At 38.8% G+C, this 53,689-nt stretch carries 55 protein-coding genes and 1 tRNA gene; 2 read left to right on the top strand and 54 right to left on the bottom strand.

Translation table 11 applies throughout. From position 1 onward, the window contains the following. Positions 1-404: 404 nt before the first annotated feature. The 19 genes from lysS to spoIIE form a co-directional block, all read right to left on the bottom strand. A complete protein-coding gene (gene lysS / locus ACX9YW_RS20420; protein WP_460349985.1) occupies positions 405-1,889 on the bottom strand; it encodes a lysine--tRNA ligase in 1,485 nt (494 codons plus the stop codon). Between the two features lie 186 nt (positions 1,890-2,075). Beyond that, positions 2,076-3,059, bottom strand: a complete 984-nt coding sequence (gene dusB, locus ACX9YW_RS20415; protein WP_460349983.1) for a tRNA dihydrouridine synthase DusB — start codon at positions 3,057-3,059, stop codon at positions 2,076-2,078. A gap of 20 nt (positions 3,060-3,079) precedes the next feature. After that, positions 3,080-3,298 carry a helix-turn-helix domain-containing protein gene (locus ACX9YW_RS20410; protein ID WP_460349981.1) on the bottom strand — a complete coding sequence of 73 codons (219 nt, stop codon included), beginning with the start codon at positions 3,296-3,298 and terminating at the stop codon, positions 3,080-3,082. After that, positions 3,250-3,768 (bottom strand): 2-amino-4-hydroxy-6-hydroxymethyldihydropteridine diphosphokinase, encoded by a 519-nt coding sequence (folK, locus tag ACX9YW_RS20405; protein ID WP_460349979.1) that lies wholly within the window; start codon positions 3,766-3,768, stop codon positions 3,250-3,252. Before folK ends, ACX9YW_RS20410 begins: the two co-directional genes overlap by 49 nt. Positions 3,769-3,770: 2 nt before the next feature. After that, on the bottom strand, positions 3,771-4,130 hold the full coding sequence (gene folB / locus ACX9YW_RS20400) for a dihydroneopterin aldolase (RefSeq protein WP_460349977.1): 360 nt from the start codon (positions 4,128-4,130) through the stop codon (positions 3,771-3,773). After that, positions 4,123-4,953 (bottom strand): dihydropteroate synthase, encoded by an 831-nt coding sequence (gene folP / locus ACX9YW_RS20395; protein WP_460349975.1) that lies wholly within the window; start codon positions 4,951-4,953, stop codon positions 4,123-4,125. Before folP ends, folB begins: the two co-directional genes overlap by 8 nt. Before the next feature lie 12 nt (positions 4,954-4,965). Beyond that, complete coding sequence (pabC, locus tag ACX9YW_RS20390; RefSeq protein ID WP_460349995.1) at positions 4,966-5,832, bottom strand: aminodeoxychorismate lyase; 867 nt, start codon at positions 5,830-5,832, stop codon at positions 4,966-4,968. 2 nt (positions 5,833-5,834) lie between these two features. Beyond that, positions 5,835-6,440 (bottom strand): aminodeoxychorismate/anthranilate synthase component II, encoded by a 606-nt coding sequence (gene pabA, locus ACX9YW_RS20385; protein WP_460349973.1) that lies wholly within the window; start codon positions 6,438-6,440, stop codon positions 5,835-5,837. Further along, a complete protein-coding gene (locus tag ACX9YW_RS20380; protein ID WP_460349971.1) occupies positions 6,437-7,828 on the bottom strand; it encodes an anthranilate synthase component I family protein in 1,392 nt (463 codons plus the stop codon). Before ACX9YW_RS20380 ends, pabA begins: the two co-directional genes overlap by 4 nt. Positions 7,829-7,935: 107 nt before the next feature. Then, positions 7,936-8,865: a cysteine synthase A gene (cysK, locus tag ACX9YW_RS20375; RefSeq protein ID WP_460349969.1), complete on the bottom strand. Its 930-nt coding sequence runs from the start codon at positions 8,863-8,865 to the stop codon at positions 7,936-7,938. 165 nt (positions 8,866-9,030) lie between these two features. After that, positions 9,031-9,918 carry a peptidyl-prolyl cis-trans isomerase gene (locus ACX9YW_RS20370; protein ID WP_460349967.1) on the bottom strand — a complete coding sequence of 296 codons (888 nt, stop codon included), beginning with the start codon at positions 9,916-9,918 and terminating at the stop codon, positions 9,031-9,033. Between the two features lie 33 nt (positions 9,919-9,951). Beyond that, entirely contained in the window at positions 9,952-10,827 is an 876-nt protein-coding gene (gene hslO, locus ACX9YW_RS20365; protein WP_460349965.1) for an Hsp33 family molecular chaperone HslO, read from the bottom strand. A 24-nt stretch (positions 10,828-10,851) separates the two neighbouring features. Beyond that, positions 10,852-11,631, bottom strand: a complete 780-nt coding sequence (locus tag ACX9YW_RS20360) for a type III pantothenate kinase (protein ID WP_460349963.1) — start codon at positions 11,629-11,631, stop codon at positions 10,852-10,854. A gap of 102 nt (positions 11,632-11,733) precedes the next feature. Beyond that, positions 11,734-13,659: an ATP-dependent zinc metalloprotease FtsH gene (gene ftsH / locus ACX9YW_RS20355; protein WP_460349961.1), complete on the bottom strand. Its 1,926-nt coding sequence runs from the start codon at positions 13,657-13,659 to the stop codon at positions 11,734-11,736. Between the two features lie 85 nt (positions 13,660-13,744). Further along, positions 13,745-14,290, bottom strand: a complete 546-nt coding sequence (gene hpt / locus ACX9YW_RS20350) for a hypoxanthine phosphoribosyltransferase (protein ID WP_460349993.1) — start codon at positions 14,288-14,290, stop codon at positions 13,745-13,747. Beyond that, positions 14,290-15,702, bottom strand: a complete 1,413-nt coding sequence (gene tilS / locus ACX9YW_RS20345) for a tRNA lysidine(34) synthetase TilS (protein WP_460349959.1) — start codon at positions 15,700-15,702, stop codon at positions 14,290-14,292. The genes hpt and tilS overlap by 1 nt, the downstream gene beginning before the upstream one ends. Positions 15,703-15,769: 67 nt before the next feature. Beyond that, positions 15,770-16,813 carry a serine/threonine protein kinase PrkT gene (gene prkT / locus ACX9YW_RS20340; protein ID WP_460349957.1) on the bottom strand — a complete coding sequence of 348 codons (1,044 nt, stop codon included), beginning with the start codon at positions 16,811-16,813 and terminating at the stop codon, positions 15,770-15,772. Then, the gene (locus ACX9YW_RS20335; RefSeq protein ID WP_460349955.1) at positions 16,782-17,519 is read right to left on the bottom strand and encodes a vWA domain-containing protein; all 738 of its coding nucleotides are present in this window, start codon (positions 17,517-17,519) and stop codon (positions 16,782-16,784) included. The genes prkT and ACX9YW_RS20335 overlap by 32 nt, the downstream gene beginning before the upstream one ends. Positions 17,520-17,610: 91 nt before the next feature. Continuing rightward, positions 17,611-20,085, bottom strand: a complete 2,475-nt coding sequence (gene spoIIE, locus ACX9YW_RS20330; protein WP_460349953.1) for a stage II sporulation protein E — start codon at positions 20,083-20,085, stop codon at positions 17,611-17,613. A 227-nt stretch (positions 20,086-20,312) separates the two neighbouring features. Here spoIIE and ACX9YW_RS20325 point away from each other — a divergent pair. Then, a tRNA-Met gene (locus tag ACX9YW_RS20325) sits at positions 20,313-20,386 on the top strand. A gap of 246 nt (positions 20,387-20,632) precedes the next feature. On the opposite strand, the gene ACX9YW_RS20320 is transcribed toward ACX9YW_RS20325, so the two are convergent. The 26 genes from ACX9YW_RS20320 to metG all read right to left on the bottom strand — a co-directional run bounded on the left by ACX9YW_RS20320 (position 20,633) and on the right by metG (position 45,654). Then, positions 20,633-21,121, bottom strand: a complete 489-nt coding sequence (locus tag ACX9YW_RS20320; RefSeq protein WP_460349951.1) for a S1 domain-containing RNA-binding protein — start codon at positions 21,119-21,121, stop codon at positions 20,633-20,635. A gap of 86 nt (positions 21,122-21,207) precedes the next feature. After that, a complete protein-coding gene (locus ACX9YW_RS20315) occupies positions 21,208-21,600 on the bottom strand; it encodes an FtsB family cell division protein (protein ID WP_460349949.1) in 393 nt (130 codons plus the stop codon). A 15-nt stretch (positions 21,601-21,615) separates the two neighbouring features. Then, positions 21,616-22,248, bottom strand: a complete 633-nt coding sequence (gene yabQ, locus ACX9YW_RS20310) for a spore cortex biosynthesis protein YabQ (protein WP_460349947.1) — start codon at positions 22,246-22,248, stop codon at positions 21,616-21,618. Beyond that, complete coding sequence (yabP, locus tag ACX9YW_RS20305; RefSeq protein WP_460349945.1) at positions 22,245-22,547, bottom strand: sporulation protein YabP; 303 nt, start codon at positions 22,545-22,547, stop codon at positions 22,245-22,247. The genes yabQ and yabP overlap by 4 nt, the downstream gene beginning before the upstream one ends. 76 nt (positions 22,548-22,623) lie before the next feature. Then, on the bottom strand, positions 22,624-22,890 hold the full coding sequence (locus tag ACX9YW_RS20300; RefSeq protein ID WP_460349991.1) for an RNA-binding S4 domain-containing protein: 267 nt from the start codon (positions 22,888-22,890) through the stop codon (positions 22,624-22,626). Positions 22,891-22,907: 17 nt separating this feature from the next. After that, complete coding sequence (yabN, locus tag ACX9YW_RS20295) at positions 22,908-24,377, bottom strand: bifunctional methyltransferase/pyrophosphohydrolase YabN (RefSeq protein WP_460349943.1); 1,470 nt, start codon at positions 24,375-24,377, stop codon at positions 22,908-22,910. Further along, the gene (locus tag ACX9YW_RS20290) at positions 24,374-25,999 is read right to left on the bottom strand and encodes a putative polysaccharide biosynthesis protein (RefSeq protein WP_460349941.1); all 1,626 of its coding nucleotides are present in this window, start codon (positions 25,997-25,999) and stop codon (positions 24,374-24,376) included. The genes yabN and ACX9YW_RS20290 overlap by 4 nt, the downstream gene beginning before the upstream one ends. Positions 26,000-26,111: 112 nt before the next feature. After that, on the bottom strand, positions 26,112-26,648 hold the full coding sequence (spoVT, locus tag ACX9YW_RS20285) for a stage V sporulation protein T (protein WP_460349939.1): 537 nt from the start codon (positions 26,646-26,648) through the stop codon (positions 26,112-26,114). A 264-nt stretch (positions 26,649-26,912) separates the two neighbouring features. Then, entirely contained in the window at positions 26,913-30,449 is a 3,537-nt protein-coding gene (mfd, locus tag ACX9YW_RS20280) for a transcription-repair coupling factor (RefSeq protein WP_460349937.1), read from the bottom strand. Between the two features lie 257 nt (positions 30,450-30,706). Continuing rightward, complete coding sequence (gene fin, locus ACX9YW_RS20275) at positions 30,707-30,937, bottom strand: anti-sigma-F factor Fin (RefSeq protein WP_460349935.1); 231 nt, start codon at positions 30,935-30,937, stop codon at positions 30,707-30,709. A 96-nt stretch (positions 30,938-31,033) separates the two neighbouring features. Then, positions 31,034-31,594: an aminoacyl-tRNA hydrolase gene (gene pth, locus ACX9YW_RS20270; protein ID WP_460349933.1), complete on the bottom strand. Its 561-nt coding sequence runs from the start codon at positions 31,592-31,594 to the stop codon at positions 31,034-31,036. A 72-nt stretch (positions 31,595-31,666) separates the two neighbouring features. Beyond that, positions 31,667-32,302, bottom strand: coding sequence for a 50S ribosomal protein L25/general stress protein Ctc (locus tag ACX9YW_RS20265; protein ID WP_460349931.1), 636 nt, complete (start codon positions 32,300-32,302; stop codon positions 31,667-31,669). Between the two features lie 152 nt (positions 32,303-32,454). Next, positions 32,455-33,411, bottom strand: coding sequence for a ribose-phosphate diphosphokinase (locus ACX9YW_RS20260; protein ID WP_460349929.1), 957 nt, complete (start codon positions 33,409-33,411; stop codon positions 32,455-32,457). 17 nt (positions 33,412-33,428) lie between these two features. Next, entirely contained in the window at positions 33,429-34,802 is a 1,374-nt protein-coding gene (glmU, locus tag ACX9YW_RS20255; RefSeq protein ID WP_460349927.1) for a bifunctional UDP-N-acetylglucosamine diphosphorylase/glucosamine-1-phosphate N-acetyltransferase GlmU, read from the bottom strand. A 397-nt stretch (positions 34,803-35,199) separates the two neighbouring features. Continuing rightward, entirely contained in the window at positions 35,200-35,490 is a 291-nt protein-coding gene (gene spoVG / locus ACX9YW_RS20250) for a septation regulator SpoVG (protein WP_042453823.1), read from the bottom strand. A gap of 113 nt (positions 35,491-35,603) precedes the next feature. Continuing rightward, positions 35,604-35,978, bottom strand: coding sequence for a RidA family protein (locus ACX9YW_RS20245; protein ID WP_460349925.1), 375 nt, complete (start codon positions 35,976-35,978; stop codon positions 35,604-35,606). After that, positions 35,959-36,807 (bottom strand): pur operon repressor, encoded by an 849-nt coding sequence (gene purR / locus ACX9YW_RS20240; protein ID WP_460349923.1) that lies wholly within the window; start codon positions 36,805-36,807, stop codon positions 35,959-35,961. The genes ACX9YW_RS20245 and purR overlap by 20 nt, the downstream gene beginning before the upstream one ends. Before the next feature lie 56 nt (positions 36,808-36,863). Continuing rightward, positions 36,864-37,733 (bottom strand): 4-(cytidine 5'-diphospho)-2-C-methyl-D-erythritol kinase, encoded by an 870-nt coding sequence (gene ispE, locus ACX9YW_RS20235; protein ID WP_460349921.1) that lies wholly within the window; start codon positions 37,731-37,733, stop codon positions 36,864-36,866. A gap of 157 nt (positions 37,734-37,890) precedes the next feature. Continuing rightward, on the bottom strand, positions 37,891-38,076 hold the full coding sequence (locus tag ACX9YW_RS20230) for a small, acid-soluble spore protein, alpha/beta type (protein WP_460349919.1): 186 nt from the start codon (positions 38,074-38,076) through the stop codon (positions 37,891-37,893). Between the two features lie 108 nt (positions 38,077-38,184). After that, a complete protein-coding gene (gene veg / locus ACX9YW_RS20225) occupies positions 38,185-38,448 on the bottom strand; it encodes a biofilm formation stimulator Veg (RefSeq protein ID WP_460349917.1) in 264 nt (87 codons plus the stop codon). Positions 38,449-38,763: 315 nt separating this feature from the next. Then, a complete protein-coding gene (gene yabG, locus ACX9YW_RS20220) occupies positions 38,764-39,639 on the bottom strand; it encodes a sporulation peptidase YabG (RefSeq protein WP_460349915.1) in 876 nt (291 codons plus the stop codon). 95 nt (positions 39,640-39,734) lie between these two features. Continuing rightward, on the bottom strand, positions 39,735-40,613 hold the full coding sequence (rsmA, locus tag ACX9YW_RS20215) for a 16S rRNA (adenine(1518)-N(6)/adenine(1519)-N(6))-dimethyltransferase RsmA (protein ID WP_460349913.1): 879 nt from the start codon (positions 40,611-40,613) through the stop codon (positions 39,735-39,737). Next, positions 40,606-41,166, bottom strand: a complete 561-nt coding sequence (gene rnmV, locus ACX9YW_RS20210; RefSeq protein ID WP_460349911.1) for a ribonuclease M5 — start codon at positions 41,164-41,166, stop codon at positions 40,606-40,608. Before rnmV ends, rsmA begins: the two co-directional genes overlap by 8 nt. A gap of 168 nt (positions 41,167-41,334) precedes the next feature. After that, a complete protein-coding gene (locus ACX9YW_RS20205; protein ID WP_460349989.1) occupies positions 41,335-42,513 on the bottom strand; it encodes a ubiquitin-like domain-containing protein in 1,179 nt (392 codons plus the stop codon). Positions 42,514-42,794: 281 nt separating this feature from the next. Next, positions 42,795-43,562, bottom strand: a complete 768-nt coding sequence (locus ACX9YW_RS20200; protein ID WP_460349909.1) for a TatD family hydrolase — start codon at positions 43,560-43,562, stop codon at positions 42,795-42,797. Positions 43,563-43,692: 130 nt separating this feature from the next. Next, the gene (gene metG / locus ACX9YW_RS20195) at positions 43,693-45,654 is read right to left on the bottom strand and encodes a methionine--tRNA ligase (RefSeq protein ID WP_460349907.1); all 1,962 of its coding nucleotides are present in this window, start codon (positions 45,652-45,654) and stop codon (positions 43,693-43,695) included. A 447-nt stretch (positions 45,655-46,101) separates the two neighbouring features. Here metG and abrB point away from each other — a divergent pair, with 447 nt between their 5' ends. After that, on the top strand, positions 46,102-46,389 hold the full coding sequence (gene abrB, locus ACX9YW_RS20190; RefSeq protein WP_460349905.1) for a transition state genes transcriptional regulator AbrB: 288 nt from the start codon (positions 46,102-46,104) through the stop codon (positions 46,387-46,389). 42 nt (positions 46,390-46,431) lie between these two features. On the opposite strand, the gene rsmI is transcribed toward abrB, so the two are convergent. From rsmI to ACX9YW_RS20145, 9 genes are all read right to left on the bottom strand, one after another. Beyond that, on the bottom strand, positions 46,432-47,310 hold the full coding sequence (gene rsmI / locus ACX9YW_RS20185) for a 16S rRNA (cytidine(1402)-2'-O)-methyltransferase (protein ID WP_460349903.1): 879 nt from the start codon (positions 47,308-47,310) through the stop codon (positions 46,432-46,434). Beyond that, entirely contained in the window at positions 47,288-48,061 is a 774-nt protein-coding gene (locus ACX9YW_RS20180) for a tRNA1(Val) (adenine(37)-N6)-methyltransferase (protein WP_460349901.1), read from the bottom strand. Before ACX9YW_RS20180 ends, rsmI begins: the two co-directional genes overlap by 23 nt. Before the next feature lie 51 nt (positions 48,062-48,112). Beyond that, positions 48,113-48,490: a DNA replication initiation control protein YabA gene (yabA, locus tag ACX9YW_RS20175; RefSeq protein ID WP_460349899.1), complete on the bottom strand. Its 378-nt coding sequence runs from the start codon at positions 48,488-48,490 to the stop codon at positions 48,113-48,115. Positions 48,491-48,502: 12 nt separating this feature from the next. Continuing rightward, on the bottom strand, positions 48,503-49,330 hold the full coding sequence (locus tag ACX9YW_RS20170) for a PSP1 domain-containing protein (RefSeq protein ID WP_460349897.1): 828 nt from the start codon (positions 49,328-49,330) through the stop codon (positions 48,503-48,505). Continuing rightward, positions 49,323-50,330 carry a DNA polymerase III subunit delta' gene (gene holB / locus ACX9YW_RS20165; RefSeq protein ID WP_460349895.1) on the bottom strand — a complete coding sequence of 336 codons (1,008 nt, stop codon included), beginning with the start codon at positions 50,328-50,330 and terminating at the stop codon, positions 49,323-49,325. Before holB ends, ACX9YW_RS20170 begins: the two co-directional genes overlap by 8 nt. A 213-nt stretch (positions 50,331-50,543) precedes the next feature. After that, the gene (gene darA / locus ACX9YW_RS20160) at positions 50,544-50,873 is read right to left on the bottom strand and encodes a cyclic di-AMP receptor DarA (RefSeq protein WP_460349893.1); all 330 of its coding nucleotides are present in this window, start codon (positions 50,871-50,873) and stop codon (positions 50,544-50,546) included. A gap of 112 nt (positions 50,874-50,985) precedes the next feature. Next, positions 50,986-51,612 (bottom strand): dTMP kinase, encoded by a 627-nt coding sequence (gene tmk, locus ACX9YW_RS20155; protein WP_460349891.1) that lies wholly within the window; start codon positions 51,610-51,612, stop codon positions 50,986-50,988. Positions 51,613-51,622: 10 nt separating this feature from the next. Further along, positions 51,623-53,056, bottom strand: a complete 1,434-nt coding sequence (locus ACX9YW_RS20150) for an aminotransferase class I/II-fold pyridoxal phosphate-dependent enzyme (protein WP_460349889.1) — start codon at positions 53,054-53,056, stop codon at positions 51,623-51,625. A 155-nt stretch (positions 53,057-53,211) separates the two neighbouring features. Continuing rightward, positions 53,212-53,415 carry a sigma factor G inhibitor Gin gene (locus tag ACX9YW_RS20145; RefSeq protein ID WP_460349987.1) on the bottom strand — a complete coding sequence of 68 codons (204 nt, stop codon included), beginning with the start codon at positions 53,413-53,415 and terminating at the stop codon, positions 53,212-53,214. Positions 53,416-53,689 lie beyond the last annotated feature (274 nt).

The following is a 53,689-nucleotide window of genomic DNA, read 5'->3' as shown; positions in this document are numbered from 1 at the left end:
TCAAACTCTCCAATAAAGAGTTGATAAAAGCTCAAAAAGTTAATCTGGCTTGTTTCTTTTTAAAAAAGAAGTTTTGTTAATGTTTGGTTGTTTAGTTTTCAAAGAGCAATTCATTTCGCTCGTAAGCGACTTTTTAATACTAACAGAATCAATTATCACAGTCAAGAACTTTTTTATCTTTTCTTTCGTGATAACTAATTAACACGTTGTTTTCGTAACAACGAAATCTAATATAACATGATTTTATTATGACTGCAATAGCTTTTTTTATATTTTTTCCTCCTAAAATTATTACCATTCTTTCTATACTTCTATATTTGATTAGTCAATGTGTTTTTATAAAACAATTTCAAAATAACTAAAAAGGCAAAGAACTCTTCTCGAGTATCTTTGCCTACTGTTTTTTAACGATGGCGCATTAACGGGAATAACAGAACATCTCTAATAGATGGAGAGTTCGTTAATAGCATGACTAAGCGATCGATTCCGATCCCTAAACCACCTGTTGGTGGCATTCCGTATTCTAACGCTTCAATAAAGTCATCATCCATCATATGGGCTTCGTCGTTACCTTGTTCACGTTCCTTTAATTGCGCTTCAAAGCGTTCGCGTTGATCAATTGGATCGTTAAGCTCCGTGAAAGCATTGGCATGCTCTCGAGCAACGATGAATAATTCAAAACGATCAGTAAAGCGTGGGTCTTCCTCATTTTTCTTCGCTAGTGGTGAAATTTCCACTGGGTGGCCATATATAAATGTCGGCTGAATGAGGTGCTCTTCGACCTTTTGTTCAAAGAATTCGTTGACGACATGACCATAAAGCATTGTATCTTTTACTTCAACTCCATGTTCTTTAGCAAGTTGAAGTGCCTCTTCTGCGGTCATTTCCTTCCAGAAGTCAACCCCTGTGTATTCTTTAATAGCGTCAACCATATGAAGCCGGCGCCATTGTGGTGATAAATCGACTAAATACTCCCCGTATTGAACCGTCGTGTTTCCGTTTACCTCTTGGGCAATATGGGCAATTAAGTTTTCCGTTAAGCTCATAATATCGCGATAGTCGGCAAATGCCTCGTACAGCTCTATCATTGTAAACTCTGGGTTATGCCGTGTCGATACTCCTTCGTTTCGGAAAACGCGGCCAATCTCATATACCTTTTCCAATCCACCGACAATCAAGCGTTTCAAGTGGAGTTCAATCGCAATCCGCATATAAAGTTCCATATCTAATGCATTATGGTGCGTAATGAATGGACGAGCAGAAGCACCGCCGGCAATAGAATGCATCATCGGAGTTTCTACTTCTAAATAACCATGATCATCTAAGTATCGGCGCATAGATTGGATAATTTTCGAACGCTTAATAAATGTTTCTTTGCTTTCTTGGCTCACGATTAAATCTAAGTAACGCTGACGATAACGTTGCTCAACATCCTTTAAGCCGTGAAATTTATCAGGTAATGGTCGAAGTGCCTTTGTTAGAAGTTCAAAGTTTTTAGCTTTAACCGACAATTCACCAACTTGAGTTTTAAATAATGTACCTGTAATACCAACAATATCACCTAAGTCAGCTTCATCAAAAAGTTCATATTGCTCTTCCCCAACAGCATCCGTACGAACGTATACTTGGATTTGACCTGATAAGTCTTGGATATGGGTGAAGCCTGCTTTCCCTTTGCCTCGTTTGGTCATAATCCGGCCAGCGATTGTAACCGGAACTGCTTTCGCTTCTAGATCTTCTTTCGATAATTCCCCGTACTCGTTCACTAAATCTTGTGATTGATGTGTACGGTCGAATCTTTTCCCAAATGGATCTTTTCCTTTTTCGCGGATGGCATTCATTTTTTCTCTTCTTACAAGTAGCTGGTCATTTAATTCTTCATGACTCATTTCATTCATCTCCAATTTCTTTATATGTAAATATTCATATATCTTTCAAATAACATACCTTCTATTTTACACAATCTTTCCGTTGTAGACAAAAAAATATAAAGAAAACTGCCAGTAACCAACTGGCAGCTTGAACTTATATGAAGAGTATTATAGAAAAAGGACATAAAGGTGTCAAACTTTCCCTTACCCGACCAAGGTTTCGTTCTCTTCTACCAAACTATAAAGAAGCGATGCTAATTGTTCACGAGTCTCACATTCATTGATTCCATCACGGACTTTTCCATTTCCGCGGACACCTTTTAAATACCAAGCAGCATGCTTTCTCATTTCCCGGACGGCAATGTGTTCATTTTTCAGGGCAATTAACCGATCTAGGTGAAGGACGCAGACATCCATTTTTTCCTTAACAGTTGGTTCGCCAATTAATTCACCTGTCTCAAGGTATTTAACGGTTTGGTAAATCATCCATGGATTACCTAGAGCTGCACGACCAATCATTACACCATCTACCCCGGTTTCATCTAGCATACGTTTAGCATCCTGTGGTGTCTGTACATCTCCGTTACCGATAATCGGAATATTCACGGATTGCTTCACTTCACGAATGATATCCCAATTTGCTTTTCCTTCATACATTTGAACGCGTGTTCTGCCGTGGAGTGATACAGCTTTTCCTCCTGCGCGCTCGACCATCTGTGCATTTTGAACAGCATAGATATGCTCTTCATCCCAGCCAATACGCATTTTAACGGTAACCGGTTTATCAACCGCATCCACTACAGCCGAAACCATTTCATAAATTTTATTTGGATCTAATAGCCATTTAGCTCCGGCATCACATTTCGTGATTTTTGGAACCGGGCAGCCCATATTAATGTCGATAATATCGGCATTTGTATTTTTGTCAACGAATTTAGCAGCTTCAACAAGTGATTCGCGTTCCCCTCCAAAAATTTGCAGAGACAACGGCTTCTCCTGCTCATCAATATAAAGCATATTCATCGTTTTATCGTTTTTATATATAATCCCTTTATCACTTACCATTTCCGCACAAACTAAGCCTGCCCCAAATTCCTTAACTGTTAAGCGAAAGGCAGAGTTACAAACACCTGCCATTGGCGCAAGGACAACTGGATTTTTCATCACGATATCGCCAATTTTTAACATTTGTACCTCCTTTTTACTACTTATTTATCTTCGTTTTCCGTTGGCGAAAGTTCTTTTACACTCACCTGAAGGATAGTAGAAATCTTCTCTAATATATCTATTGTCGGCATTCGACTACCTCGTTCAATTTCTCCAAAAATCGAAACCGAAATACCCAGCTCATTCGAAAATCCTTCCTGGGTATAGCCTTTTAGTTTTCGATAGGCGCGAATGCGTCGTCCCAACTTTTCCGCTTCCATAATCGAACACCCTCTTTTTCCTGAAGTTCTAGTATATTTATATCATGTATTGATGGTAAAGATAAATCAGAAGCTATTTCCAACAATGGAACAAGTACAAAAGCTCTTTCCATCATGCGTGGATGTGGAACAATCAATTCTTCTGTGTTGATTGTTTCCTGGTTATATATCAAAATATCCAGGTCAACCGTACGTGGCCCCCATCTAATTTCACGCTTTCTTCCAAGTGCAGCTTCAATTTTTAAACATTCCTTTAACAAATCATGTGGCTTGAGATCTGTTTTTACTAAAGCAACCATATTTAAAAAAGATTCCTGCTCCGTGTAGCCGACCGGATCCGTTTCATAGATGGAGGAGGTTTTGACAACATTTATTTTTACATGTTGCTCTAAGAACTCAATGGCTCCCATTAGATGCTTGAATCGGTCAGGAATATTTGAGCCTAATGCGATATACGCCATATTTTCCACGATTATCGCCCCCTTGTTATTTCAACAGACACGGATTTATAGTGGCCAGGGATTGGGGGGTCAGGTTTAATAACCACCACTTTTACCTCCTGCACTAGTGGGAACCTTTCTAATACGGTACTTGCTATATTTTCAGCAACCGCTTCTATCAGCTTAAAAGGCTCTCCTTGGACGATTTCCTTTGTAGTAAAATATAGTTCAGCATAGTTGACAGAGTGATGAAGATCATCGCTAAGCCCGGCTTCCATTAGATCGCAATAAACCTCTAAATCAACGATAAATCTTTGGCCAAGCTTTGTTTCTTCGGGGAAAACACCATGGTATCCAAAAAAAGTCATCCCATTGACAGTAATTTTATCCACGAATCTCACCCTTCCCCATCATGGCATCCATCATTTTCACCATTCGACTCATTTCCTTTACATCGTGAACCCGAACAATTTGACAACCTTTTTGAATCCCATAACACACAGTCGCTCCTGTCCCTTCCATTCTTTCATTAATCGGAAGATCAAGTACTTGTCCAATCATCGTTTTCCGCGATGTCCCCAAAAGAACTGGATAGCCAAGTGCGACCAGCTTATCCAAATCTCGCATCATTTGGAGATTTTGTTCTAAATCCTTGGCAAAACCAATACCTGGGTCTAAAATAATATTTTCATCTTTCACTCCCGCTGCTTTCATCATCGTAATGCTTTCAAACAGATCGTTTAGGCAATCTCTAAAAAACACCTGATAGTCGCGATTGTTTCGATTGTGCATGAGGATGACCGGAACCTGGTTTTCAGCCGCAACCTTCGCCATTTCCTCATCAGCTTTGCCACCCCAAACATCATTGATAATGTGAGCTCCAGCTAGAATAGCTTGTCTTGCTACCTCCGCTTTATAGGTATCAACGGAAATTGGAACTTTTACAGATTTAGAAATTGCTCCAATAATGGGAATGACACGTTCTAATTCCTCTTCAACTGATACTGCAGCATGACCAGGACGAGTTGACTCTCCGCCAATATCAAGGATATCAGCACCTAAAGCGACCAACTCCTCGGCCCGTTCGACCGCATACTCTAAATTATTATAGCGCCCCCCATCAGAGAAGGAATCCGGTGTGGCGTTTAGAATTCCCATGATTAGTGTTTTACGTCCATAGTCTAACTGATATGATCCACAATGAATCATGCCCATTGCTGTACACTCCTAACTTAACTCATTTCTGCTATAAAGCTTTAAACAATTTTCTCGGTAATCATTATAAAATAACCGAACAAATTCACCGTTTGCCCCAGGGTAGTCGCGATTATTCCAACAGTTAATCCCGACCACTTCCTGAATCGAATTGGTTATGAAAAACTCGTCAGCCCAATCAAGATTCTTAGGTTGATAAAAGCCTTCTACTACTTTCATTCCGTTTATTTTTGCTAGTTGAATAATAAATTGCCTTGTAACCCCATTTAAGATTCCCGTTTCAACCGAAGGTGTGTATAGAATTCCGTCCTTCACCCAAAAAAGATTAGATACGACTCCTTCGGCTAGGTAGCCATGGGAGTTTAGAAAAATCCCTTCAACATCCGAAGATGCCCCGACCTCCCGTTTTGCAAGAATATTATTTAAAAAGTGGTGCGATTTTAATCGTCGGCTCCCCTCGGGTGAATTGCGCCTAGTTACCGTTAAAAGCTGGGCTCGTTTTTCCGAAATTATTCGATTAGCCGGTGGCAATGGTTTTGCAAAAATAATCGTGTTCGGTTCCAGATACGGTTCAACCTGAAGCCCTACCTCTCCAATGCCAGCGGAAACATTAAAACGTATGTAAGCATTTTTATAGCTATTTGCTTCAAGAACTAATCTTAATGCCTCTTCCACTTCTTCTCGGGTAAAAGTCTTTTCAATCAGAAGCTCCTTTAATCCCTCATTTAATCTTTGCAGGTGGTCATCCAGTAAAAAGGGATGACCATCATAAATTCGAAAGGTTTCGAAGAGGCCCACTCCATATAAAAAGCCGTGGTCAAATGTCGAAATAAATGCCTCTTCCTTTGGGATAATCCTGCCGTTCAGATAAATAAACATCATTAAATTCTACCTTTTTCTTTTTGCAAAGGTAGGTAACTTTCATAATAATTGATAAAGTTTTGGAGTAATTTCTTTCCGTTCTTCGTCATGATGGATTCCGGGTGGAACTGAACTCCCTCAATTGGCAATGTTTTATGACGTAGGGCCATAATTTCGCCTTCAGCTGTCCAAGCGGATATTTCTAAGCATTCCGGCATGGTTTCTTTTTTTACAATTAATGAATGATATCTTGTTGCTGGGAATGGATTATCCATTCCAACGAAAATCGTTTTGCCATCATGGAACATATCCGATGTTTTCCCATGCATGAGTCTTTCCGCGCGAACAACGTCCCCATTAAACACTTGAGCAATCGATTGATGTCCAAGACAGACCCCGAAAATTGGAATCTTTCCAGCAAAATACTCGATCGCCTTAAGACTAATCCCCGCTTCATTAGGACTGCATGGACCGGGAGAGATCATTAAAAATTTCGGTTGAAGCCTCTCAATTTCTTCTAAAGAAGTTTGGTCATTCCGCTTAACGACCAGTTCCTGACCTAACTCACCTAAGAACTGGACAAGATTATAGGTAAACGAATCATAATTATCGATCATTAGAATCATATGGTCTCTGCTTTCTCCTTTGCTTTCCATAGTGCGATGGCCTTTTTTAAGCTTTCCTTGTATTCATTTTTTGGACTTGAGTCAATGACGATTCCGGCTCCTGCTTGGACATGGGCTTGTCCATCTTTGACCAGCATCGTCCGAATGACGATATTCAGTTCCATATCTCCGTCAAAACCAATCCAACCTAATGATCCGGTATAAATTCCCCGTTGAACAGGCTCGAGCTCTTCGATAATCTCCATCGTTCTTACCTTAGGTGCTCCTGTTATCGTTCCCCCTGGAAATACCGCATCAATACAATCGTATTCGTCTTTTTCTGGTGCCAATTCGCCTCTTACATTAGAGACAATATGCATGACGTGTGAGTATTTTTCAATCACCATAAACTCATTTACTTCAACGGTTCCGTATTGGCAAACTCGTCCTAAGTCGTTCCGTTCAAGATCAACGAGCATAACATGCTCAGCCCGTTCCTTTTCATTGTCGATTAATTCGTTGGCTAATGCTTTGTCCTCTGCTTCATCCTTACCTCTTGACCGAGTTCCGGCAATTGGACGGGTACTGACTTCCAAACCTTTCTTTTTAATCAGCAGCTCAGGTGAAGCGCTAACAAGTTGGAAATCGGAAGTGTGAAAATAGCTCATATATGGCGAAGGATTTAAAACACGTAACTGTTCATAGACATCGATTGCTTCGACCGCAAGTGGCTTAGACTGACGTACGGAAAGATTAACCTGAAATACATCGCCCGCCGAAATATAATCTTGAACATTGATAACAGCATCAATAAATTGTTGCTCTGTCATTGAGACTTGTAAAGTATCATCGTGCATGACTGTTTTCACCAATGGTCGTTCTGGTATTTCCTGATCCCATTTATGCTGCCAGTACTCGATTTTGGCGCCAACGTCTTCGCCTTCTTTATGTAAAAATAATAGCCATAGTTCTGAAGTTAGGTGGTCAAAAATAAACCATTCGTGGAAAACTAAGAAATATATTTCCGGAATACCAAGATCGTCTTCAGCCAAATCGGGAAGTTTCTCAATATAACGAGCATAGTCATAACTAATAAATCCAATTGCTCCACCTCGAAAGTCTGGTAGTGTTGGATCACTTTCCATATGGTATTGTTTCATCCACTCGCGCATCAGATGGAGCGGGTTCCCCTGCTTGGTTTCGGTCTGACCATTTGATTCAATTTGAAGATGGTGGTTTTTTCCGACTAATTTTGCAACAGGCTCAAAGGCAGCCATGCTATACCGCCCACCGCGTCCACTTTCGAGAAATATATGATTCGTATAGACTTCAGCTATTTGACGATAGTTTTGATAAAAACGTTCCAATGTATAAGGGATTTTAGCAGATTTTATTTGTAAGGTCGTCACCAAAAAGCCTCCTAAATAGATTCTCTACCTATCATACATGATGAAAGAATATTGTACAAAACAAGAAAAGCGGAAGCACCCTTTATAGGCGCTTCCGCTTTTCTGTTTTATTCTGTTTCAAATTGATAAAGTGGTGTGCTTAGGTAACGTTCACCATTACTAGGAATAATCGCTAATACTTTTTTGCCATTTCCTAATTCTTTAGCCACTTTTAATGCAGCAAAAATGGCGGCTCCGGAGGATATTCCCCCAAGAATCCCCTCTTCTTTTGCAGCCCGGCGCGCATATTCAAAAGCTTCCTCCGTCGATACCTGGATAATATGATCATAAATTTGGGTATCAAGGACATCTGGTACAAATCCGGCACCAATACCTTGAATTTTATGCGGTCCAGGTTTCCCACCTGATAGGACAGGTGAATCTGTAGGTTCCACAGCATAAATTTGAATGGATGGATAGGTTTCCTTTAGAACGGATCCTGCACCAGTAACCGTACCACCAGTTCCAATTCCAGAAATGAATGCATCTAATTGTTCGCCCATTTGCTCAACAATTTCTTTTCCGGTTGTGCGTCGATGCACTTCAGGGTTGGCTTCATTTTTAAATTGTTGCGGCATGAAGTAGCCGTTTTCCTTTGCTAACTCCTCGGCTTTTCGAATTGCCCCACCCATGCCTTCCGGACCAGGTGTTAATACTAAATCAGCCCCATAAGCACGCAATAAATTTCGACGCTCTAAGCTCATCGTTTCCGGCATTACAAGGACTGTTTTATAGCCTTTAGCAGCAGCAATCATCGCAAGCCCTATTCCAGTGTTACCGCTGGTCGGTTCAATTATCGTATCGCCTTGATTTAGCTGACCTGATTCTTCAGCTGATTCAATCATCGCTAACGCAATGCGGTCTTTCACACTGCTGCCAGGGTTCATATACTCTAATTTTAAATAGACTTCCGCACTATTTTCATCGACTAATCTGTTTAATTTCACAATCGGTGTTTGGCCAACTAATTCTGTAATGGAATTTGCAATTCGAACCATTTCTCTCCACCTCATTTTTATGTTTTTAATTCCGAGTATTACTATTGGTTTTATATAAAATTTAACAGTCATTTAGATTTATGTCAAATCATATGCATTTATTCATTAAAAAATCATTCTTATGCCTAAAAAAAGATGACCTTTAATATGGTCACCTTCTTTTTATTAATCATTCTTGTTTTCATAGAACCAATCGACCTTAAGTTCGTTCCAAAAGGCGCTTGCCGAAACGGGGGCGTCCATTTGCTCAAGGGCAATTTGTCTTCTGATTTGACCTTTGACCTCATCGAAGGAATAGGATTTCCCTGCTAATTTTTGTTGAAGTTTAATAATGGCATAACCATTTTTCACTTCAATCGGTTCGCTCCATTCCCCTTTTGCTAATTTTTTGGCTTGATCTATATAACTTTCAGGGTACCGATCGTCCGCTTCGCTAATGAAACCAATATCGCCGCCTTGATTAGCTGAGAACTCTTCAATTGACCTTTCCATTGCCAATGCTGAAAAGCTTGAACCTTGTTTTAACTCTTTCACAGCCGCCTTCGCTTCTTTTTCTGTTTTCACAACAATATGTGATAACTGATAACTAGTCGGAATGTCAAACAGATTTTTATTATCCTGATAATATTCTTCCATTTCCTTTTCGGTTACAATTACATCCTTTGTTAACAGTTCTTCTAGGAGAAGACTATAACGAATTTGTTCCTTCCACTTCTCTTCATCAGAACCCGTTTTGCCATTAGCACCATACATCGTTTGCATTAACTGTAACTCATGTTCAATGGCTTCATCAGAAACATGGATATTATATTTATCTGCCAATTGCTTTATGACCCTCTGATCAATTAAATCCTTTAAGACTGCTTTGCCATAACGACCTTCTATTTCATTTAGCCATTCCCCACGCGTAATTTTCTCTTTGCCGATCTCCGCTACTATCTCACCAGAGCCAAGATTGCCGCCAGCTAGTGGTTGCTTCATAAAGTAGACAATCGTAAGGCAATTAATTAGAAAGAGACCAGCAATTATCATCCAAAGCTGATTGTTTTTCAAAAAATTTCCTCTCCCGTAGAAAACCTATTTAATCTATGCTTCTTTTTTCAATTCTTCTAACTCTTCTTTTGTATAATGATATTTTTCATTACAGAAATGGCAGTGCGCTTCTGCTTGTTCATCCTCTTCGATGATTTGTGTTATTTCCTCTTTACCTAGGCTAATAATCGCATTAGCAAAGCGCTCCTTTGAGCAGGTACACTTAAAACTAACCGGCATAGATTCAAGTATTTTCACATTTTCTTTCCCTAGGATTTCGAATAAAAGTTCCTCAGGAGATAAGCCTCTTTCAATTAACTTGGATACAGGAGGCATTTTTTGAATGCTAGTTTCAATCTTTCCGATCGTATCATCATCAGTACCCGGCATTAATTGAATGATAAAACCTCCAGCTGCTAATATACTATTGTCCGGATTCACAAGAACGCCAACTCCTACCGCCGATGGTACTTGTTCGGAGGAGGCAAAATAATAAGTGAAATCCTCCCCTAACTCTCCGGATACGAGCGGTACTTGGCCGGTGAAATGCTCCCGCATCCCTAAATCTTTCACAACCACCAGCATTCCATCTGTACCGACAGCGCGGCGAACATCAAGTTTCCCTTGGTCATTTAATTCGAAATGGGTTTGCGGATGGTGGACATAGCCTCGTACTTCACCCTTTGCATTACTATCGACAATTATGCCGCCTAACGGCCCCCCGCCATTAATTTTAATCGTAAGTTTATTTTCACCCTTAAGCATAGCCCCCATCATAACACCTGCAGTCATTGATCTTCCTAATGCTGCTGAGGCTGTTGGCCACGTATAATGGCGACGCTGCGCTTCACTAACAGTCTCAGTACTGTTGACAGCATATGCTCGAACTTGGCCGTCAAAGGCTAATGCTTTTACTAAATAATCGTTCAATTCGGTTGCTCCTTTCGTGATGCTCTATCTCTTTAGAGACTCGATATTTCTTTTATAAATGAGCTGCAATCCCTTTAAGGTTAAAAAAGGATCAATGACATCAAAGATATCCGATTCTTGTGAGATGAGCCGTGCTAGTCCCCCGGTTGCGATAACCGTTGGTTTCTGTTTACTTTGTTCTTTCATTCGTTTGACAATACCTTCAACTTGTCCAACATAACCATAAACGATTCCAGCTTGCATCGCACTAACGGTATTTTTGCCAATGACTCCTTCCGGGCGGGCAATCTCAATTCGCGGCAGTTTTGCCGCCTTTGAATATAATGCTTCAGTGGAGATGCTTATCCCAGGGGCAATCGCCCCACCCATATATTGTTTATCTTCGTTTACATAGCAAAAAGTTGTTGCGGTGCCAAAGTCAACAATAATTAAGGGACTTCCATAGTCATGGATAGCGGCAACAGCATTGACTATTCGGTCTGCCCCTACTTCACGTGGGTTTTCGTATTTTATATTCAGGCCCGTCTTTGTACCTGGCCCAACTATTAATGGCTTTAGATGAAAATATTTTTCACACATGCGTTCTAAAGCAAACATAATTGGCGGAACAACAGAAGAGATAACGATTCCATCAATATCTGAAAAACTTAAGCCAACATGATTAAACAATGACTTGATGACCATACCATATTCATCATCGGTTCGGTTGCGATTCGTTTCAATTCGCCAATGATATTTCAATTCTTCCCCATCATAAACACCGAGAACCGTATTTGTATTTCCAATATCAAATACAAAAATCATAAAATCACCACTTTTTCTACAGAATTCTCATATGGAAACATCATACACTAATTATTTTATGACCGCAAAAAGAAAAGCGCCTTTTAAAAAGGCGCCTTACTGTTACTTTTGTTCTTCATCATTTGATGATGGTGCTTCTTCTTTTTTCGTGTTGATGTTTACTTTTACATCGTCTTGTTTCTTATCTTCAAGTTTCGTATCAACACTACGGTCAGGTAGTACGCCGTTATCGACAAGACTCTTAATTTGTTCTGCATCAAGCGTTTCAACCTCTAATAAAGTATTGGCAATGAGGTCAAGCTTGCTGCGATTTTCATTAATAATCTGTTTCGCACGTTCGTAACTCTCTTTAATAATTCGCTGTACTTCCATATCAATTTCGTAGGCGATTTTATCCGAGTAGTTTTGCTCGTTATTGATATCTCGACCTAGGAATACTTGACCTTGAACTTGACCAAATTGTAATGGCCCAAGCTTATCACTCATTCCATACTCGGTTACCATTTTACGGGCAATTCCGGTTGCACGCTGGAAGTCATTATGTGCACCAGTACTTACTTCATTGAAAACAACCTCTTCCGCAACACGTCCACCAAGTAGGCCAACAATTTTATCAAGAAGCTCTTGTTTCGTTGCTAGGAATCGGTCTTCTTTTGGTAGCATAACTGCATATCCACCCGCTTGACCACGAGGGACAATTGTTACTTTATGAACCATATCAGCTTCGTCTAAGACAACACCAATAATCGTATGACCAGCTTCATGGAATGCAACAATATTTCGCTCTTTTTGTGAAATAACACGACTTTTCTTAGCCGGACCGGCAATGACACGGTCGGTTGCTTCATCAATGTCATCCATTTCAATTTGCTTTTTGTTTTGACGAGCGGCAACGAGTGCTGCTTCATTCAACAGGTTTTCTAAATCGGCTCCAGAAAAACCTGGTGTTCTCATAGCAATACTCTTTAAATTAACAGAACTGGAAAGTGGCTTATTTCGAGCATGAACCTTAAGAACTGCTTCGCGTCCTTTTACATCTGGGCGATCAACCGTAATCTGACGATCAAATCGGCCTGGGCGTAAAAGAGCCGGGTCTAAAATATCCGGACGGTTTGTCGCAGCAATGATGATAATCCCTTCATTTGCCCCGAATCCATCCATCTCAACTAATAATTGGTTTAAGGTTTGTTCACGTTCATCGTGACCACCACCTAAACCGGCACCACGCTGACGGCCAACGGCGTCAATCTCATCGATAAAAATAATACATGGTGCATTTTTCTTTGCATTTTCGAATAAGTCACGAACACGGGAAGCCCCGACCCCTACAAACATTTCCACAAAATCAGATCCACTGATAGAGAAGAATGGTACACCGGCTTCACCTGCAACAGCGCGAGCAAGTAAGGTTTTACCTGTTCCCGGAGGTCCAACTAATAAAACCCCTTTTGGAATGCGAGCGCCAAGCTCAGCGAATTTACGAGGGTCCTTTAAGAATTCAACAACTTCAACAAGTTCTTGCTTTTCTTCATCTGCCCCTGCGACATCTTTAAATCGAACCTTCTTTTTATCATCATTGTAAAGCTTAGCTTTACTTTTCCCAAAATTCATGACACGGCTACCACCGCCCTGGGCTTGATTTAAAAGGAAGAAGAATAAAATAAAGATAATCACAAACGGAATAATCGATGTAAAGAAGGTAACCCAGCCGCTTGTTTCTTTAGCTTTATGAACTTCTAATTTTTGACCATTAGCAGCTGCTTGGTCAAGACGCGCCAACATTGGGTCATTGTTGGTAATATGGGTGATAAAGTCTTTGTCACCTTTTAATTTACCACGAACCAGGTACACGCCACCCTCAGGTTGCATATCAATCGAAATTACTTCACCTTTTTCTAAGTGATTGACGAACTCATTATAGGTTATTTGTGTAGTTGGCTCGTTACTACCATTAAAAAAGCTAACAACACCGATAATAACTAAAAATATTAATAAATAAAAAATCGTATTACGGAAGATCCGATTCATTCCTTACCTCCTCCCACGGTAAACAAACTATACTAAATAGTATCATAGAAAAACATGGTAATTCAAGAATTTAACCTTGACAAGACTATTCATTTTTCGTGTAAACTTCTGGTTTAAGAACGCCAATATATGGCAAATTTCGGTATTTCTCAATATAGTCTAATCCATAGCCTACCACAAATTCATCAGGTACGATAAATCCAACATAATCAGCTTGAATATCTGCTTTACGACCTGAAGGTTTATCTAACAATGTCACAATTTTTATTGACTTTGCTTTTCGATAACGGAAAAGATCAACTAAATAACTTAGGGTAAGGCCACTATCAATGATATCTTCAATAATTAAAATATCTCTACCCTCAACAGAAGTGTCCAAATCCTTAATAATTTTCACTTCACCTGAAGATACAAATGCACTTCCATAGCTTGACACATCCATAAAATCCATTTCTAAATATGTATTCATTCTTTTGAGGAGATCCGTCATGAAAGGCAAAGCTCCCTTTAAAACACCAATAGCTAGAGGAACTTTATCCTTATACTCCTCAGTAAGCTGGTCAGCAAGTTCCTTGATTTTTATTTGAATTTCCTCTTCCGATACAAGTATTTTTTCAATATCCTTTTCCATCATGATAAATGCCCCCTAGAAGAATCGTTGCTTTTATATGTTAGTACTAAATAACTTTCCAAATGCTGACCCCTAACATCAAGGTTTGATAATTTTAGCTTTGGTGCCCATACTATGTTACCTTCACCGTCTGTTACTATGGGCCAAGTTTCTCGTCTTGCTAATGGGATCTTCGCATCGATAAATATATCTTTTATCTTTTTCGTCCCACTCATACCTTTTGGATGAATTCGGTCCCCTTGAGCCCTTGTACGAATAATGAGCGGAAAAGGAATCTGCTGCGGATTCAATATACATAGATCTAGTCCACGTGTCGACGGCAACTGGGCAACATATTCCAAATGTATGGAATCTCCATTAGGAAGATGAATATTACCTGGACCAAATAATTCGTAACGGAAAATTCCCGCCTTTTTTTCACCAAATTGAAAATCGCATTGTTGATAAGAGCGAATAATTCGCAAACCTTCCGGAAAGTCAAGTTGGCCTGAAGGATTCGATTGACCCAGTAACTTTAAAATTAGATCTATATGTAAGGCAGATAAGGACGAAGGTCTCACCCTATAAAGATAGTTTAATATTAGTTGAATCGCCCTTCTTTGTAAAGGAAGAGGTATTGCGAGAAATTGGTCGACTTCAATACTAATTTCTCTGTCGGTTCTGCTTCTCATTACTTTATTCAATTCAGATACTGTTAATTCCTCTAGAAACTTTTCATCCTGATTAAGTTCCTCACTCATCCTTTGGAAATGTTCATGAACAGCTGGATTTTCCTTTTTCAAAAAAGGGAGTATATCTGAACGAAACCGATTGCGAACATAGTAAGGTTTTTCATTGCTTGGGTCTCTTCTAGGGTCCAACTTATGAATCATGCAGTAATTTTCAATTTCCAGCCTACTTACGGCTAATAATGGTCTAATAATTTCACCTCTTGCAAAAGGGCGTTTAAAAGGAATCCCTGCCCTAGCATATCCGGAACTCCCTCTTGTCATTCTCATTAAAATCGTTTCAATCTGGTCATCACCATGATGACCTAGGACTAAATAGTCTGCTTGAAACTGATGCATCTTTTCTTCAAAATATTGATAACGGCATTCCCTTGCTGCTATTTGGGGACTTTTTCCTGTTTCTTGCATATAAGCTGTCACATTGATTTGTTTCCACTCAAATAAAACTTCCATTTTTCTACATGTTTCTTTAACAAAAATTGCTTCTTCCCATGACTGTTCCCCACGAAACATATGATCGACATGAACAGCGATAATCTCTAACTCCCATAAATCTCGTTTTTTCCATAAATAATGAAGCAATGTTAAGGAATCGGGTCCACCCGAAACCCCAATCAATAGCCTTTTTCCTTTAAGGGACAGGTGATGGCGTTTTAAAAATGCTTCAACCTTTTGCTCTAACATTATGTTCTTCCTTACTTAAATTTGATATTGTTTATACGAATAGAAGGAATAAAAGTTTCAAGATTTTTTATAATTTTTCTATGATATAAAAAGCGTAGAGTAAAGTTACCACAAAGACAATCAACATCGTTTCAAAAAGCGAGTAGCTTTTTCTTTTTTTCTTTAGGGTCTGACGATTAATAGATTGTTTTGTCTGATTATGGGTTGTTTTCACCATTCGCGACCTAACTTGGCTCGAAGTAGTATAGGTCGTTCCAGAGTTTATCGTTGATGATGACTTCTTTGGGTTTCGCTCAGGAGCTTTTGTACCATCGCCCATTAAATCTAGTAAATATCTTCTCATTTCCTGTGCTGTAGAAAAATGCCCTTGCAAAGCATATAAAAGGAAATTTTTGTATATAGATAACTCCTGTTTCTCTGTAATCATCTTTTTTAATTGCTGGATTCCACCAGTTGTCTTTGGAAATTGTTTCGGATAGGCCGTATTAATCATTATCATGGCAACAGCAAATAGATCATATTGGGGGTCTGCCTTTCGTGACCCTAATCCCCAATAGCCACGGTCAAAGAATTCCGTAAACTCCTTGATTGCTCTTCCTTGAATCGTAGTTCCTCCAACATCTATACAGCGAATCTTAGGCGCAGGCCCGGTTACAATAAGATTTTCTGGCTTCAGGTCTCCAAACACCCAACCGTTCGTATGCAGTTTATCTAAATCGGACAATAATTGCAAAATCATAATCGATATCCACGATTTACCTTTTTGTTCGATAAACGTTAGAAAGCTCTGGCCGTGAATATATTCCATCACATAAAAAGAAACGGTCCCCTTACTTCTAACCCAATCATCAACATCAAGTAAAGAAGGTCCGAGGGCAGACCCTTGGACCTTTGCAAATGATTTTAATACATTTACCTCTGAAGTTATTGACATTCCATTGTCACTTAACTTCAAGGCCACATATTGACCATTGTGTTCAGCTAAATAGACAATGCCATTAGCTCCAAACCCCAGTTCTTTTACAATCGTATAAAGGTTTCGATGCCATTTCCCAGTAATTTCCGTCCCGACATCCAGTTTACACAGATTCTTCAAAGAATGATTCATCATCACGGGCTAACAAACTCCTTAATGAGCGTTTTTTCTTAAATGAAGATATTGCCTCTTTAATGGCAGGTCCAGTTGGTGTCAAACCACCCGTTTGTAATTTCGGGAAAATACTTGTTAATATTTCAAGTTTCGGGGTCCAGTCCAACAATTTTTCGACATCTTTCTGTTTCCCGGGAAATACAAAAACGGAAAACCGGTTTTCACCTGAACGCGCATTCAGGCTGAGGGATAAGTCCAATAAGGCGTCCTTTACGGTCGGCAATTTATGTTTCATACTGGCGCTGCAATCGACAAGAATCAACACTTCTAATTCGACAGTTTCCCCTAATTCATCGACAACCTCCATGACCTCACCTCGTTTATCAGGTGGAAGATCTTCGATGGTTTTAGATGAACCTAAAATTTGTTGAAGTTGGCGGTTTACCACTCCATGAATCGTTTGATTCATCGCTTTCCTTGTGACCATTTGGACAGTTTGTGAAAGTTGAGTAGCGTAAACAACCTGACTTACTCCCCCACCTGACAAAGCGATGCCTTCAATTTCTCGATTTCCCTGCTCATCAATCATATCCTGGTCAACTACTCCAATAACATTAACCGTAATATCCTGCTCTTTTGCTAAAGCTGCCATTGCGATTGGATCTTCACCTGCGTTTGAACAACCATCCGTTATTAATAAAATTTGCCTAATTCTCCCTGGATTCATTTACAAAACTCCCCTCCACGCTAATTTAGTATCCATTTTCGACTATATAGAGGGGATTTATACATAAATGAGTGTACTTCTGGTTAAAATATTAGGCTCGCTTGCGAAGCTTCGGGACAGGAATTGTTGCCCACTTCGGAGTATTATGTTGAATTTTTGCTACTACCACTGTCATATCATCTTCTATAGAACCTGCCCGCGAACGGATCACCTCTTCCATAATTAAGTCTGCAATTTCTTGTGGTTTATTCGTTTGGATTTCTGTAATTTTTCGTTTCATCCAAATATCAAAATTTTCGACATGCTTAGGTCCTTCAAAAACTCCATCGCTCATCATAATCAATAAATCTCCTGCTTTTAGCTGCTCACTGACAACATCGACATCGAATTCCTGAAGTATCCCCATTGGGAGATTGCTTGCTTGGATTTTACTAACCTTTCCACCCCTTTTAATAAAACTAGGCGTTGATCCAATTTTTAAAAACTTTGCTTGGGCTGTCTGCATATCTATCATCGCTAAATCAAGTGTTGAAAAAATCTCGTCTGTTGTTCGTAAGGACAGAACCGAATTGACCGATTTAATAGCAACCTTTTCTTCAATTCCAGATTGTAAAATCTTTTGTAATAACTCTAACGTTTCCTGACTCTCATAGTGCGCCCTCTCACCATTTCCCATCCCGTCACTTATGGCAATCGCAAATTTACCTGAACCAAGCTCAATCATCGAATAGCTGTCACCTGAGACTAGACCACCGTCCTTTGCAGCATGAGCAACAGCGGTGTCAACGCAATAGGCTTTCGCCGAACGGAATGTGACATGACAAAATCCATTTGGATAGGTTGCACAGTCTTCTGATTTCACTACAATTGTTTCCCCTAAAATATCTGATAACATCGGGGCAATGACCTTTTCACATTCGCCATGACCACCGCAATATGGAATGGTCATATCAATATCAACGTTTCCTTGTTCTAGGCTGTATATTTCTACTTGTTCTATTTGAACACCAAACTCTTGGATTGCCTCCAAAATTTGTTCTTCCTGTTTATGATGGTTTTCCCTTTCCCGCTGAATTTCTTTGGCGAAGTCACCCATGACTTCAGAAACTCCTAATAACTGTTCAGCAACAAGGCGCCTACTTTCCTGCACTTGTCTTTTTAGTTTTTGGTTAGCCTGGTAAAACGTTAGTTCCTGCTGCATCGCATCGATGACTCGTTTTGAACGAGTGCAATGCTTATCCCATTCTCTCAAAAGCCTACCTGATACCACCCCATTATTTTCATCCATTTCAAGCATAATTTCACTCATTTGGTCATAGGTTGTATTAAAGTTCTTTGTCCAACATTGCTCCTTTTTAAAGCAGGTCTGACAGGTTTTTTCCGTTACATTACTTAAGAAATAATCTAATTCCCGTTCTGAATCGAAATCTTCCGCCTTGCCATCTATATTTGTAAAGCTATTGGACAAAGCTTCAAATACAGAGGAAAACTTAGCAACTCGTTGCGCAGTAACATCACGCATTTTTCGCATATATTGCTGCTGTTCAGCAGTGTGCTCAGTTGTCCCAGGGATATATTTTGCTATCCTGGATGTCAATTGTTGTGGGGTCAGTAAAAAAAGTGAAATGGCAATAGCAGACTCTAAGAGGCTATTAACGATTGTTCCTGCACCCTCACCATACATTCCCATCAATAGAGTAGCGATAAATAACCCTATCGAAACACCAATTTTTTTACCATCCTTTAGAAGTCCACCAAGAACACCTGTAAAGGCTAGTAAACTCATATGATAGAAACTAGAAATATTGGCTAAACTAAATATTAGTCCTGTAACGACACCCACAGTTGAACCAATAGTTGCCCCAGCGACAAAAGAGAAAATAAGTACTAGATATCTTGATAAAATATGTTCAACTGATAGATCATAAAATTCCCAACCAATTGTCCCAGTCATCACGGAGGCCAATAATATGATCAAACAAACAATTTCTTCTGTTTTTAAGGCTTGCTTACGTTTCGTAAAGGTTAATAATGGAATACTTTGTAAAAAGATGAGTGTTAAAATAAAACCAAGGCTCGCTTCAACTCCAGCCATTAACCCATCATAAATCGTTACTTGATTGGTAAAAATGAAAGCCCCTAATAGCTTTGCAGTTAATAAAACAAAAAAGGTGAAAAATGGTATAGCCTTTAATTCATTTTTGATAAACTTCCTAATGGACCTATGAATGAAAAGGAATAACACGACAGTAAAAAAGGTGTACCCCGCTTGGACGATTGATAAGGTTACAGCTCCGCTAATTAAGCCGATGAGAGCAATTGGTGCTTTATCCCTTCTAATAAAGTAGACAGCGGCAAAAAAAGGCAAACTAAATGGTGTTAGTTTCGCTAAAATTAAAGCCCGCCCTAATAGGAAGCCAATGAAAAGAAGTAGGAAACCTTTCTTGATTAGCAGGTTCTCTAGCTTTAATTGAAACTTTTTTAACCCTTTTGATAGCCCCATTTGAGAACGAATAAGACTGACTTCACCAATCGGTTCGATTAAATTCCTTTCTACTTTTTCCATGCTGACTCCACTCCCCATTTTATAATTCTTAAAAACATTATAAGAGTCAGAATTTTAAAAGTTTGTCAAAATAGCGGACAAGCTCCTCATTTTCGTTCGACTGTTTTCCCGACGAGGAAACAAATTCCATTCCGTTTTCCAAATTTTAATGACGAATTTTGTTTATATTAAAATCTTATTGACAATTGAGGTTGTCGAATGTAATATATTTCTTGTGTCTAAATTACGGCGGTGTAGCTCAGCTGGCTAGAGCGTACGGTTCATACCCGTAAGGTCGGGGGTTCGATCCCCTCCGCCGCTATATAGAAAAGCTAAAAGCGCCTCGATCAGCCCCGACAAGCATAAGACAAGGGTTGAAAGAAGGCGCTTTTTGCCTTCATTCAGCCATTGGCTTATGACCTCGAGGGGCTAGGCGCTGGAGCTGGACAGATAAAAGAAAGGAATCGCCCTTGGCGATTCCTTTCTTTTTTTATATAAACTAAACAAAAAACAGGTCTATGATAGACCTGTTGAAAACTGCCTAAATATATAGTTAAGAAGCAGCAAGTTAACCGCGTCTGGCTCCTCTTCCGCCACGTTTTGATTCAGTATGGCGTTTAAGGGAAGACAGGCGATCTTCACTATCTTTTAGGAAACGAGCCATTTTCGATTCGAAATTCTCTCGTTGTCCGCCACCTTGGCCGCGATCATTTGATCTACCGCCTTGACGAGGACGACCGCCGCCACCATGGCCACCTCCATATGAAGGTCTGTCTGGTCTGTCTGGTCTATCCGGTCTTACTGGTCGTTCTGGTTGTGGTTTATCTACCGCTTTTTTAATGGATAAACCAATCTTCCCATCCTTTTCAACATTAATTACCTTGACTTCAACCATGTCGCCAACCTTTAAATGGTCGTTAATATCCTTCACATAGTTGTCAGCAACTTCACTAATGTGAACTAAACCCGTTGAACCTTCCGGCAGCTCCACAAACGCTCCGAAATTCGTAATCCCTGTTACCTTACCTTGTAACTTGCTGCCTACTTCAATTGACATAAAAAGAAACTTCCTCCTTAAAGATATAAAAAAATCATATTACTACATATTATACAGAATGTAAAAAATAAGTGTCAATAAGTCAACTATTGGGAAGACTTTTCTTCTTCAGTTTCCGGAAGATTAAAGATAATTTCATTATCTTCTGATAAAAAGTACTCTTTTCTAGCTAATTTAGCAATGTATTCATCGTCATTAAGTTTAATAATTTCCTCTTCTAAAATCTGTTGCTGTTTTTCTAGGTTGGCTAACCTTTTTTCCAGCTGTTCTTTTTTAGCCGTACGTTCTTCTAGGGCAGATGCCTGTGTTAAATAAGTTGAAACCATATAAAATGAGACAAGCCCAACGACAAGAAAAAATGCTATTAATCTACGATAAAGAAGCTTGCGTCTTCTCGCAGAGAATTTTTCCATACTCTCTTGTTGTTCTGCATATTTAGTTGGTAGTTTGGTAATATTGCGTGATCTCTCTGCGCTCAAATCTTCTTTACCTCCTTACTCTTTTGGCTTTTTAAAACGATTTATCCATCTATGGAAATAATTCTTGATTCGTAAAAAAATTCCTGCCCATCTATTATATAACTTCTCGACGATTTTTTTAACCTTTTTCGGCATAAGTTTCCAAAATAGGAGAAAAGTCCATATAATCAATTTCCATAAGATACCTAGAACCCATTTGATGATACGAAAAATAAGTCGAATGAGCGCTAAAAATCCCTTATACAGTGCAAATAATAGCGAAATTAAAAGGCTAATAATCAACACAATTGGTTTCCACAAGAGGAAAATAAAAGTTTTTTTCATAAACAAGTATATGGAAATGCAGGTTTGAATCATCAGCTCTAGTAATTTTAAATATAGACGTTTCAATAAGCTTTGGTAGAAAGCGAAACCACATAATAAGGCCAGAAAAATATAAAACCTTATTTCCCCTTTGTTTACTAGAAATAAGGTATAAAAGATGAGGAGTCCTTGGACTAGCCAAAATAAAAAATCATTGATAAAAACAATCCAGCGTTTTCGTTTCGGACGATTAAGAAAGCGTTGATAAGTATCTAAGGAGATACCAAAAAGTATCCCCATACCTACCATTGATAGCATTGTGTAAAACTGAGTGGTGAGTGTCATTTGAATAACTTGCTAAAGAAGCCCTTAGCCTTCTCCCCATGATGTTCATCCAAATAAACAAGGTCAAAAATCTTCCCTTTAATGGAGACGATTCCTTTGTCGACATCCAAGTTTTTCATTTGTAGATTTTGTCCCTTAATCGCTAAAAAACCCATCACTGTTTCTAACAAAAATTCCTCATTATCAAAGCTTTCTACCTGTTTCACCCCAGTGATATCAAGGAGACGTCTTCCTCTCATGATCACATCGTGCTCTTTTTCAGTTACTTTCGGGCTATTACTGTCATAGTATTGGTTCATATTTATCCCTCACATTCCTCACAAAGTAAAACTTTGTACAAGTCTATGAGGATGAGCCCAAATATAGAACAAGCTGTTATGATTCGAGTTGAATTCTCTCTTCTTTGATAATCGTGTACATGTCAGCGGCTTCTTCTTTTTTACTTGTTTCTTGAATCTGATCAATTCTAACAACGACGACCTTGTTACCAAACTGAACGGTTAGCTCATCGTTAACCTTTACAGTGGAGCTAGCTTTTGCCTCTTTACCGTTAATCAAAATTCGACCTTGGTCGGAAACCTCTTTCGCTAACGTTCTTCTTTTGATTAATCTGGATACTTTTAAAAATTTATCTAATCGCATCATTTTTCCCCTTCCCTTTATAAACCTTGCCGTTTCGCTTCATCCCAAAACTGGTCTAATTCGACTAAAGTAAAAGCTGAAAAATCTTTACCGCTCTTTTTTACTTTTTCCTCAATAAATTCAAATCGACGTTTAAATTTCTCGTTTGTTGTAAAAAGAGCCTCTTCAGGTTGAATTTTTAAAAATCGGCCGACATTGACCAGGGCAAAAAGAATATCACCATATTCCTTCATTAACAATTCTTCATCTCGTTCATCTTTTTTCATTTCTGCCTGTAATTCGGCCATTTCTTCATGAACCTTTTCAATCGCCGGTGCAATATCATCCCAATCAAAGCCTACCTTGGCTGCTTTTTTCTGAAGTTCATATGCCCTCACTAAATTTGGAAGTTCATATCCGACACCTGCTAATAGCGATTCTGTTCGTTCACCTTTTTCCTTACTTTTTATATCCTCCCAGAGTGTTACCACTTCGTCGGCATTTTCTGCCACTTCCGTTCCGAAAACGTGTGGATGTCTGCGGACCATTTTATTTGCTAATGTTTCAATAATATCGTCAATCGAGAAATACCCTTCATCTTCGCCAATTTGGGCATGCAGCAGTACCTGCAGCAATACATCGCCTAATTCTTCAATAATCAGGTCGTCGTCATCACGATTAATCGCATCGACCACTTCAAAGGTTTCTTCAATTAAATATTTTTTTAATGATTCATGGGTTTGTTTTTTATCCCAAGGACAGCCGTTCGGCCCTCTTAGAGCAGCAATAATCTCTCTGAGCTTAAAAAACTGCTTTCTTAATACGATTTCTTCTTTTACAGGGGGCACGTACAAAGAAGTTAAATTGTTTAAGGCTACTTTATGATCTAGCTCATATAGCGGGACAACCTTTAAGCTTTCACCTGTACTACCCGCTGCGGTGATAATCGTAATTGGATACTCCGCTGGAAGTAGCTCCATTAAGATAAGCTTTACATCTGAGGCCACAAAGCGATCATAAACTTGAGAAATAATCATGTGCTGGGTAATTTGCAGTTGCTCTCTCTTCAGGAATGTCCCATCTAGTAATTGGAATCCTTCAACTGGGTCAATTTTTAATGCTTGAAACAATGCATCAATAAAGCTATGCCCACCAACGATTTCAACTTGAACTTCTCCAGTTTCCTGGCGTTCCAATAATAGCTGTACCGTTCTTTCGGCAACAAGTGGGTGTCCGGGTACTGCATAAATAATCGAATGATTCTGAGCTTCGGTTATGAGCCTCTGGCAAATCTCCTGATAAACCGCTTCAAATTGGTCGAAAGCTTCATAAACATCATCAAAGGAAGTGTAAACCAGTCCTTCCTTTTCAAGTTCCTTGATGACCGGATGTTCTTTTGTTCTAAAAAATAGTCGTTCTTCACCTTGTAGCTTGCGATAAACACCTAAAGGTAGTTGATTAAGATCCCCGGCACCTAAACCGATAATTTCTATTTTATTTTTATTCATTTTTTCGACTCCTTTTTTGTCTCAAAAAGCAAGTAAAGAAGCTTACTTCCAAAAGGCAATAGTGCTAAATCAACTGCCTTAATAAGATTCATACGTAAAACAACGATGAAAAAGGTTAACCCACCTACCGCCACTCCACAAAGGGCTTGAATAGCAGCAAGTAGTCGTTCAGAGTCTACCCATTTGAAAATTGGGGTAGTTATAACTAAGCTAGCTTTAACGAGTAGAAACATCGTAGTAACGGCTAGCAATAATCTGATTAGAAACTTACCAGTTAATAAGGATGTCCCTATCGTTTTTTTCAATTTCCAAAATAGTAATAATAGACCGATTGCGATGCTGAAGACCGATGCGGTAGCCGCTCCTGCTGAATCCAACTTTGGAATGAGTAAAAGGTTTAAGCCATACTTTATGAAAAAGATGATAACAATAACCGCTGCAGGATAGTACATCACACCTAAGCCCTGCAAGATGGCGATAACCGTTATCGCCATACTACTTAACAGGATGATCAGCGTTAATATTGCTAACACCGATGATCCTACCTCATTTTCATAAAGCATGATATTAGTCGGCTTGACGATGGCCATTAAACCGACCGTAGCCGCCATACTAATCATTAAGCCAATTTGCAAAGCAAGTTGGATCTTTTCATTTAATTGAGTAGTGTCAGCTTTTATTCTCACACTCGAAATAACTGGGACAAGGGAAAGGGACATCGAAGTGGCAACAATACTTCCAAGCTGAATTAATGGTTGACCACGATCATAAATACCCTTTAACGTTTTGGCAGTCTCTGCGGCTATCCCCGAGTTTATTAATAAAGATAGCATATTTAATGAGTCTGCTAATTGAATAAATATTAATAGCATTCCGCTGATACAAACGGCAAATCCCTGAAACAGTAATAGCTTCCAGGCTTCTTTCATATCTGCTAAAACTGGCCTCTGCCAAACTCTAAATATGGGTATATTTCTTTTCTCTTGCAAGAAAAAGAGCATTAAGATGAAGACGGCAACTATACCACCAGAAATCGAACCGAAGGCTGCACCACTTCCCACTAAATAAAGCGATAAATCATTTTTCATAAACAATACCGCAACTACTAATATCGTTACAACCCGTACGAGTTGTTCACCGACTTGTGAAGTGGCCGTTGGAACCATATATCCAATCCCTTGAAAATATCCACGAAAAACAGAGATGATGGGAAAAATAAGAAATACAAGGGAAATGACCTTTAAAAGAATAGCGAGATTTGGATCCTTCATCTGCTTAGCAAGGAATCCAGCTCCAAAATACAAACTTAAAAATGAGAACATTCCTAGTACTGCTAAAATAAAAAAAGAATGAGCAAGAAAGCGCTCAGCTTTGTCGGTTCGACCCTCTTCCTGTAATTCCGTAAAATGTTTAGAAATGATGACAGGAAATCCATAGGTGGATAAAACCAACGCCAAGCCATAAAAAGGATAAACCTGCTGATATATGTAAAAGCCAATATCTCCAACCATATTCTGAAATGGAATCCGATAAATGGCACTTAACAGTTTTGTTAGAAGGGCACCAATGGTTAAAATAAACGCCCCTTTAAACCAGTCTTTTGAACGCTGATTGGGCTTCACAAGCCCAACTCCTTCCAATTTGGATTATCGAAAGTAATTATAGCATATTGGCCAGACTAAAAAATACAAAAGAAAAAAAGGTAGCCTTGAGCGCTACCCCTTTCCTATTGATTTAGTTTTCCATTTGTCTTGCTAGGAAGCCGGCTGCTGTTTCGACTGCCTTTTTCTCAACTTCACCTAATGTGCCTTCCTTAGCGAAAATTAACACAGCCCCAATTGGGTCACCGTTTGCAATGATTGGTCCAACTGTATAAGATGAAACATTTTCTTCGCTACCTTCAATAATCGCGATATCACCTGGTGTAGTTACTAGCACAGCATTACGTTCTTCCATCTTCTTTTCAATGAGTTCACTAATGTTTTTATTCAAGTAATCTTTTTTAGAGCTTCCTGCAACCGCAATATAGGCATCACGGTCACAAATTAAGACAGGGTTTCCTAAACTGTCATACAAAGCTTCTGCGTATTCCTTAGCGAAATCACTTAACTCACTGATCGGGGAATATTTTTTAAGGATAACTTCCCCATCACGATCAACAAAGATTTCTAATGGGTCTCCCTCACGAATTCGCAGCGTTCTGCGGATCTCCTTTGGTATTACAACACGACCCAAATCATCAATTCGACGAACTATTCCAGTTGCTTTCATTCAACGTTGCCTCTCTTTCATCTGATGATTGATTTTGGAAACGGCTTCAAAAACTTTGTCCGAGGCTAAGTTACAGCCTTTTCTACTTGAAATCATCTCCAAGTTTGAACTTAGTATCTTTCATATGGAAAGTTCTATTCACATACAAAGATTTTTTCTTATTTGGTTGTTTTTACCAAAACAATCAATCGGCGTTTGAAAGAATTGATAGAATACAATTACCCTTTATATTCCAACTTAAACATAAAATGAAAACAAATTATTTTAAATCGCATTTTTTTGTTGATTTTCTTCTTTCTTCGATATGGCCATCACTTTTATCATTTCAAAAGTAATAGCAAGCCATTTTTGCGCTTTTAACCCTTTCGTCTGAACGGTCATTTTAAATTTCTTCCCTTCCATTCCTAAACCGACAACTTTCGGGAAGTCATTACTTTTCTTAAAAATACTTTCACCATTGATTTGTGTGGTACCTCGCTCTGAAGTTAAAATGGTAATCTCATCCTTCACCTGCTTAATCATTTCGATTCCAGCGATGTTGGCATACACCTTCATTTCAGCAATTTGGAATAAGTAAGCAACCTCATCGGGATATTCACCAAACCGGTCAAGCATTTCCTCTTGTAGTTCTTCGATATCCTCAATGGAGCCAATCCCTCTAAAACGTTTATACATTTCAATTTTTTGGTGGCCATCAGCTATATAAGAGTCTGGAATATACGCATCAACTTCAAGATCAATTTCTACGCTAACTCGTTCCATCAAGTCAGGACTGCCTTTCCGGTCTTCAATCGCTTCTTTTAACATTTGCGAATACAAATCAAATCCTACGGAATCAATAAAACCATGCTGTTCAGCTCCAAGCAGATTTCCCGCTCCACGAATCGATAAGTCGCGCATCGCAATTTTGAATCCAGAACCAAGTTCAGTAAATTCTTTGATGGCCTGTAGACGTTTTTCAGCTATTTCGGTTAATACTTTATCCTTACGATAGGTAAAATAAGCATAGGCGACACGATTTGAGCGGCCTACCCGTCCCCGTAATTGGTATAGCTGAGATAGACCCATCCGGTCCGCATCAAAGACAATTAACGTATTGACATTCGGAATATCAACACCTGTTTCAATGATTGTCGTTGACACAAGAACATCAAAATCTCCTGCTAAAAATGATAGCATAACCGATTCAAGTTCATTCTCTGACATTTGACCATGAGCGCAAGCAACTCTAGCATCGGGAACGAGCAAAGAGATTTCCTCCGCTTTCCGATTAATATCCTCAACTCGATTATAAAGAAAATACACTTGTCCATCCCTTGCCAGCTCCCGTTCAATTGCCTCGCGAACAAGTCCACCGTTATATTCCATTACATAGGTTTGCACTGGGAAACGATTTTCAGGTGGGGTCTCAATGACAGATAAATCCCTTACACCCAACATCGACATATGCAGCGTACGAGGAATTGGTGTTGCAGTTAACGTAAGAACATCGATATTCGTTTTTAACTGTTTAATTTTTTCCTTATGAGTCACACCGAAACGTTGCTCTTCATCAATGACAAGTAAACCAAGGTCACGATAAATGATATCCTTTGAAAGCAAGCGATGGGTGCCAACCACAACATCAATCGTACCCTCTTTCAGCCCTTTTATGGTATCTGTTTGTTGTTTCTTGGAACGGAAACGACTTAATAAACCAATATTAATCGGATAATCCTGAAATCTTTCTCTCATCGTTTCAAAATGCTGCTGGGCTAGGATTGTTGTTGGAACTAGGAAGGCAACCTGTTTCCCATCGGCAATCGCCTTAAAAACAGCCCGAATCGCTACCTCTGTTTTCCCATAACCAACATCTCCACATAATAAGCGGTCCATTGGTCGCTCTTTTTCCATATCCTTTTTAATTTCGTGAATGGAGCGAAGTTGATCCTCTGTCTCCTCATAGGGAAAATTCATTTCAAACTCTCTTTGCATATCACCATCTGGGGAAAATGCATAGCCTTTTGCCGCTTCTCTTTCGGCATATAATTTAATTAAATCATCCGCAATATTTTGAACAGAAGCATGAACCTTCTTCTTTACCCGTTTCCAATCACTTCCACCCAACTTATATATTTTCGGTTCTTTACCTTCGGAAGCGACATATTTTTGCACTAAATCAATTTGCTCGACTGGGACATACAGTTTGTCCGAGCCTTGATAACGGATATGTAAGTAATCCTTATGAATTCCATTAATCACCAATGTTTCAATTCCTAAGTACTTACCGATTCCATGATTAACATGTACGACATGGTCGCCGACCTTTAACTCAGAATAATTTTTTATCCGTTCTGCATTTGACAATTTTTGTCTTCGCTGTGGTTTCTTTGTCTTTTTATTAAATAGCTCTTGCTCTGTAATGACTGCAACCTTTTGCAAAGGCAGCTCAAAACCAGTTTGCAGGCCGCCATAAGAAATTTGCACGGATCCAGGTCGAATCTTCTCATCACGACTTATGGTTGTAGCGTTAATATCATAATCTTCTAATACCCGTTGAAGCTTATTAACCCGTTCTTCATCAGAGCCAATCAGTAATACCGAAAACTTTCCCTTTCTCCAACGGTCAAGTTCTGTTTTTAACACATTCATTTGCCCATGAAAGCTCTGCATTTGTTTACAGGATACATTGAGAATATTTTGCGGATTTGTATTCGGCACATGTCTTAAAAATAACGATAAATACACGATCGGATGGATTGGCTTTTGCAGTAATCCCGCAAGCTGATGGGAAATTTTCAAATCATGCACCATCATTCCTTCAGCCAATAACGATGTGTACCATTCCGCCTCTTCCTTCTCAAGCGAATCATTCATTTCATAGACTCTACTAATTTCATCTACAAAAATAATACCTTTCTGAGGTAAATAATCTATTAAACTATCCCGATAGACATAGGATAAATATTTAAATAGTTGATCAGGTCTTTGACCGTTTTGCAACTGTTCCAGTTCAAAACTAATATTTTGACCGAGCAAGCTTTTTAATTTTGCATCTTTCAGTTTCGTTAAACTAGTAGCAAGACTATCAGCAAGCTTTTCTTTGACAATATGGAGCTGATCATCTTCCATCGGGTTTTCCGTCGCAGGACCGATGGTGATTTCACTAATTTTATTTTTGGAACGCTGATCCTCAAGCGAAAAATATCGAATCGAATCTACTTCTGTGTCAAACAATTCTATCCGAATTGGCTCACTTTCAGTAAGTGGATAAATATCTAAAATTCCGCCACGCATACTGAATTCACCCGGGGTTGCAACCATCCCAGAACGCACATAACCCATTTTTACAAGCTGCAATAGCAAGGTAGCGATATCGATTTCTTCGCCTACTGACAGCTTGATTTGATGCTTCGCCCATTGTTCCTTCGCAGGCAATAACTTACGCAATCCTGCTATTGGCGCAATGACGATGCCATTTTTATGCTTGCTCCAATAATTTAATGCCTCAATTCTCTGGGCTTTCAGCTCAGGGCTAGCAATACTTAATTCCGCTGCGATTAATTCATTGGCCGGATATAAGAAAACCTCCCCGGCAGGGATGGTGTTAATCAAATCCTCATAAAGCTTTTGTGCTTGAAGTAGGTTATGAGTAATGATTAAGATTGGTTTTTTCGTTTCCTCATATATGGAAGCCAAAAATAAGGTTCTTGCCGATCCCGAAAGTCCAGCGACCAACTGTTCCCTTAATCCTTCATTCATCCCATTAATAATGGTCTTCACATCATCCTGTTGCCGAAACAGATCAATTAATCCCCTCATCAGATTGACCTCCTCTCTGAAATTTTTTATTTGGATATAAAATTCGCTTTTTATGCATGGTGATTGGAGCTAAAAGGCGCGGAGACTCCTGTGGGAGTACGGAACAGGGAAGACCCCGGAGTCGCGAGAGCGACGAGGAGGCTTCCCGGACCGCCCACGGAAAGCGTAGCGCCTTTTAGCTCCAATCACCAATCTAAATATAATGTATATAGTTAAACGGAAAAATGCTTTGGATGATATCCAAAGCCCATTTACCGTTAATGGATTAAATAGTCATATTGATGGAAATCTGGATTACGTTGTAGCGATTCATGGCAATCCTCACAGATAGATTGGACGTAAACATCACCTGACGAGTGATATTGAACCATAGATTCTCGCTCCTCTACGGTTAATAAATGTAATCCAAGACGTTCCGTTTCTAGAGATAAATCTTCTAAAGAACCTAGTTTTTGACCACAATGACGACAATGGTAATGTATCGCCAAAACTTGCCCTCCTCCTCATACTACCCAAGTATTGTTAGTATGCTCCTTGTGGAGGGAACTTATACAATTGTATGTTTAAGGTTTTCGGCGTATGTGTTATTGATTAAATTCATTCATGACTTGTAAAAATGGCTTCGTTAACCATGCTTTACAAGCCTCCGCACTTCTTTTAGCAACCTCATCAATCATTTGTTGCTCCTCATCAGTAAACCGACTTAACACATAGTTAGAAACACTCATGCCACCTTTTGGACGGTCAATCCCTATTCGGATTCGATTAAACTCTTGGGTACCTAAATGTGCAATCGTCGATTTAATTCCGTTATGCCCACCGGCACTTCCCTTTTGTCGTAACCTTAACTTTCCTACCGGAAGGTCCAAATCATCATAAATGACAACCAATTGTTCGTCAGGAATATTATAGAAATCCGCCACGGCTAAAATAGATTCCCCGGATAAATTCATATAAGTTAAAGGCTTTAGTAATAACACCTTTTCCCCGCCTACCATACCCATTCCGAATAAACCTTTAAACTTTAATTGATCCAATTCGATATTAAGTTCTTTAGCCAATACATCAATAACATCAAAGCCTACATTATGTCTTGTTCGTTCATATTGTTTGCCGGGATTTCCTAAACCGACGATTAGTTTCATAGCCTTGTTTCCCCTTTTTTATCCAAATCAAAGGCCTTACCTACTTAGGTAGTAAGGGTAAGGCCATATCGTTTATGATTCATCTGCTTCGGTTTCTCTTCCTTCTTGATTAACAGGTTGTCCACCTTCTTGCTGCTCACCTGAGCTAATCTCTTTTTCAACCTTAGGTGGTAGGATGGAGGCAATAGTCAATTCTGGTTCATGATTGATGGAAAAATCGCCTTGATAAAGAATATCATCAACCGTAACCGTTTCTCCTACTTGAAGATTCGTGATATCGATCTCCAATGCAGAAGGAATATTGTCTGGTGTAGCGGTAATCGATAGTTCATGAAACGCTTGCTGTAAAACACCGCCATCCTTTACTCCGACTGCTTCTCCTGTTAAAACCACCCGTACTTCTACAGTAAGTTTAGAAGATTTATCAACAGCTAGAAAGTCAGCATGGACAATATCTTTTTTAAGTGAGTCCTCTTGGTACTCCGTTAAAATGACATCTTGTTTTTCCCCACCAATATCAAGAGAAATGACCCCATTTCTGCCGACCGTTTTTATCGTTTTAATTAATTCTAGTTTATCAACAAAAACCGGTTTACTCTCAACCTTCCGTCCATAAACAACGGCCGGAATATTTCCTTGCTGTCTAATTTTACGTAGTTCAGAATTGCGAAATTGATTACGTTCAGTTGCTCTAAGTGAACTAGCCATAGGTTTACCATCCTTTTCTTGAAGAAATTTGACAATCTATATCTAAAATTGCCCCAAAAGAGGAAGGTCTAAACACCCAATCATTTTTTTAGAAAAATGAAATTATTTAGCTAGTAGAGAAAGGCTTGCATGGAGTATGCAAGCCTGAATTTTTAATCAAAAAGGGTACTAACTGATTGCTCTTCGTGGACACGAATAATCGCTTCGCCGATTAATGGCGCCACTGATAGCTCGTGAATTTTACCAATTTTCTTTTCTTCTGCCAGTGCAATAGAGTTGGTCACAACTAATTCTTTAATATTGGAATTTTCGATTCTACTGATGGCTGGACCTGATAAAACAGGGTGTGTACAGCACGCATAAACTTCAGCTGCGCCATTTTCAACTAAAGCATTGGCTGCTAGTGTAATAGTACCAGCAGTATCAATAATATCATCAATCAAGATGGCAACTTTACCTTCAATATTCCCAACAATATTCATTACTTCTGCAACATTAGGTCTTGGTCGACGCTTGTCGATTATCGCAATTGGTGCTTTTAAACGCTCAGCTAGTTTACGAGCACGAGTAACTCCACCATGGTCAGGTGATACAATCACGATGTCATGGTCAAATTTCTTTGATTTAAAGTATTCGGATAAAATCGGCACACCCATTAAATGATCAATTGGGATATCAAAGAAACCTTGGATTTGCGGCGCATGTAAATCAAGAGTAATGACACGCGTAGCACCTGCAGTTTCAAGAAGATTCGCTACTAGTTTTGCCGTAATCGGCTCGCGGGCACGCGCTTTACGATCTTGGCGGGCATAGCCATAATAAGGCATAACAATATTAATCGTTTTCGCAGATGCGCGTTTTAACGCATCAATCATAATGAGTAATTCCATTAAATGTTCATTGACAGGTCCGCTTGTGGACTGGATAACGAATACATCACAGCCACGGATACTTTCTTCAATATTAATTTGAATTTCACCGTCGCTAAATCTAGTTACGGAGTTCTTTCCAAGCTCAACTCCAATCACCTTAGCAATTTCCTCTGCAAGCGCCTTGTTCGAATTCAAACTAAACAACTTCATTTTCGGATCTAAGTATTTGTTAGACATTTCGCGAACCTCCAAGTTTATTTCTTTAGATTAAGCTTCTTCACATAGTTTTCTTTATTTTCTTGTCTCGCTCTAGCAATCGAAAGTGCCTCGGCCGGAACATTCTTTGTAATCGTTGAACCTGCAGCAATATAAGCTCCTTTGCCAACAGTTACAGGGGCAACTAAGTTAGAATTACAGCCAACAAACACATCATCTTCAATTTTTGTTAAATATTTATTTTTACCATCGTAATTGACTGTAATCGAGCCACAGCCCAGATTTACATTAGATCCTACTTCAGCATCGCCAATATAGCTAAGATGGGAGGCTTTACTACCTTGTCCGAATACGGATTTCTTCACTTCCACAAAGTTGCCGATCTTCACATCATCGGAAATCGAAGAATCAGGACGAATATGGGCAAATGGACCGATATTTACACGTGAACCAATGGAGCTATTATGGGCAACAGATTGTTTAATAACGGTATCATTACCAATTTCGCAATTGTCTATTTCTGTATGAGGTCCGATTGTACAATCCTCACCAATCACTGTTTTCCCTTTTAACACGCATCCAGGGTAAACAATCGTATCTCTTCCGATTTGGACGTCTGAATCAATATAGGTAGCCGCAGAATCAATAAACGTTACGCCGTTCTTCATATGCGCTTCATTAATCCGTTTTCTCATTAGGACTTCTGCTTCTGCTAAAGCGACGCGATCATTGACCCCAAGCGTTTCATAAAAGTCGTTAGTTTGGTAGGCAACAACAACTTCCCCTTGTTTTTTCATGATTTCAATCACATCAGGCAAATAATATTCCCCTTGGACATTGTCATTGGAAACGTTTTTTAATGCTTCGAATAAAGCTTTATTATCGAAACAATAGGTACCCGTATTAATTTCGTTTACTTTCCGTTCCTCATCCGTGGCATCCTTATGCTCGACAATTTTTTCAACATGACCTAACTCGTTCCGGATAATTCTACCATAGCCAGTTGGGTCATCAGCTTTTGCTGTTAATACAGAAGCCTTGGCCCCATTCTCCTGATGGTGTTGAAATAAGCTTTCAATGGTTTCAGCTTTAATCAACGGTGTATCGCCACATACAACTATTGTTATGCCTTCTTTCCCTTCTAAGGCGTCTTTTGCCTGTAAAACAGCGTGTGCCGTACCAAGTTGCTCCGCTTGTAAGGCATAGGAGCTGCTGTTGCCAAGCTGTGCCTTTACTATTTCCGCACCATGACCGATGATGGTCACAATATTTTCTATTTGAAGCGTACGAATTTGATCAACCACATGTTGGACCATCGGCTTACCACAAACAGGATGAAGTACCTTATAAAGCTTCGACTTCATTCTTGTTCCTTGGCCCGCAGCCAAAATGACGGCATATCTATTAGACATAAGCGTCCTCCAATTCACCTTTTTATCAAAGACTCTTTTCATAAACTTATCGCTAATAGAATTATTTTCTTCTATTCTCTAGTCTTAAGCATACGAAAAGAGTGACGAAATAAAAACCAAGAACGTGATACGTTCGGTAAACAACAATATTAACGAAATCAGTATTATCCATATAAAAATATATCTTAAATATTGGTTTATTTCAAGGAAGATACAAAAGCGAAAGAGACCGTTTTGTTCCGTAGGGAGGGAGGATAAAGTCCACTAGGAGCCGGATATTGGGCTGTGCGTTAGGTAAGAGTAAAGAGGATTTTTTTTATAAAAGAGGTTTGAAATAAGAAGTTTGGGGGTAAATAAAAAAGAGCCAACTATTGAAGTAGGCCCTTGGTGTATTCTTCTAAGAAGCTCCAGCTTCTTCAAATTCAACTTCTAGTTCACCTAAACGGTGGTATTCAGCTAGTACAGCTTCTTGGATTTTACCGCGTGTACCAGAGTTAATCGGATGAGCGATATCACGGAATTCACCGTCTGGAGTTCTTTTACTTGGCATCGCAACAAATAAACCGTTATTACCATCAATGACACGGATATCATGGACAACAAATTCATTATCCAGGGTAATTGATGCGATTGCTCTCATACGACCTTCTGTGTTTACACGACGTAATCTTACATCAGTCACTTCCATTTTGTTCACACCCTTTTCTTCGAAGTTAAAATGCTAGTAACTACATTCTACAAATTTTATGTAATTCCTGCTTAATTTGTAAAATATTTTGAAAAAGGTGCAGAAGGACTAAATTACTTTACTAGCGCAATAACTTCGATTTCCACTTCGGCATCTTTAGGAAGACGCGCTACCTCCACACAAGACCGAGCCGGTTTATGATGATGAAAATATTGGCCATAGATTTCGTTAATGGCCGCAAAGTCGTCCATATTTTTGATAAATACAGTCGCTTTAACAACAGTATCAAAACTTGCTCCCGCACTTTCTAAAAGAGCTTCCAGGTTTTTAAAAACTTGGTGAGTTTGTTCCTTAATATCACCTGTCACCATTTGTCCTTCTGCGTTCAATGGAATTTGCCCTGAACTATAAAAAAGATTATTAACGACGATACCTTGTGAATAAGGCCCAATTGCTGCAGGTGCTTGATTAGTTTGAATTACCTTCATTTTCAATTCCTCCTCGTCTAAAATAATTTCCTTCTCTAACATTAATGGTTCTTTCCTTTTCGTTTACATTCGAAAGTTGTACCAGCGAAATGTATTCATCGATTAATCGTTCATCGATTTCTTCAGATTCCACTAATACGGCAATACCGGCTAAACTTGCTTGGAATTCCTCAAGCAGATTCATCATTCCTTTTATGGTTCCGCCCGCTTTCATAAAGTCATCGACAATTAACACTTTTGACCCTTGTGAAAGACTTCGTTTTGAAAGAAACATGGTTTGAATACGTTTGGCAGAGCCTGTGACGTAATTAATGCTAACCGTTGACCCCTCTGTCACTTTATTATCGCGGCGGACAATAACAACTGGTACATTAAGTTGACTTGCTACTGCATAGGCTAAAGGTATACCTTTCGTTGCGACTGTCATAACCATATCAATATTAGCATTGGCATAGGCAGAGGCAATAATCTTCCCGGCTGACTGCACGATTGAAGGATTGCCAAGAATATCCGTCATATATAGGTAACCACCAGGTAATAGTCGATCCGGACTAGCGATAAGCTGGCAAAGCTCCTGAACAAATGGTCTTGCCATCTCATCACTAATTTTAACAGAATATTTAACACCACCAGCTGCTCCAGCTACTGTTTGCAAGGTTCCAATCCCTCTTGTTTCGAAAGTATCCTTAATGATCGCAAGGTCTTCACTAATGGAGGATTTGGCCGAGCCGTATTTATCAGCAAAGTATGTAAGTGGAATAAGTTGCTCTGGATGATCTAGTAAATAGGATGTCATGTCAATTAGCCGTTCACTGCGACGAAACTTCATACATTCACCCCCAAAAACCGAATATTTTAAAGTAACTATACCATTATTATCCGTGTTTAATCAAGGGTGTGACGTTCTCCCAATAAACGAACAGCAAATACTTGATCACAAAAACCCCTTAATCCATTATAGATTCGATGCATTCGCGAATCATGTCGAACAAGACCAAAGACAGTCGGTCCACTCCCACTCATCAAAACAGCATCTGCACCAAAACGTTTCATTTGTTCTTTAATTTGTGCCACTTCCGGATGTAATGGTAAGGTAACAGATTCTAAGACATTGCCCATATGGCGACAAACATGGTCATAATCAGCATCTTTAATCCCTTTAATCATTTCCGAAGTATTCGGATGGACGATTTGATTAATATCTAGCCTACGATAAACATCTGCAGTTGAAACACCAATAAAAGGCTTAGCTAGAATCACCCAACAAGTTGGTGGTGCCGGCAATCGTGAGATTAGCTCCCCTCTACCTTTTGCTAAAGCGGTTCCCCCATATACGCAAAAAGAAACGTCTGAGCCAATTTCCGCACCGATTTCAGCCAGTTCATCTAAGGTTAGCCCCAACTGCCATAGTTGATTTAGTCCTCTTAAAGTTGCTGCCGCATCACTGCTGCCACCAGCGAGACCTGCGGCAACGGGAATCGATTTATCAATTGATATGACAACTCCCTTTTTTACTTGATATCGTTCTTTCAAAGCTAGGGCTGCTTGAAAGGCGAGATTTCTTTGATCATCAGGTACAAAACGATTGTGAGAATGAATGACAATCTGATCCTGATCGAGTAAGGATAATTCTAATCGATCAGCTAAATCAATGGTTGTCATGATCATCTCTACCTCGTGGTACCCATCCGGCCGTTTCGATAAAACATCAAGCGATAAATTAATCTTAGCCGGAGCTTTTACTAAAAGCTTCACTACTTCCACCTCTTCATTAGCGGTCTGCGCACATTTTGTCCTATTTTACCACAAAATGCAGCATTCAAGACGTGATAAAATGTATATATTTAAAAAAAGTCAAGGGTGGTCCCTTGACTTCTTTTGCACGGTGGGTATTTAAGCCGCTAATTGGGCGCTACATTTTTCTGTTTGAGTTAAGAAGTTGTTGCTGGGCTAGTTCAACAGCCCGTTTAACCATGTTTCCAGCATCTTTTGCACGAATGCCGCCCCATCCTTCCTTTTGGACGACATCATAGAAACCTAAATCCTTGGCCAATTCTTCTTTAAACTGGTAGGACATAATCCCTCTTCTTCTGCTCATGACAACACCCCTTCTACCACACGTGCTTAGTATTAGTATGTGTTATTTTTATGCAAATAAAAAAACAGTCAACATTTTGTTCACTGTTATTTTATATGGTGTATGAAATTAACTTAATGCTTGTGTTTCTGCAGATTCGTCATAGAAGGTAATTTGAACGGTTTCTGTTAAAACATCCGCATAACTATAGGAAACACGTTCAAAGGCGTTTTCATCTTGATCTAGTTGAATGACAAATACAGATGGGTATGTTTCAGCTAAAATACCAAAACGTTCAATCGTTTTTCTACGTCCGCCGTTTGCCTTGAGTAAAAGTTTCTTCCCTAGATTCGAATCTAAGGCCTTTTTAATATCGGCTAAAGTTTTTGCCATTAAGTCCACCTCACTATGTTAAGTATAACACTTTGACATAAAATAGTCAAATAAAAACTATAAATTATATCAGTAGACCAAAAAGTTTGTCAACGGTTTTTTATCTACTTTTGTTACCTTTTTTTCAACAATATTCTTAAAACCTTTCCAACAATAGAGTTTACTACTAAAGAACTAAATATGTATGAAAAAAATTTAATAAAAAGGTTGTGTTAAATTAAATGGTTTATTTCCGCTCCAAGCAAAGGTAATTAAAACAAACGTTTCTGTACCATAGCCCAAATAAAAAAGGAGTGCACATGTTGTGAACTCCTTTCATTCCTCTTCTTGGTCTTTTATTTCAATTCGATAAGGCATCCCCATACGCAAAACACCCTTAGTATCAATACCACCTAAGCCCTTTTCACCTGTTAGAGTATTTCGTAATACATCCCAGACATTAATTCTGTCCATAAAGGGGGTAAAACTAATTTTAGCGACAATATAAACAGGATCGAGTGCATGGATATTTATGCGGGATGGCGAGCTAGCAAAATTCGCCCCTGCATAAATCAACGATTCAAAATGGGATTGACAGGCACCTGCAAAAATAACGAGCTGATCTAAATGAGGTATTTTTCTCCGCGCTTCTTTGACAGTTTGAACAAAGTCCCTTGAATGGCGGTAAGCATTCAGGTCGGTAAAATCACCTTTTGATTTCGAGTATGCATCATGACCAGTAATAACCAATATATCTGGGCGATAATCATCAATTAACTGTCCAACTCGCCTTGCCATTTCCTTTTCACTACAGTGGACGCCATATACAGGAATTCCTACCTTTTCATATACATCGGTACACTTTTTCAAATAAGTCGAATCCCCATCAAGGTGGAGGACTTTACCCGGAATCTGAAAGTAATTAGATTCTTTGCTATAACCTCGAGTAACCTCGTATTCCTGTCTCTCTTTCATTAAATTGACTTCCTGACGAAACAGCTGAAGGGATTGCTCTTCTAACGAGCGAATTTCCTTAGAACGTTTTTGTCTTTCCATCGGGTCCATCTTCACTAAATCATGAAACGGCGCATCTGCAATAAGACGATAATCTTCCCCGTAAAGAATTGCGATTTTTTGACCATTTTCCATCTTGGTATCGATTATTCGAAAAATAATGTCACAATCATAAGATAATCTTCCAACATAATCCATTATTTCTCACGCTCCTAAAAACGAGCTAAACTTAAAGAAACAGCCTTTCATCTAAACTGTTACTTACTTAGCCTATGCGAGCGCTGAAAAATATGTTACTTAAAATGTTCGTACAGTGCATCACTTAAGTGCGCGAATTCTTCAATACTTAATGTTTCCCCACGTCTTTGCGGGTCAATTTGTACTTGCTCTAACACAGTTAAGATTAATTCTTTCTTTTCTTTACCGTTATTTAGTCCGTGTTGGAGGTTATTAAAAAGGGTTTTCCGCCTTTGAGCGAAACTTGCACGGGTAACTTGAAAAAAGAAAGCCTCATCCTTGACTTGAACAAGCGGTGTTTGTCGCTTCGTTAACCGGATTACAGCCGAGTCAACATTTGGCTGCGGGACAAACACCGTTTTTGGGACAATCATCACTGTTTCTGCCTCGGTGTAATATTGAACAGCAATCGACAATGAGCCGTAATCCTTTGTCCCTGGAGACGCGGAAATTCTGTCAGCTACTTCCTTTTGGAGCATACAAACAATTCCTCTAATTGGGAGCCTATCCTCTAGAAGTTTCATAATAATTGGTGTCGTCACATAGTATGGCAAATTAGCGACAACCATGACGTCTTCGATACCAAAAAATTCTTCGTTCATCATCGACAATACATCCGCTTTTAAAATATCCTGATGAATCACCTTAACATGAGGATAGGGTGATAAGGTGTCAGCTAAAATTGGTAATAGTCTTTGGTCAATTTCAAAAGCAACAACCTTTTGGCAATTTTTCGCTAATTGTTCGGTTAAGGCACCTATCCCTGGCCCGATTTCAATTGCCCCTGATTGAGGCGATAGGTTCGCATGATCGACGATTCTTTTTAAAATATTCGTATCAATTAAAAAGTTCTGTCCTAAACTCTTCTTAAAGGAAAAGCCATACTTTTCTAAAATGGCCTTCGTTCGGTTTGGGGTAGCAATATCTTTATTCATTTTTCCCTCCTGAATCTAACGACTGAATTGCATGAGCGAAATCTTCCATACTCACTTGGAACATCATTAATCTTTTATGTAATTGTTTTCCGTTGGTATAGCCTATTTTAAGGATTTCCCCTAGCCGCTCCCTCCGTTCCTTGGAATAGGGACCAGCAATTAAACCTGCTGTCAAAAGGTCCTCCTTGGTAATTTGTTCAGCGATATCCTCCTGCATCAGATGGGCATCTCTTAAGGCACGACGAATTGATTCCACAGAGGCATGCTCGACGCCAACACCCTTCCCATGTTTATGAATCGCCTCTCCTTTTGGCAAAAAGGCATGTTTACAGCCTGGGACTCTTTGCTCAATGGTCTTTCTTATTTTTTCCCCTGGAAAATCAGGATCGGTAAAAATAATAACTCCTCTTGTTTCTTGTGCTAATTTAATTTTAATAATGGTCTCTTCATTGATAGCTGAGCCATTTGTTTCAATCGTATCCGCATCAAGAGCTCTATGAATCGCAACGGTATCATCTTTTCCTTCGACAACAATGATTTCTTTTATTTTCAATGCTTTCTATCCTTTATTTTAAAATTTTTTTGCAAAAATCCTGAAACATTTGGGTAATATAAACCGTCTAAATGGATATAATGGCAACACAAGATATATGTAATATATTATCAATTATTTTACGAAAAAAGCAAAATGCAGAGGAAAATCCTCTGCACTTCGAATTGATTATTTTAGAATTTTAATCTTAACCGTTCGGTTACCCCAACGATAGGCTTCCGCTTTGGTTGCAAAAAACAAGTCAATTTTATAGCCCTTTACAGCAGAACCCGTATCGGCAGCCACTGCATAACCGTAGCCATCAACATATACCTTTGTACCTAAAGGAATAATGCTTGGGTCGACAGCAATGACTTTAATACCAGGATTTTGGTGGAGATTAATGCCTGTCGCCGTATAGCCTGAACATCCATTACAATTAGCCGTGTAAGCCGTAGATGTCACATAATATTCAAGACCTGTTTCCATACCACGGGACACTTGTTTTGTTGCCACCTTCGTGCCGACGGCCACCACTTGATCTTTACGATCCTTTAAGTAATTCTTCTTAACTAATTTTCTAGATACCTCTTTACCATTTTCAAGAACCACTTCATACTCCTTGGTCATTAAGCCATTTTGACCAGCAGAGACGATTTTCTCTTTTCCTTTTGATAATTTAGCATCTTTCTTTTTGACAACAGCAAATTTAATTGGTTCTTCCACTACATCGGTGACCTTTTCAATTCGAACAACATTAACGACTGTATCATTTTGAACGGCCGCATCTAATGCTGGTTTAACTCGGTCTAATGGTTTAAGGGTAATTCCTTGTTGTGCTAAAAAGTCACCGACCGTAGTCGAAGTAGTCCAAACCTTTTCTTTTTTTCCGCCGTTATTTAACGTAATCTGAAATGCCTGGTCAATGGCAATACTCATTTTACCCTTAATTGCTGTGTCTTGTTCAACATTTATTTCATCAAATTCTTTTAAAGCAATATTCTGCTCGACTAAGAGGTCAGCAACTGTATCAGCTGTTGTCCAAATCGTTTTCTTCTCGTTGTCTACTACCATTTCAACCTGTTTTGCCGGTTTCCAGACAATTTCTAAATCGTCCTTAATCCTCGTATCTCGTTTATGAGATAGATAGTCTTCTTTATAGAGCGAAATATCAAGATCATTAAACAACTCCTGTACGGTGTCAGCATGGGTTTTAATGACTTGCCTCTCTCCATCAAGTGTTAGGGCTACCGTATCCTTTGTTCCTTCATAGGTTAGTACCGCAAGTGTTGTCACAAAAGCTACTAGACTACTAGAAATGATTGCCCATTTTTTCTTGCTCAAAGACGTAGAAAACAGGTTTTTCATGTTTGGAATCACGATGAAAAACGCCTCCTTTTCTTGGAGTGATTATATGGTAAAATCTGTCCAACTGTCAACCCTACAATTTCGCCAGTTTTTTCCGCTTGCTTTAGCGATTGACTTTATAGCCATTTTTTAAATGTATTCCCTATTATGCATACTATTCTGACAAAAAGGAAGGAAAACTTATCGACACGGTTATCCTATGAAGAAAAGGAGACATGTAGAACTTTTTATTTTTCGAAAAAAAAGGGACAAACCTATCAATTATTCGACATCATTTGATATCAATTTATGCCGAATAATTTTTTGGCATTGTCGGATGTTGTCCGCGCAATTTCTTCATATGAAAGCCCTTTTATTTCAGCAATTTGTTCTGCTACTAGCCTTACATAACCAGGTTCATTTCGCTCTCCACGATGTGGATGCGGTGTTAAGTATGGACAATCCGTCTCAATAAGCAGTTTGTCTAATGGGATTTCAGCTGCCACTTCTTTTGGCTTTTTGGCATTTTTAAAGGTTACGGGTCCTCCTAATGAAATGTAAAAATTCATATCGAGACATTGTTTAGCAATTTCAACACTTCCGCTAAAGCAATGCATGATACCACCAACTTCAGCAGCTCCCTCTTCCTTTAAAATTTCCACAATATCTGCTGTGGCATCACGGTTATGAATGACAATGGGCAGTTTAACCTTTTTAGCCAGTTGGATTTGTTTACGGAAAACTTCCTTTTGAATATCATGTGGGGATTTATCCCAATGATAGTCCAACCCCATTTCACCAAGTGCTACTACTTTAGGGTGGGAGGCAAGCTCTTCTATCCATTGTAAATCCTGTTCCGTCATATCGATTGCATCCACTGGGTGCCAGCCCACACAAGCATAAATAAAGTCATAAGTCTCACACAGCTCCATCGCCTTTGTGATGGTTGGCCGATCAAAACCAACGACAACAATATTAGAAACTCCCGCTTCTTTAGCTCTACTAATCACTTCAGATAAATCTTCATTATACTGCACCGCATTTAAATGCGCATGAGTGTCGAATAACATAAAAATGTCCCCTTATTTTATATAATAAATCGAGTAATCGAGATATTGTTCCCTGAAATTTGTCTAAATATAGAAAAAAACATAGAAATGTTTCATGTGAAACATTTCTATGTACATTCTTGTCGAATAATTATTTTACTTTTGCACCGAGTGGCAGTGATTCTGCGATAGTGGCTAATGAAAGTACACCATCTTTAGAGCCTGCTAGGATCATTCCTTGGGAAAGTTCCCCTCTTAAGGTCACTGGTTTTAAGTTGGTTACACAGATTACTTTACGTCCAACTAATTCTTCTGGTTTATAAAATTCCGCAATTCCAGAAACAACTTGACGTTTTTCATAGCCTAAGTCTAATTGCAACTTTAATAGCTTATTTGCCTTTTTAATTGGTTCTGCCTGTATGACTTGTGCAACCCGCAAATCGACCTTCATAAAATCATCAATAGTTATTTCAGCAACCTCATCTACCTTTTCTGCGATCACCTCAGGGGTTGGTTCTGTCTTTTTGCCCCCTGACATTTGGGCCACAATATAATCAACCTCTTCCTGCACCTCTAAGCGTGGGAAAATCGGTTCGCCCTTTTCAACCTTTACGCCAGCTGAAGTAATTCCAAAGTCTTCTAGGCTTTCCCAAGTCTGGTTATTGGCATTTGTTAAACCTAATTGCTTAAAGATTTTATCAGGTGTTTGTGTCATAAAAGGTTTTAATAAAATGGCTGTACGACGTAATGATTCGACAAGATGTGTCATCACACTTGCCAGTTGGTCACGATTCGACTCTTCTTTTGCAAGAGCCCACGGCTGAGTCTCATCAATATATTTATTCGTTCTACTAACTAACTGCCAAACATTGGCTAAAGCAACAGAGAATTCCATACTTTCCATTGCTTCTTCGTATTTTTTCACCGTTTCAAGATTAACCTGCAATAATGATGCATCAAATTCTGTGACAGAGCCTTTATAAACAGGCACCTCACCATTAAAATATTTGTCGACCATTGCAACTGTTCGATTTAATAGATTTCCTAGGTCATTGGCTAAATCAAAGTTTAAGCGATTAACAAAACCTTCTGGGGTAAAGACACCATCAGAGCCGAATGGTACTTCACGCAATAAATAGTAACGAACGGCATCTAAACCATACCGATCAATCAGCATAACAGGGTCGACAACATTCCCCTTCGATTTCGACATTTTCCCTTCCTTCATTAATAACCAGCCATGGGCAAAAACCTTTTTAGGAAGTGGAAGATCTAATGCCATTAACATAATTGGCCAATAGATTGTATGGAAACGGACAATCTCCTTCCCAACCAAATGAACATCAGCTGGCCAATACTTGAGGTATTTCGAATCATTTTCCGTTCCATATCCAAGGGCAGTAATGTAATTAGATAAAGCATCAATCCAAACATAAATAACATGTTTCGGATTTCCAGGTACTTTGATACCCCAATCAAAGGTTGTACGAGAAACAGCTAAATCCTCCAAACCAGGTTTAATGAAGTTATTAATCATTTCATTTTTACGTGATTCAGGTTGGATGAAGGTTGGATTTTCTTCATAATATTGTAGCAATCGATCTGCATATTTGCTCATTCTGAAGAAGTAGGACTCTTCCTTAACCTTTTCAACAGGTCGATTACAGTCTGGACAATTACCATCAACAAGCTGTAGATCCGTATAATAAGATTCACATGGGGTACAGTACCAGCCTTCATAATAATCCAGATAAATATCATCTTGTTCCATTAATCTGGCAAAAATCTTTTCGACAATATTTTTATGTCGATCCTCTGTTGTTCGGATAAAATCGTCATAAGAGATATCTAATCTCTTCCATAAAGCCTGGATACCTGATACAATATCATCTACATATTGTTGTGGGGATTTCCCAGCCTCTAAAGCATTGCGTTGAATTTTTTGGCCGTGTTCATCTGTCCCAGTTAAATACATAACATCAAAGCCACGTACGCGTTTATATCTTGCCATCGCATCCCCAGCTACTGTCGTATAGGCATGACCGATATGTAAATTTCCGCTCGGATAATAAATCGGAGTTGTGAGATAAAACGTTTTTGAATTTTTCTCCATCAGGATTTCCTCCTACCTTCCTTTATTTCTTACAAGTATATCTATCCTTTTCCTTTTATACCAACAAAATATACCTAAAAAATAGTAATTTCGCAAGGAAGGGAGAAATACCAAAAGTTTAACCCACAAAAAGAGTTCCAGTTTGTCGAAACTTATGAGTGTGAAATGGAGAATTTGTTGAATTTTGTCGAATTCCATTTATTTTAAATTATTTAAAAATAAGGATAATTCCCCCTATATTTTTAAATAATTTTTCCAAGTCATTATCAAAAAACGTTGGTACTTCTCATTTTGTAGAACTTCATAAATTGTTCACATTTTTTCCATTTAAAAGTAATTGACGTTTATGGGAATGACTGGTATTATAAAAACACACGGAATTTGTCGAATAATGACGAAAATATAAACAGAAAAATAGTTGTTAAATTTGAGAGGAGAAAAGTAAATATGAAATCAACAGGTATTGTTCGTAAAGTTGATGAGCTTGGTCGTGTAGTTATTCCAATCGAATTACGCCGCACTTTAGGCATTGCTGAAAAGGATGCTTTAGAAATTTATGTGGATGATGACCGCATTATTTTAAAGAAATACAAGCCAAATATGACTTGCCAAATCACTGGAGAAGTTTCTGATACAAATATTTCTCTTGCTGGCGGTAAGCTAATTCTAAGCCGTGAAGGTGCAGAGCAATTATTAAATGAAATCCAAGGTGCATTTGTTGTCGCTTCAAAATAATATTAAAGCAGCCTCATGGTTTTGATGAGGCTGCTTTTTTTATCATTCTACATGAAAAGCTTGATAGACTTCATTTTTATGTACACCGCGGTCTTTTGCAGCTAATTTTATGGCTTCTTTAGAAGATAGCCCGTTCGTAGAGATGTAATGTTCAACATGCTCTTTGGGCGATAGTTCCTCCCACCATAGATTGTTTTCCGCTGCGTTTACCGTTTCTGTCGCTCCTTCGATAATCAGACAAAATTCGCCTCTTATCTCATCCTCATTAGCCCACTGGCGCAATTCTTCAACAGTTCCCCTAATAAATTCCTCATATTTTTTGGTAAGTTCACGGCATAGAACGAGCCGTCGATTGCCAAGGAAGTTTTCCATTAATTCCAAGGTTTCTTTTAGCCGATGGGGTGACTCATATAAAATAATCGTTGAGTCTATCCTAGCTAATTTCTCTAACTCTTTCTTTTTTGTTTTCTTTTGTCGATCTAAAAAGCCATAGAAATAGAAGGGCTGTGTTGGCAAACCGGAAGCAATTAGTGCTGTAAGAGCAGCATTTGCACCTGGGAGTGGAACAACGGTCATTTGTTGTTCCATTGCACTGATTACTAATTCATAACCTGGGTCCGAAATTGTCGGCATCCCGGCATCACTGACCAATGCGATTTTCTCCCCCTCTTTGAGTTTATCTATGATTTTTTGGCCACTAGCCTGTTTATTATGTTCATGATAGCTAATTAGCGGCGTTTCGATTTGAAAATAATGACAAAGCTTTTTCGTGTTCCGAGTATCTTCAGCAGCAATCCAATTGACTTCCTTTAATATTCTAAGTGCCCTTATACTCATATCCTCAAGATTGCCAATCGGGGTTGGCACGAGGTATAAGATTCCTTTACGATCTTCATTTTCAAAGCTTTTCTGCATCCACATCTTTAAGACCTCTTTCCCCATATAGAATCTTTTTTACCTCTTCTGTATAGTCATTATCATCTTTATAGACAAAAAGGGGAGGTAAGATTTTTAAATCGGACCGACCGTTTTTGATTGCCTCTATTAAAAGCGTATTAGCCTCTTTCCCTTGCTTCGGATAAACAAATTGAATTTTCTTAGGCTCTAATTTATATTGTCTCATTAAAGAAAGGATATCCATTAGTCGTCCAGGCCGATGGACAAATGCTACTTTTCCGCCTGTTCGGACTAGCTGACTCGAAGCTTTGATGGCATCTTCTAATGTACATAAGATTTCATGACGTGCATAGGCTAAATGTTCATTTTCGTTAATTTCATCTTGGGAAGGAGTCGGAAAGTAAGGTGGATTACACGTCACCACATCAAACTTGCCGTGACCTAATCTGTGTGAAATTTCTTTTATATCCCCATGAATCATTTTAATTCTTGAATCTAACCTATTATAAGTAATACTTCGACACGCCATATCATAAAGACGTTCCTGGATTTCGATACCGACAATATCAGCTTTTGACCTTGTGCTTAGAAATAAAGGAATAACCCCATTTCCACTACATAAATCAATCATTTTTCCTTTTTGAATTGGTACATAAACAAATTTAGACAGCAACACTGCATCTAAGGAAAAGGCAAATACCGAAGGGCTTTGAATTATCCTTAAATCCTCCGCTAATAAATAGTCTAGGCGCTCATCATCTTTTAACATTACCATCCTAAATCCTCCAAAATATGAAAATGGAGCTGAATAAATTCAGCTCCCCTGTTATTTTTTATTTAAAAATGACAAACAGAAAAGGCAATCTCCTTCTTTACGTGGACTTCCAAAGTGGAGGTTACAAATGTGAAAGCCTTCATGATAAAGTCTTGCAAGATTATCATAGCCTTCACCAATATCGAAGGTTTTATCCTCAGTGTCTCCTGCCTGATGAGGAGTTAATTTTTGCACCTTTTCAGTTATGCTCTTTTTTTGATTCATTGTTTGATCAAGTCTACGTCTTAAATGCTCATTTTCTAGCTTCAATGAATTATTTTCCTCAAGTATTTCTGCTAAATGCTGCTTTAATTCACCAAGCTGAGTATATAAATGACCAATTTGCGTCTCCATTAGAATGACCGATTCAAAGATTTCTTTTTTATCCACGTTCTCCACCTCTTAATCTGTGGATTGTAATGAAACAGCGCCCTCTTTTATAATTTCGTCAATTGTATATTCAATTACTCGCTCTTGATCTTTTAATTCAACTTGAAGAACCTTTTCTAAAATATTTAAACCGACTACTTTTCCACGACCAAGCGGCGTTTCAATGATTTCACCAAGGTCTGGCAATTGCTCCTTGGCAGATTCGTATTCATCATTTTCATATTTTAAGCAGCACATAAGGCGACCACATAACCCGGAAATTTTCGTTGGATTCAATGACAGATTCTGATCTTTTGCCATTTTAATAGATACTGGATCAAAATCCCCTAAAAAGGTTGAACAACAAAGCATTCTTCCGCAAGGGCCAATTCCGCCTAACATCTTTGCTTCATCTCTAACCCCAATTTGGCGAAGCTCTATTCTTGTGCGAAAAATAGCTGCCAAATCCTTTACAAGTTCACGGAAATCCACTCTACCGTCTGCAGTAAAATAAAAAATGACTTTGTTCCGATCAAATGTATATTCAACATCAACCAATTTCATATCAAGGTCGTGTGCATTTACCTTCTCGTTACATATTTGATACGCTTCCGCTGCTGCTTGTTTATTTTCATCAACGATCATTCGATCCTTTTGATCAGCAAGACGCAATACCTTTTTTAAAGGAAGGACAACATCATTTTCCCCCACTTTTTTTGGAGCTATGACACACCTACCAAACTCCACACCACGGACTGTTTCAACGATAACAAAGTCGTCCTTTTCAATGGAGAGGTCGCCGGGATCAAAATAGTATATTTTACCTGCCTTTTTAAAGCGTACTCCTACAACATCATACAAAAGAAGATCCCTCCTGCAAATTCAACACAAGCTGCTCCATTAATAATTGGGGATTCATATTTGCCTGTAACTTTCTTTTTGCCTCTAAAACGAAAGATAATTGGGAAGAAAGGGCTGTCTCCCCTGAAGAAAAAGCAAATGTTTCTAAACGGTTCCGCTCATTAATGAAAACAACTTGGTCTTCTTTTCCAACCTGTATATATAATAAATCCTTAATGAGTAAAAGAAGTAAATCTAACCCACGATCGATTTGCTCTTTTTCTTTAAAGTGCAAAAACCAATCTTCTTGGAGAACTAATAATGCCTCAAGAGGATTTCGTCGTTGCACCTCATATAATTTTACCACTATTTTTTGTGCTTGTGCAAACCAATCGTCACCATTTAAGGCAATTGCTTCATTAATATTGTTCGTCATCGCAGCAAGTACTGGAGCTTGTTCCCTTTTTACACCTAATTCGACTATTTTCTCTGTTAAATGTTCTTGGGAAAGCGGTTTGAACGATAATACTTGACATCGAGATAATATGGTTGGTAGGATTTGTTGAATTTGTTCTGTCATTAATATGGCAATTGTCTCGGAATTTGGTTCCTCTAAAAATTTCAATAAACTATTTGCAGCATTGGTCGTCATTCGATCGGCGTGGGTAAGCAAATACATTTTCTTCTTTGATTCAACCCCAGCCTTGGAAAACTCCTCCTGCAAAGCTTTTATCTGCCCTTTTTTTATCGAAAGTCCATCCGGTTCAAGCAAATGTACGTCAGGGTGATTCCCATGATTAATCCGTTTACAATTGATACATGTTTCACATGGAACATATTGATCAATGGGGTGTTGGCAAAGAATTGCTTTAGTTAATAAAAAGGCTACGTCCTTTTTACCGGTCCCCCTTGCCCCTTCAAATAAATAAGCATGGGCAACCCGATCTTTTTGGAGACTATTTCTTAACATTTTTAATACAATAGGTTGAAGCTCTTGAAGCTGCTCCCAATTTTTGACCAAAAATGCCACTTCCTAACCCTAATTTATATTCTATTTTAAAGCTGTGTTAAATAAAATTGTTGATTTCCGCTGTAGTGGGCGTCCGGTGAGCCTCCTCGTCGCTTTGCTCCTGCGGGGTCTCACCCTTGGCCGCTATCTCCCGCAGGAGTCGAGTGCCTTCCGCTCCAATCAACAGGTGCTTAATAACTACATTTATCGTTAACACAGCCTATTTTAAAAATGATGGAATTGTTCTACAGGTAACACAAACACGGTTGCTCCACCAACAGCTACCTCGACAGGATATGGCACATAGGAGTCTGCATTGCCACCCATCGGTGATACTGGTGCCACCAACTGATCTCTTGATTGGCAATTTTCCTTAATAATTTGCAGACATTTATCAACGCGAATATCATCAGTACCAATAATAAACGTAGTATTTCCTGATTTTAAAAACCCGCCTGTACTGGCCAATTTTGTCGCACGAAAATTATGTTTAACCAATTGTGATAATAAACGATTGCTATCTTGATCTTGGACTACTGCAAATATTAATTTCATTCTATCAGCCCCTTATGAGAGATTACCGTTTCTTTTCCCTTTATTATAACAGGTAAACCCTAACCTTACAGGGATTTCCCACTCAAAAATTCTAAATTTTCCAATAACATACCTAAAGTTTTGTTAAAATTAATCTTTTCACTTGATCAAGAACCAACTCTATCGCTAATGACGCATCAACCTTTTTGATTCTGTCTGGAAAACGATTTAGTAGAATATGATAGCCTTCACACACTTTATTATGGAACTCGATATTTTCCAAATCTAGCCGGTTGACTTCCCGTTTTTGCTGCTGATTAATCCGGTCTAAACCCATTCTTGGATCAAGGTCAAAATAAATCGTCAAATCCGGCATCCGTTCCCCGATGGCAAACTCATTTATTGAAAACACCTCATCAATCCCTAAACCACGGGCATAGCCCTGATAGGCCAACGAGCTATCAATAAAACGGTCACAGAGGACAATTTTTCCGCTCTCAAGTGCGGGATTGACCTTTTCCACTAAATGCTGCCTTCTGGCCGCCGCGTAAAGCAGTGCCTCTGTTCTTGGGTCCATGGCTGTATGGCTTTTATCTAAAATAATACCTCTTATTTTTTCAGCGATATCAATTCCGCCTGGCTCTCGTGTTTGTAAAACCTCGAACCCAAGTCGTTCAAGCTCTGTTGCTACCATTGATATAATTGTCGTTTTTCCAGCCCCTTCAGGACCTTCTAACGAAATAAATCTTCCATTATTCATTTCTATTTCCTCACTCAAACACATTTATTTTTCCTTCAGACAAACAAGATCCACCATGGAACTTAGCACCTAAGCTCCGCAATTGCTGTAATTCTTCAAGCTTCGTTGCAGTGATTGCTTCACCTTCCATTAAAAGTGGAATCCCAGGTGGATATGGAATAATCATCTCAGCTGAAACTTTATCAATCGAATCTGTAAAGGGAATCGCTATTATTGCGGTATCTTCTTGATTCCGATATTTCATTTTTAAACTTGAGTAAGCTTGGTTTCTTCTTATATAGCTTGGTGGATTGACTAAATTATTTGAAGTTGCACTTTCTAATGTGGCCTTAATCGATTGGAGCACTTCATCTTGATTAAAGACCGCTGGTTTTTTTAATAATGGAAAAACCAGCAGAACATTATATGGGTCAGCAAGCTCTGAATCAATCCCGACTGATTGTAATTTTTCCTGCAACTCATAGCCGCTTAGGCCGATTGTTGATTGAATAACGATTTTTAGAGGATCACCCTCGGTTGTATGGTAAAGTACCTTAATCGTAGGTATTTGTTGTATTCCAAGAATAAATTCTTGTAATTGACTAATCAAATGGCTTTTGTCCTCTGAATCATAAGTAGCAATATAGTTTCTCGCTAAATCCAATGATGCCATAATCGGATAGGACGGGCTACTCGATTGCAAAATCTGTAATAAAGAGTGGACTTTATTTATCGGTATTTGCTCACTATTGACATGTAAAAATGCAGCCATCGTCATTGCTGGTAAGGTCTTATGGGCTGATTGGACCACGATATCTGCACCATATTGTAAACTGGAAGCCGGAAAGGGCGAGCCTGCGATAAAATGGGCCCCATGTGCTTCATCTACCAGTACAACCATATCATTGGCATGGCAAAAATCAATAATGGTCTCAATATTATAAGTATGTCCGTAATAATTCGGATAAGTTAATATGATACCCTTTGCATCTGGAAAGTCCTGATATGCACTTTTTAAGCTGTTAATGTCAATACCGGTTGCAACCTTCCACTCGCTATCAAATTCTGGCTCAATGAAAACGGGATTTGCCTTTGCAAGCTTTAACCCATTCAAAATGGATTTATGACAATTACGTTGGACAAAAACTGTTTCATCTTCCTTAAAACAAGCTAGAATCATCGTTAAATTTCCAACGGTAGAGCCGTTTATTAAGAAAAAACTTTCCTTTGTTTGATAGGCATCAGTTAGTAAGTCTTGCGCCTCTTTTATAACCCCATCAGGTGCATGCAAGTCATCCAAACCAGAAAGCTCAGTGACGTCAATGGATAAGACATGACGATAGTATTTAAAAGCCTCTTCATTAAAAATATGGCCATTTTTATGGCCTGGAACATGGAAGGAAACTGGTTTCCGTTGGTGATGCTGGCGCAAAGCTTCAAAAAGTGGTACTTTTTGTTGTTTCATTAGGTTTACATCCTTTTGCTAGTATCCTATTTATTTTATCAAATCCAATAGAAAAAATCTCATCTTGGGGGAAATAACGAGATGATGTATTTTGGCTCAAGGGAATTTCCGAAATATTTTGGGGGCAAAAAAAAGAACCCTTACTTAGAGGGCTGTTATGAATAGATTTCAGGCGTGGTAATTTTTTTTAATTTTTGTAGGAAGTATTTATATTTAGGATGATCGGTCTCAGTTCGGATTAAATCTTGCTCGCAGTCTGTACAAATAAACGAGGTGTATAAATGGATTCCTCTTAATTTACTTTGCTCACAAATAACACATGTTTCTCCAATTTGTTTTTCTGTTAATAGTGTACTCAGGTTACTCCACCTCCATACCCCTATTCTGCTCTATTTGGATGGGTTTTATACAATATTATGAAAATTCACGTTGGTAGGTTACTTGATTACTATTGTATGTTGAAATGGAGGTTATGTTGTATGTCTATATGTCGGTTTTATGTGTTTCTTATCCTTTTGGTGGGATTGATCAACTTCTCATGTAGAAACACAAAAAACAACCCTTCCGGGTTGTTTTCAATTTGCCTGGCGACGTCCTACTCTCACAGGAGGAATCCTCCAACTACCATCGGCG

The organism is Pseudoneobacillus rhizolycopersici (assembly GCF_054786815.1).
This window is presented reverse-complemented; position numbering and strand designations above follow the sequence as displayed.

Coding starts and splice junctions, on each gene's coding strand:
- pabA (WP_460349973.1), bottom strand. CDS start 6,440: ATGATTCTAATGATCGATAATTATGATTCGTTTACCTATAATCTTGTC.
- cysK (WP_460349969.1), bottom strand. CDS start 8,865: ATGGTTCGAATTGCAAATTCCATTACAGAATTAGTTGGCCAAACACCG.
- ACX9YW_RS20180 (WP_460349901.1), bottom strand. CDS start 48,061: ATGGTAATGTTAAAAGATGATGAGCGCCTAGACTATTTATTAGCGGAG.
- yabN (WP_460349943.1), bottom strand. CDS start 24,377: ATGAATAAAAATAAAATAGAAATTATCGGTTTAGGTGCCGGGGATCTT.
- rsmA (WP_460349913.1), bottom strand. CDS start 40,613: ATGAATAAAGATATTGCTACCCCAAACCGAACGAAGGCCATTTTAGAA.
- yabG (WP_460349915.1), bottom strand. CDS start 39,639: ATGGATTATGTTGGAAGATTATCTTATGATTGTGACATTATTTTTCGA.
- spoIIE (WP_460349953.1), bottom strand. CDS start 20,085: ATGGAAAAAGTAGAAAGGAATTTAATCGAACCGATTGGTGAAGTCAGT.
- ACX9YW_RS20260 (WP_460349929.1), bottom strand. CDS start 33,411: ATGTCTAACAAATACTTAGATCCGAAAATGAAGTTGTTTAGTTTGAAT.
- pabC (WP_460349995.1), bottom strand. CDS start 5,832: ATGTTTATTTATCTGAACGGCAGGATTATCCCAAAGGAAGAGGCATTT.
- yabQ (WP_460349947.1), bottom strand. CDS start 22,248: ATGACACTCACCACTCAGTTTTACACAATGCTATCAATGGTAGGTATG.
- yabP (WP_460349945.1), bottom strand. CDS start 22,547: ATGAACCAATACTATGACAGTAATAGCCCGAAAGTAACTGAAAAAGAG.
- ACX9YW_RS20245 (WP_460349925.1), bottom strand. CDS start 35,978: ATGAAGGTAATTCAAACTAATCAAGCACCTGCAGCAATTGGGCCTTAT.
- ACX9YW_RS20200 (WP_460349909.1), bottom strand. CDS start 43,562: ATGTTATTCGACACTCATGCGCATTTAAATGCGGTGCAGTATAATGAA.
- dusB (WP_460349983.1), bottom strand. CDS start 3,059: ATGTTAAAAATTGGCGATATCGTGATGAAAAATCCAGTTGTCCTTGCG.
- abrB (WP_460349905.1), top strand. CDS start 46,102: ATGAAATCAACAGGTATTGTTCGTAAAGTTGATGAGCTTGGTCGTGTA.
- spoVG (WP_042453823.1), bottom strand. CDS start 35,490: ATGGAAGTGACTGATGTAAGATTACGTCGTGTAAACACAGAAGGTCGT.
- ftsH (WP_460349961.1), bottom strand. CDS start 13,659: ATGAATCGGATCTTCCGTAATACGATTTTTTATTTATTAATATTTTTA.
- glmU (WP_460349927.1), bottom strand. CDS start 34,802: ATGTCTAATAGATATGCCGTCATTTTGGCTGCGGGCCAAGGAACAAGA.
- darA (WP_460349893.1), bottom strand. CDS start 50,873: ATGAAATTAATATTTGCAGTAGTCCAAGATCAAGATAGCAATCGTTTA.
- ACX9YW_RS20410 (WP_460349981.1), bottom strand. CDS start 3,298: ATGGAAGCGGAAAAGTTGGGACGACGCATTCGCGCCTATCGAAAACTA.
- folP (WP_460349975.1), bottom strand. CDS start 4,953: ATGGGCATGATTCATTGTGGATCATATCAGTTAGACTATGGACGTAAA.
- spoVT (WP_460349939.1), bottom strand. CDS start 26,648: ATGAAAGCAACTGGAATAGTTCGTCGAATTGATGATTTGGGTCGTGTT.
- ACX9YW_RS20320 (WP_460349951.1), bottom strand. CDS start 21,121: ATGTCAATTGAAGTAGGCAGCAAGTTACAAGGTAAGGTAACAGGGATT.
- ACX9YW_RS20205 (WP_460349989.1), bottom strand. CDS start 42,513: ATGAAAAACCTGTTTTCTACGTCTTTGAGCAAGAAAAAATGGGCAATC.
- ACX9YW_RS20335 (WP_460349955.1), bottom strand. CDS start 17,519: ATGAATCCAGGGAGAATTAGGCAAATTTTATTAATAACGGATGGTTGT.
- lysS (WP_460349985.1), bottom strand. CDS start 1,889: ATGAGTCATGAAGAATTAAATGACCAGCTACTTGTAAGAAGAGAAAAA.
- pth (WP_460349933.1), bottom strand. CDS start 31,594: ATGAAACTAATCGTCGGTTTAGGAAATCCCGGCAAACAATATGAACGA.
- ACX9YW_RS20230 (WP_460349919.1), bottom strand. CDS start 38,076: ATGAGCAGAAGAAGAGGGATTATGTCCTACCAGTTTAAAGAAGAATTG.
- tilS (WP_460349959.1), bottom strand. CDS start 15,702: ATGTTAGAGCAAAAGGTTGAAGCATTTTTAAAACGCCATCACCTGTCC.
- veg (WP_460349917.1), bottom strand. CDS start 38,448: ATGGCAAAAACTTTAGCCGATATTAAAAAGGCCTTAGATTCGAATCTA.
- ACX9YW_RS20300 (WP_460349991.1), bottom strand. CDS start 22,890: ATGCGATTAGATAAATTTTTAAAAGTATCCAGATTAATCAAAAGAAGA.
- ACX9YW_RS20360 (WP_460349963.1), bottom strand. CDS start 11,631: ATGATTTTTGTATTTGATATTGGAAATACAAATACGGTTCTCGGTGTT.
- metG (WP_460349907.1), bottom strand. CDS start 45,654: ATGGAGAAAAATTCAAAAACGTTTTATCTCACAACTCCGATTTATTAT.
- prkT (WP_460349957.1), bottom strand. CDS start 16,813: ATGATGAATCATTCTTTGAAGAATCTGTGTAAACTGGATGTCGGGACG.
- tmk (WP_460349891.1), bottom strand. CDS start 51,612: ATGAATAATGGAAGATTTATTTCGTTAGAAGGTCCTGAAGGGGCTGGA.
- ACX9YW_RS20150 (WP_460349889.1), bottom strand. CDS start 53,056: ATGAAACAACAAAAAGTACCACTTTTTGAAGCTTTGCGCCAGCATCAC.
- rsmI (WP_460349903.1), bottom strand. CDS start 47,310: ATGTGGATGCAGAAAAGCTTTGAAAATGAAGATCGTAAAGGAATCTTA.
- purR (WP_460349923.1), bottom strand. CDS start 36,807: ATGAAGTTTCGTCGCAGTGAACGGCTAATTGACATGACATCCTATTTA.
- mfd (WP_460349937.1), bottom strand. CDS start 30,449: ATGAGGGGATTAATTGATCTGTTTCGGCAACAGGATGATGTGAAGACC.
- hpt (WP_460349993.1), bottom strand. CDS start 14,290: ATGGAAAAGGATATTGAAAAAATACTTGTATCGGAAGAGGAAATTCAA.
- ACX9YW_RS20265 (WP_460349931.1), bottom strand. CDS start 32,302: ATGGCTAGTTCACTTAGAGCAACTGAACGTAATCAATTTCGCAATTCT.